Consider the following 57,671-nt stretch of genomic DNA (forward strand, 5'->3'; position numbering starts at 1 on the left):
TGCAGCTACAAGTAATAATGAAGTTGTAAATGTAAATTCTGTAAATGTTGGTTCTACTCCGCCACTAATTAATTTATTGCTATCGTAAGCTCTTAAATCCAAATGGCTAAATACTACAAACTTCGCTACACCTTTTGCAAACATCATTAATACCATGTTAATTGTACCTTGTAAGAATAATAGAAACATCGTAATAATTATTGGTAATACAGACTTTCTAAACACGTTTGCTAAGAAAAATGCAAGTGTTGCAAAGAAAAATGGTGATAACAGCTGATATACAATTGTTTTTAAAGCAATTCCTAACGTTAATTCAGTTTTACTACCGTCCATTACAATTATACCAATAATCATAGCAATTAACGTACTAGCAAATACGATAAATAACATCGTTAATAATACTGTAATATATTTAGAAAATAAAATTGTCATTCGTTTTCTTGGACGAATTAATAATTGCTTAATCGTTCCTTTTTGGAATTCATCTGTAATTGTACGAGAAGCTATTGTAATTCCAAAGATTGTTGTGAATATCATAATTAAGCCGATATTTGAACTTGCAAAATCTAAGTAAGATCCACTTAAGCTACCAGCGTCGCCCCATTTCGCCAATACTACTGTTCCTAAAATCTCTAATAAAGCAATGACACCAATTAAAATATACATACCTTTTTTCGCATGCAACTTTAAAAATTCATTTTGAATTAATTTAAACATTACGCTTTCACTCCCCCAGTAATCGCTAAGAACTCATCCTCTAACGTTTTATTTTGAACAGTAACGCCATATACAAGCACATCAGCATGAACAAGTTTTTTTACAAGTTGCGGAATGTTGTCTTTTGTTACAGATGCTACAATTACATTCCCTTTTGCTTTACCTTTAATGATTTCATTTGCTTTCTGAACTTCATCTACTTCAAACGCTACAACGACTGCCTCATCATGTTTCACTTTTTCATGTAAGTTGTACTCTTGTACAAACTCACCTTGTTTAATAATAACGACGCGATCACACATTAATTCAATTTCACTCAATAAGTGACTTGATACGATTACAGCAATATTCTCTTCTTTCGCTAAACGTTGTAAATAATCACGAATTTGGCGAATACCAGCTGGATCTAGTCCATTTGTCGGCTCATCTAAAATTAAGATTTTCGGCTGATGAAGTAATGCCTGTGCAATTCCTAAACGTTGTTTCATACCAAGTGAATATGTTTTCACCTTTTTATGAATCGCATGCTCTAATTCAACAAGCTTTACAATCTCAGCAATCCGCTCTTTACTAATTGGTGTAATGGCCATATTCGCAAAATGCTTTAAGTTTTGCATTCCTGTCATATAATCATATAGTTCAGGATTTTCTACAATCGCTCCAATTTGCTCTAGTGCCTTTTCACGCTCCGAGCGAATACTATGTCCACAAATTGTAATATCGCCCTCTGTCATTGAAATAAGACCTGTCATCATACGGATCGTCGTCGTCTTACCGCTACCATTCGGCCCAAGGAATCCGTATACTTCTCCTTCACGAACCTCAAATGATAAACCACGAATAATTTCCGTTCCACCAATCCTTTTTCGAACATTCTCTAACTTTACTACTACGTTTCCCAATGCTGATTCCTCCTTTAGACTTCTAGTTTTTTATCGATAATGTGACCTGTAACTACTAGTAATATAATTGTTAATAAACAATTAAAAAATAGATTTAAAATTGTAACCTCTGTACCAGAATAAAATGATGTATTTAAAAAACCATTTTGATCTATAAATCCAATATTATTTATAGCAAACACATACTTTTCTATTTGCTGAAAAATATACGTTATTCCTCCATTAAATGCGGTAAAAATGACGAATAAAACTAAACAAGCAACTTTATTCATCGATGATTTCACATTGAATAGTTTTACAATTACTATAATAAAATAAATAGAAACTAGCATATTAAGAAAATCTAGTCCCCATAAGAAAATAGATAATATATGATGTAATATTCCATAATTATATAAACTGTGTATTGCTTGCTGAATACCTAAATTAGTTTTTCCATTGTAAATATTTAAAGAAAAACAGTATAGAAAAATGATTCCTATTCCTAGTAAAATCATAAAGAGTAGTACACAGAATAAAATATTTGCACATATATACTTTTTTGCTGAAATAGAAGTATAACGTAGCATAGAGTTTTTTAACATTTTCCGAAAAGACGATATACCTGTTAAAAGAATTGCAAATCCATTTATACCTAGTACGATAAAGAATATAATAATAATTATATCTTGCCTACCTGAAATTCTAACTCCTGAAACTCCTTTCATATTAAATAAAAGAATGAATGAAACTGTAATAAAACCAAAGTAAATAATGGCTATCTTTCTCTTATTACAATTATACAGATAACGAAAAAGCTGACTCATTTCTCATAGGCCTCCTTAAACAGCTCATGTACTGCTTTACCCTTTTGAAATCGTAGTTCTTCCACATTTTCATGCAATATTATTTCTCCATCTTTCAAAAAGATTACTTCATCGAATATATTTTCGATTTCTCTTATTAAATGAGTCGATATAAGTAGCGTACAATCTTCACGATAAAATTTAAGTATTAGCTCAAGTACATGTTCTCTAGAAACAAGATCAATCCCGCCCAACGGCTCATCCAGTACGTATAGCTTCACTTTTCGAGAAAACGTTAAAATAATCTGCAGCTTCTCAACCATACCTTTTGACAATGCTGTAATTTTTTCTTCTAACGGTATTTTAAATTCTGCAATCGTATCTACCGCTTTTTGAATATCGAAGTCTTTATAAAAATCTCGGTAAAAAAATAAAGCATCTTTTACAGTCATCCAATCATCAAAGACTGGCTTATCGGACATAAATGAAACGATTTCTTTCGTCTGTAATCCTACCTTTTTACCGTCTATTGTAATACTACCTTCAGAAGGGTGTTGCAAGCCTGCAATCATTTTCAATAACGTCGTTTTCCCGCTCCCGTTATCTCCAACAAGCCCAACGATTTTCCCTTCCGTAATCTCTATGTTTAATTCACGGATCACTGCTTTTAATCCGTATCTCTTCCATAAGTTTTCTATTTTCAATAGCTCTGTCATTGGCTCTCCTCCCTCTTATCATGTAATGAAGAACGAAGAATTGTAAGAATTTCTTCTTCTGAAAAACCTAAATTGTCCATTCCATCTATAAAAGAATGAAGTAATTCTTTCGCCATCTCTTTTCGCAGCTCCATAATTTTCTCCCCTTCATTCGTTACATACCGTCCCATTCCTCTACGTGTTACAACAACTCCATCCCGTTCTAGCTCTTGAAATGTACGCTGAATCGTATTTGGATTAACTTGTAATTCACTCGCTAATTCACGGACAGAGGGAATTTTATCACCAGGCAATAAATGTCCTGTTACGATCTCTTTTTTTATGTATTCCATTACCTGAATGTAAATTGGTGTATTTGGAGAAAACTCTATTTTCATTTCTTCCCTCCTTTTGTATCGGTGTACTAGTTAAATAATACACTGATACAAAAGGTTTGTAAATACCCATTTAATTACAAAAAAGTTCTATCCGTTAACCGAATAGAACTTCCCAAATATAAATCGCTATACAAAAATAATAGTGTTATGTAAACAAAATTATAAAGAAAAGCTGTCTTATCAATCAATAAGACAGCTTTTCCTTATAATCCTATATTAAAAGTTAAACACGAAGTCATCGTCAGCTAACTTTTCAACGTTCGTTGCTTTTACGTAACCATTTCCTTTTACAGAGAAGAAATCATGGTTTTTCGTATCTGTACGTAAACCATTTAAAACGATTGGGTTAATTTCTTCTTCTTCAAACTTCGGCTCAAGTCCTAAGTTCATAAGCCCTTTATTTGCATTGTAACGAACGAAACGATTTACATCTTCTACAAGACCGATAGAAGTGTAAATTTCTTCTGTATAGGCCATTTCAATTTCATATAGTTCCATTAATAACTCTTGTGTTTCTTTTTGCACTTCTTGTTGCTCTTCTACAGAAAGTTCTGCGAAGATTTGTTGTGCTAAAATACCGACGAATACGCCGTGAATTGACTCATCCTTTACCTTCACATAAGTTCGCTACTCCTATGCCGTTTATACAGCTTACAGTTTCCTGTAAGAAGAGACTATATCATCTACCTTCTCAGGTAGCCCTCCATTTCGATTTAAGGGATTCTCACCCACCGCTTGGCCCTACTCCTCTTGCGGAATTTCACCGCCATTGGGATAGTCGTTGAACGTTCCTTTATCTACGTATCGCACCCACCACTGTTTATACAGTTTTCGATGTCTGATACTTCCGTACATGTTATCGCTAGATAAAGGCTTCGCTGCTGATTGCCCTATCAGCTATTCTCCTTTCCATCTATTGATAGTTAGAGAATAACCTGAATGCATATATTCATCAATAATAATACAGATAAATTTACAATAGGGGGTCCCAGCAATTAAAAGGGTTTTTCAATTGGTATCTCTACCAAAAGCCGCCATAAGTTAACGGATAATAAGGTTAATAATTTCACCACTTGCCGTCAGTTTACCTTGACCAGCTAAGTAAAGTGGATAGAAAAATCCACTATAGAATAAGTAACTTTCTAAGAACACACTTGCTACCATTGCCATGTATAACTCTTTTTTCGTTACTTCAGGCTTTAATAAACGACGATAGTAACTAGTAATAATACCAGCTTTTTTCTCAAGTAACGGATGATTGTCTACCCAGTCAAAAATATCATCAATTTCTTCTTCTGTAGCTAATGTTGTGAAAATGTGACTATAACTTTTCGCATGTACTTCTTCCATAGCTCCCATGAAAGCTAATACACTTTTCGCTTGTAAATTTTCAAGATGAACAAGTACAAGTGGCATTCCTTCGCCACCTTGTTTCGTATCTAAAAGTGTTAAACCACCTAATACACGCTTATAAGCAATTTGCTCTTCTTTCGATAATTGCACCCAAGTATTTTTGTCAGACGAAACCGCGATTTCTTCTTCTGTCCAAAACTGAGCGATGTTTTGCTTCCAAAACATTAAACTGAAATCATCTTCCTTTTTATTCCAGTTAACAGCGCGCATTGAATCACCCCTATATCTATTATTGTTCTACTGAACGGTTAAATTTCCATCTAACAATGAAAAGCTAACCGTTTAGTAGAACAAACCAAGTATGAGCAGGGTTCATAACCCTGCTCATACTATTGGGTTATTCATTTAGTATGGCAATATGCCATTAAACGGTACAAGCCACACACTCTTCCACGCTTAATTTACGTGTTCTCGTATAATACAGACTCTTTAAGCCTTTTTTATGTGCATAGATGTAGTAACGTGCTAATTCACGTGTTGAAATATCACTATTAACGTAAAGAATTGTACTAATTCCTTGGTCAATATGTTCTTGAATTTCTGCGATTAAATCAATTAATTTAAACTGATTCATATCGTAAGAAGATTTATAGTACCAGAACGTATCTTTTGATAAATACGGCATTGGATAATATGTTGTCGCATTCGCATATGTTCTTGATTCGATTTGACTTACGATCGGCATTACGCTTGAAGTTGCATTTTGAACGTAACTGATTGATTGTGTTGGAGCAATGGCAAGACGATATGAGTTGTATAAACCATTCTTCTGCACTTGCTCTTTTAAACTTGTCCAATCTTCTTTTGTCGGAATATGAATTCCTTCAAATAGTTGCTGAACTTTTTCAGTTACAGGACTGTAATCTGTCGTTTCATACTTTTCGAAGTATGTGCCATTCGCATAATCAGATTTATCGAAGTCTTTAAATGTCTCGCCTTTTTCTGTAGCGATTTCCATACTTTTCTCAATAGAATAGTAATTTAACATCATAAAGAATGTACGAGCGAATTCTTTCGCTTCTGCACTTTCATAAGCGATTTTATTTTTTGCTAAATATCCGTGTAAGTTCATTGCTCCAAGTCCAACTGAATGAAGCTCGTCATTTGCTTTTTTCACAGTTGGTGCATTCGGAATAATCGTCATATCAGAAACAGCTGTTAAAGCTTCCATTCCCGCATGAACTGCTTCACGAATTTCTTTATTTTCCATTACGTTTACAATATTTAACGATCCTAAGTTACAGTTAATATCACGACGGATAATGTCATCTGTACCGTAATCATTTATTTCTGAAGTTTCTTGAAGCTGGAAGATTTCTGTACATAAGTTCGACATCTTCACAGTTCCAATATCCTTCAATGGATGTTGATTATTTGCATTTGATTTAAACATTAAGTATGGGTAACCAGACTCAAGCTGAATCATAGCGATTTTAATAAGCATATCACGTGCACTAATATCTAGTGGCTTCTTCTTCACTTTCGGATTGCTCATTAATTCATCGTACATTTCATCAATGTCAATATCATCTAAATGCTTGCCATATTCTTTATAAACCGTATAAGGCGCGAAAACATGGAAAGGTTCGTTTTTCTCAGCAAGCTCAAAGAACTTACTTGGAACGATAATTCCGATTGATAGAGACTGAATACGGCTCTTCTCATCGGCATTTATTTTTTTTGTATCAAGGAATTCAATAATATCCCAATGGAAAATGTTTAAATATACTGCACCGGCACCTTTTCGTTGGCCAAGCTGATTCGCATATGAAAACGAATCTTCAAGCAATTTCATAACAGGTACTACGCCACTTGCAGCGTTGTCGATACCTTTAATTTGCTCACCACGTGCGCGTAGCTTAGATAAGTTTAAAGCTACTCCCCCGCCGATTTTTGATAATTGCATCGCAGTATTAATGTTAAAGCCAATTGAATTTAAGCTATCATCCATCTCTAACAAGAAACAAGACACCATTTCTCCTCTTCTGCTTCTTCCCGCATTTAAAAAGGTTGGTGTCGCTGGTTGGTAGTTTTGTTTTACAATCATGCTTGCGAATTGTCTTGCTTTCGAAACATCACCGCGTCCTAAGTATAATGAAACAATTGCTACACGATCTTCATAGCTTTCTAAGTATTGTTTTTGATCATTCGTTTTTAACGCATAATCTTTGTAGAACTTAGATGCTGCCATATAAGATTGGAACTCGAAGTTTTCACCATAAGCGATGTTATATACTTCCTCTACTTCCTCCAAGCTATACTCGTCCAGAACGTTGTAATAGTAATCATGTTCTTTCATATACTCCATTCGCTCTGCCACGCTATTAAAAGGAACGGTATTCTCTCTAGCTTCTTCCATAAAGACTTCTAATGCCTCTTTATCTTTATGAAGCTGATAAAAACCGTCCTGCATTTGCGTGATTTCATTATTCAGTTCAATGTGTCGCAATCTCCCGCACCCTTTCCTTAAAATATTCTACATCGTTATTTGTTCCAGATAACTCAAATTTTGATACAATAGGCACTTCATATTTAGTAGAAATCTTGTCAGCACTTGCACCGAACATGTCTCCCCAGTTACGATTGCCGCTTGCAGATACGCCTTTTAATTTTTCATTATTGCGCTCTAAAAAGTCTAAAACACGTTCTGGTACATTTCCAAAACCTGTTGTATACGTAATAAGAATAAAGTCTTCATCTATTACTAGATCTTCATCAATTTGAACGGCCGGCATATTTAATTTGTGAATGAAACGCTTCACGTTTCCTGTCATAGAATCATATGCAACTAACATTTCCGACCCTCCCTCTCAAATCTATATTCTCTATATGTTGTTCTTGATTTCTCTATATATTGTATTACGTTTCAAAATAAGACACAAGATATATGTATAAATTCTTTCTTTTTTTAACTTTTACTTTTCGACATGATAGCCGTTTTTTTTTAATACAATGACTATGAAACAACATTCTAAAACTCATGTCAATAAAGTGCTTTTCAAAAAAGTTGTCAACGAATTTAACCTTATTTTTAAAAAAGTTAACAATATATTTTGTCATAAAACGGTAGATGCTGAAGAAATATATTTCTCCAGCATCACGCAAAAAAGAACAGATATGAAACTATAATCTGCTCTAAAAAACGATTACATTTATCAAATTTACCTTATTAAATATATTATACATATACTTTCGTTTTTCGTTACATACTAAAAGATAACTATTATAGAAAAAGATTATTATTATGGAACTTCAATTTATTTATGAAAAGTTTATTCAGAGTACTCAATGCGCAAAATATCTTTTACAAATATATGATGTGGATTTTCATCTTTATCAAGCATTGTACATACAGGAGCCTCTTCATCAAAGTATACAATCAGTCCTTCTACGTACTGATATGTATGTGGAACTTGTACAGTTACTTTAATTTCTATTGCTTCTTCATATGCTCTTTTTATTTTCTGAAGCATTTTTGCTGAACATTTTCGTTTCTCTGGATACATAACCATTCCCATAAATCGATTGCCGGCTCTATCTTTCCACATATAATCCCAATGTGGTAAAATGCCTTGTTTAAAATCGCCCATAATTCCCCTCTCCTTTATCTTTTATTTATCCCGCATGAAACGTCCGTTTGGTGAAGGCTACTAATCAGTGAGAGATGCCCTGCTGATCAAAATTCTCCTTTATGAACGTGGCGTTTCTGAATATGTATAAATCACTTGCCCGCCTCGCTGTGCGTTACCAATGAAATGCTTAAAGTCTTCTCTATTTACAACAACTTCTCTGAACGTATAAAATACATCTTTCGTAACAACATACTCCTTTATTTCACCATTTTTTAGCTGATCTAAAATTGTATTTGCTAATTCTTTATCCATGTATTTCACCTCTCTGCAATATTTTATTTTATCTTATATTCTATAGGTCAACAACTGTAAATTTATCCCGCTATTTGCAGGTAGTCCGATTGGTGTTGACTACTAATCAGTCGTAGAATGAACAAAAAATCTTACTGATTAACGTTTCACTTTATCTCGTTGTTATGCCATGATTTTATTTTCGTTATTTCGCAAACAATATTGTTTTACTATATGTCCACTAAATATCATATACTAACATAGCTACTTCTCTATATCAAACATTTCGGCATTCAATTATGCAAAGTTCCATACCACTATGCTACAATATACAAATAGAACTAGGAGGGATACTATGATTCGGAAAGCAAAAAAGACAGATGCAATGGCAATAGCTCCTTTATTGTATAATGCTCTGCATGAAATTGCTGAAAAAATCACAGGTAGCACAGTTGAAGCAGAAGTATTACTAGGACTTGAGACATGGTTCTCAAAAGAAAATAACCGTCTGAGCTACGAAAACTGTTTTGTCTATGAACAAGACGAGAGTGCAGTTGGAATTATTGTCGCTTATCACGGTAGTGAAGCAACACAGCTTGACGCACCAATTGTACATCACTTAAGAGCATTACATAAAGATGAATCAATTACGTTAGAAAAAGAAGCTGAGCTTGATGAGTATTACATTGATACATTATCAGTTTCAAGTGCACACGGCGGAAAAGGGATAGGTTCTAAATTAATTGAAGCTGCCGAAATCTATGCAACTGAAAAAGGGCATAAAAAAATCGCTTTACTTGTTAATTTAGAAAACAAACGCGCCTATTCACTATACGAAAAGTTAGGTTATAAAAAAGATGAAATTGTTATGCTAGTAGGGGAACCTTATGCTCATCTCGTAAAACCATTAAACGTCAAAATTTCTATATCTTAAAAAGAAAGCACACGATTTATATAAATCGTGTGCTTTTATGTTAAATTTGTATTTAATATATTTCCATCCATCGCCTCGTGAAACGTATATGTTGTACATCCCCATGGCTCTCTGTGCAAAATAGGAGAACCAGACCATCCCATCGCTCTCAGTTCGGCACCAATCATTACATTCACATAATTATGACCTACAAGAGCTATACTTCCATGTACGAGAGCATAACGATGTAACAGGTAAGCCGCTTGCCTTACCCTCTCTCTTACTTCCTTATAAGACTCAACATCTTTATGGTAGCCAAGTATCCATAATGTTCGTCCAATGAACATCCATACCTTAATTGTGCATTTCAACCACTTCGGAGCAAAAAAGCATGAAGGAACTTCAGCTTCTCTAAAAAGAGAATTTTGCATAAAAGATAAAGAATCCGTCAATTCAGCTGCTGATTGTACAGCACGCCTTTGATCACTTGTTAAGACAAATTTCGCTGCTTCAATTGCCTCTATTGTTTCTATCGGCATTTTAGCTTTTTGTATCATTGACTCGGAATCATACTGTTTCATCCATTCGTGAAATGAATTAATTGTCATCGGTTCTCTTATACGACTTAAACAACCATGACGAATAAAAGAAATCTTCATTCTTTTCACTCTCCATTCATCACTTATGAACTCTATTATGCACTAGTTCTAAACATCATACCACGCAAGAAAATAAAGTTATATACCTTTACATCTCCCCACCACTATCATGTGTTATCGAAGCATGGATACCATCCATCCCATCAAAATATGTACTCGTATCATATTGACGAATCTTTTTTAAATGCATATAAGAAAATAAAAATAAAATTAAAGCTATAACACTCCCCACAAATTCAAACATCATTTTACCGCCTCTAATTTCTCCCACTTCAGCAGGTTATTCTACTTTTTCATTATACCTCGATATAAAGATTCTCGCATTTTTACTATTTTTTCTAAAAAACATGGATTTTCTACATATTTTCTTACAAAAAGTGAATATTTTTCGAATTTTTACTTTGGAAACATTTACAAAGTAGGAAATATGGTTCAAAATAGGAGGAAATAAAAAAACCCAAATTTATTCTTTTTTTGGGAAAACTGTAACAAGGAGAGTTGCTTATGCAGATCGCAGAAACTGGAGATATCATCGAATTTAAAGGTGGAATGCAAGGCCGTGTTCAAAAAGTAAATCAAAACTCTGTTATTGTTGATATAACAATTATGAAGAATTTTAGAGAACTAGATATGGAACCTCTTACAGTTGTAAGTCATAAAAACTATACTGTCATTAATCAAAATGCATAATATAATAGAAAGAAAGGGCCTGTATACTATACAGGCCCTTTCTTTCTATTAACGATTATCAATTGTTTCCGGATATAGATCGTGGTTCATCATGCGGTAGTCAGCCATTTGTTCATACTTCGTACCTGGGTGCCCGTAGTTGCAGTATGGATCAATTGAAATGCCACCACGTGGTGTGAATTTCCCCCATACCTCAATATAACGCGGATCCATTAATTTAATTAAATCGTTCATAATAACGTTCATGCAATCTTCGTGGAAATCACCATGATTGCGGAAACTAAATAAATACAACTTTAAAGATTTACTCTCTACCATTTTTTGCTCTGGAATATAGCTAATATAAATTGTTGCAAAATCTGGTTGTCCTGTTTTCGGGCATAAACTTGTAAATTCAGGACAATTGAATTTTACAAAATAATCACGGTTTGGATGATTATTATCAAATACCTCTAATATTTCTGGGCTATATTCAAATAAATATTTTGTATTTTGATTCCCTAGTAATGTTACATCTTTTAAATCTTCATCTAATCTTCCTGTCATTTTAAACATCCCTTCTCGTTATACGCCGCGCTTATTTCCCCATACTAACGCATGAAGCTGAGGCAATACTTTTGCATCATTCATCTCTTTACAATTTACAGCTTTATCAATCAGCCATTCATACTTATCTAATAATTTTTTTATAAGCATCGCATCATCCACTGTTTTTGTATCATCGTTTCCTACTTGTAAGAAAAATGGTACCTTTGGATAACGTTCGTGCATCTTAACTGCATATTCAAAATCATGATCATCGAATACTACTACTTTTAAACTAATATCTTTTCCTGCTAGTTTCTGAATAATAGCATCTAACTTATGAAAATCTGTTTTCATCGTTGAACTTGGTGGTTTTGGAGAAATTGTTACCTCATCAATTTGAAGTAACCAATCTTGCCATTTACTCCCTTGCGTTTCAATTGCCGTTCGCATTCCATTTTCTTTTAATATAGAAAGAAGAAACTCAATATTTTTCAGTAATGCCGGATTTCCACCTGAAATCGTAACATGAGAAAAATTTTCTCCTCCAATTGCAACAAGCTCATCCCAAATATCTTCTGGTGTCATCTGTCTAATTTGATCTTTAGCTGATCCATCCCACGTAAAAGCAGAATCACACCAAGTACAGCTATAATCACAACCAGCTGTACGGATAAACATTGTTTTTTGCCCTACAACCATTCCTTCACCTTGAATAGTCGGACCGAATATTTCTAAGACAGGGATTTTACTCATCAAGCATCCACTCCCGTCTTACTTCCGCATAACTAGTCGGCGTCTCAAATAGACGAACAAATTCAACGCGAGCTCCTTTATATTCGTTCACTCGATTCTCTTTTGTTAGTGCTTCTGCCATCTTTTCATAAATCCAAACGACCATATTTTCAGCAGTCGTATTCATTGCAGGTAACGTTTCGTTTAAATAACGATGATCTAGATAAATTTCGATTTCATTTTTCCAAATTTCTTTTATATCTCCAAAGTCAATTGCAAGACCTATTTCATTTACATATCCACTAATTCCAAATACAACTTTATATGTGTGACCGTGTAAGTTTTTACATTTCCCTTCATAACAGTGTAAATGGTGTGCTGCATCAAATGTAAATTCCTTGCTGACCATTACTCTTTTATTATGGTATTTGAGTTGTTTACGCTGAATATCCTTGTCCATTTTTTGCAAATTCTCTACGATGCGAAATCCAAAAAAGTTATCCATTAGTTATTCGCTCCTTCGCGTTCTTGTAGGTACGTATCTAATCCTGCTTTACGAAGTTGACATGCTGGACATTCACCGCAACCATCACCAATGATTCCGTTATAACATGTTAATGTTTTTTCTCGAACAAACTCAAATGCTCCAAGTTCATCTGATAATTTCCATGTTTCAGCCTTATCAATCCACATAAGTGGCGTGTGAATGACAAACGGGTAATCCATAGATAAATTTAAAGTAACATTTAACGATTTCACAAACACGTCACGGCAGTCTGGATAACCACTGAAATCAGTTTCACATACACCCGTTACAATATGACGTGCTCCAACTTGTTTTGCTAATACAGCAGCAAATGATAAGAAGAGTAAATTTCGTCCATCTACAAATGTCGATGGCAATTCACCTTCTTCATGTGTAATCTCCATATCCGTTCTGGTTAACGCATTTGGAGCAAGTTGATTTAATAGACTCATATCTAGTACCGTATGCTTTATTCCTAGTTCTTTTGCAATTTCCGCTGCACAATCAATTTCTAGCTTATGACGTTGATTGTAATTAAACGTTACAGCTTCTACCTCTGCAAACTGCTCTATTGCCCAAAATAAACATGTCGTACTATCTTGTCCTCCACTAAAAACAACAACTGCTTTTTCTTTTTTCATTTCACTCATTCTCCTTCTCTACTATAAATAAGAAGAAAGAACGTTCTTGAACTGTCACAATAAAAAAACAAAACAATACCTAAGGATATTGTTGTTTCCATAGTTTTTTATAGAGGGAGTTCGCGAACCTCTCCCGCGCGATGCACGGAATTTCTTCTTTCATTGACACAGCTTATTGTAACATATTGTATACTAGCGTAAAAATTTCTGATTTTTCCGCTATTTATTATTTCATTTCTTTCATTTTATAGTATGATTAATTTAATCTAAGAAGAGAGGAGGCATCCCACTGAAATCCTTTATTATTTATCTCTTTTTAAATATATTATTCATCCTGATTACAATGCTCGTATATCATTTATTTTGGAATCAAAAAGGGAAACGCTCTCCTAAATTAAATTCAGCTATATTCATTGTACTCTGTTGCCTTGCTACCGTACTCTGTATTACATTTGCAGCAAAAACAAATAATGGTTTTCAATTTGATATGCGCCATATTGTATTAATTGTCGGTACATTAACGGGAGGGCCTATTGCTGGTGGTTCTATCTTAGTTGTATTAAACATATATCGCTTATTATTAGGTGGGGTAGGTGTTTTCCCATCTCTTATCGGTTCTGTTCTTCTATTTATTGTTCTACTATTAACATATAAATTTTTTAATCAAACTTCTAATCGTATAAAAATAACACTTGCTATTATCTACAGTCTCACATACGGATTTAGTTGGATACCCTTCTTCCTTTCAAAGGTTACAAATAAGACTGATTATATACTGCATATTATTGTGTATGAGTTATGTTCAATGCTTGGTACGATTCTAATTTTATATTTACTGCACATATTACAAACTCAAGTTCGTCTCCAAAACGAACTTATAAATGCTGAAAAGTTTCATTTAATTGGTGAAATGGCAGCGTCTATCTCTCATGAAATTCGCAATCCATTAACTTCAACGAAAGGTTTTTTACAACTGTTACAATCAGATACCTGTACTGAGCAGGAACGAAAATTGTATATCGACATTGCCATTAACGGCATCGAACAAGCAAATCATGTTCTTACAGATTATTTAACCTTTGCTAAACCAAGCATTGAAAAAGAACAAACATTACAGTTAGAAGAAGAATTACTACATGCATTGTCGTTAATTACACCGCTTACTAATTTAACAAATGTACGTACTCATTATATAAAGCAAAGCACTTCTTTTTTTATCGCTGGTGAAAAGCAAAAACTAAATCAATGTTTATTAAATATTTTAAAAAATTGCATTGAGGCTATGCCAAAAGGCGGTGATCTTTATTTCACATTAGTTCCTGATCATAAGCATATTCAGTTATATATAAAAGATACAGGAGTCGGTATGGATTCAGAACAAGTAAAACGTCTTGGCTCTCCTTTTTATTCAACGAAAGAAAAAGGTACTGGACTTGGAATGATGGTCGTATTCAGTGTTGTTCAAGCTATGAATGGAAAAATTGATATTATAAGTGAAAAAGGAATCGGTACAACCTTTTTATTAACTTTTCCACTCATACAAAAAACGTGATGAAATACTCATCACGTTTTTTCTGTTCCTTCAACTAATTCAGCAAAAGCTTTCACTTTTCCGTGCGGTTGTTGATTTTCTTTACGTGCTTTCCAGGCGCGCTCTTCTTCTCGCTTCTTCTTAGACATGTTTTTTCAACTCCTTCTTTTCTTTCTCCATGTAGTATTCCAAAATAAGAAAGAAAACTATGCACGTATCAAAAAAGAAGTGGTTTCCCACTTCTTCCACTTTAGCGTTGCAAAATTGCATGTTTCGCCTCTTTTAACTGCGTAAGATGTCTTTGTTCATGCAAATCAAGAAATTGAACCCATTGATACAAATTCAGATCATTAAAAACAGGATGCTTTAATCCATTTTCAAATAAATCTTTTTCATCTATAACACTATGAAGCGCGTGTAATAGTTCTTGGCGTGAATGTTCTAGCAATTGAATTCCTTGCTGTTTTTTCATTAAAGTTTCTGTTGGTTGCATTTGCTGAGGAGCTTCTCGTTTATGTGTGCGATCAAGCGTAAGTTGGAGGTCTTTAAATGGAGTCATGTTTCTTTCCTTTTTTTGTAAAGCATATACAAGGGCAGACGTGACAGATTGTTCAACTAAATGCAAGTGGTGTAAAATTTGAATAATGCTCCATTTATCACGGCGTGGCTTTACATTCACTTCTGTGTCATTTAACATTTCAATTTCTGATAATAGCGTGCTTCGAGTAGACTGTAATGAGTTTACTAAACTTTCTAAACTTACATCCATATTAGATTGAAGCATACTTGTTCCCCCCTTTTGTTTGTGAAAAGAGGTGCTCCTTATTAGAAACACCTCTTTAGTATTCTGAATTTTCTTTTATTATCTCATCATTTTCCCATTATGTCGATGTTAAACATGTGAAAAAAAGCGCATGTTTTTTACAATTTTGTGTCGTCAATCGCATGTAACCATGCTTCAATTTCTGTAATAACACTTTTCACACAGCCTTCAGCAAATGGTGATGTTAAATTTGCAACTTCTACTAATTCTAAGAACGATTTACTTCCACCTTGTTGGCACAGATTCACATAATCTTCCCAAGCCTCTTGTCTATTATCTCTTGCACGTTTCCAAAATTGTAGCGCACAAATTTGAGCAAGCGTGTAATCAATATAATAGAACGGTGAGCTATAAATATGCCCTTGACGTTGCCAAAAACCACCGCGCTCTAAATAATCATTATCCTCATAATCACGATGTGGTAAATATTTCTTCTCTATGTTACGCCATGCTGTCTTACGCTCTTCAGGTGATGCTTCAGGATTTTCATATACATAATGTTGATATTCATCAACAGATACACCATAAGGTAAAAACAGAAGTGCTGAACTTAAGTGAGAGAAGTAATATTTATCTGCATCTTCTTCAAAGAATAGCTTCATCCATGGCCATGTAAAGAATTCCATACTCATAGAGTGGATTTCACATGCCTCATATGTTGGCCAATTATATTCTGGAATTTCAAATTTACGACTTTCATATACTTGGAAAGCATGACCTGCTTCATGTGTTAATACATCAATGTCACCAGATGTTCCATTGAAGTTTGAGAAAATAAATGGCGCTTTATAATTCTCAATATATGTACAATATCCGCCACCAGCTTTTCCTTTTTTCGCAACTAAATCTAATAAATCATTATCTAGCATGAAATTGAAAAATTCATCTGTTTCAATCGATAACTCTTTATACATTGTCTTTCCATGATCAACAATCCAATCCGCATCTCCTTTTGGAGTTGGGTTACCTGTAGCAAACTCAAAGTTTTCGTCGTAATAAGCTAACTTCTCTACACCGATACGTGCTTGTTGTCGCTTTCTTAATTCCGTTGTAACGGGAACGATATAATCTAGCACTTGCTGACGGTAATTAGCCACCATCTCCGCATTATAATCTGTACGGTACATTCTTGCATATCCAAGTTCAACAAAGTTTTTGAAACCTAAAGATTTTGCGATTTTCGTTCTCACTTTAACAAGCTCATCATAAATACGATCTAGTTCTTCCTCATTTCCAGCTAAAAATCCGTAGTATGCTTCACTTGCTGCTTTACGTTCGCTTCTTTCTTTTCCTTGCATAAACGGAATCAGTTGCGATAACGTTCTTTCTTCTCCAGCAAAGTCAATTTTTGCAGATGCTAATAACTGTGTATATTGCGATGATAATTTATTTTCTAATTGTAAATCTTTCACGACTTCATCTGAATATGTTTTTAAATCACATTCTGCTAGAGCAAATAATTGTTTTCCATAATACGCCTCTAATTCTTCACGAAATGGAGAATTAATGAGTGCCTTATAATATTTTGTACCATATCCTTGTACAACTGGAGAGAATTCATCAAAGAAATCCTGCTCCTCCTTATAAAAAGTATCCGTCGTATCAACAGAATGGCGAATGTAACAAAGGTTTCCCATTGTACCAAAATCGTTGCGAATCTCATTAATTGAATGAATGACTTGTTTTTGTTCTTCTACAGTTTTTGCGTTATCAAACTTCTCTAAAGCAACAGTAAATTTCTCTTTTAACTCTTCAATATTTGGGCGTTTATATTCATAGTCTTTAAATGACATGAACGAGCCTCCTCTCCATTACATACCTTTATTATAATTCAATACGTATTCTCGAATCCCCTCTTAATTTTCAACAAATTTCGGCAGTGACTGCCATGAGTTCATTACAAATAAAAAAGCCTTGGATTTATTTATCCAAAGCTCCTTTGGAACATATTATTTTTCATACTTCCCAATTTTTTTTAATAAATCAAGTAATTCATCTTTTTCATCTTTCGTTAACATTTCAAAAGACTGATGTATAACTTTCTCATGCCCCGGAAAAATAGAAGCAATAAAGTTCTCGCCAGACTCAGTTAATTGCGCGTAAATAACACGTCTGTCATTCGGACATGGGATTCTCTTTACTAATCCCTTTTTCTCCAACTTATCTACAACATATGTAATGCTGCCACTAGCTATTAAAATGCGCTCACCAATTTGCTGGAGTGGTTGACCGCCTTTATGATATAGCAGTTCTAATACAGCAAATTCAGTTGGATTTAACCCGTTACTTTGTATAGATTTATTTGTAGTATCCATAACAGAACGATGTACACGAGATAATGCAATAAATACTTTTAAAGATTGAGAAATATCTTCTCGTTCATTATTTGATGTCATACAACTTTCAACCCTTCACTTAAATTCTCAGCAATAAAAAGAAAATACCACTTCATACTTCATGTGAATTCCGAATGAGCATTCACTCATCCATTTCCTCTCCCCTAATATATTAAAAATCATTCTTGAATAAAAACATGACAATTTTAACATAGTTTATATATAATGATAATAAAAAAAGAAGGAGTACCACATTTGAAAGTCAAATTCCAAAGCATAATTATATATATATTGCTTGTTATCCTACCGACAATAGGGATTGGTGCTACATTTTATTCGTATCATACATATAAAATGAAACAGGAAAACAAATTATCTGCTCATACAGTTCTCTTTTTATATAGAGATTATTTGGATCATCATCTTGGTGAAGCAATTTCTGCTTTAGACATGCTTGCAAAAGTTGTAGGCACCGAGACTGGTAATATAAATGGCATTAAACAAATTGTACATGATACAGATGGAAACGATGCACGCTTTTCTGGTCTATATTACGCTACACCAGAAGGAGTCATTACAATCGCATCTGAAGATGAATCAAAGCCTATAGATGTTTCAGACCGTAAATATATTCAAGACGCGCTCCAAACTAAAAAAACCACTGTATCATCAGTCATTACTGATCGCGTTCTTGGACATAAAGCTATTATGATTGCTGCCCCCATATTTAATAAACAGAAGGAGCTCTCAGGATTATTATTAGCTAGTTTACGCTTTGATTACATTTCCTCTTCTTTAAATGCCATTAAACCACAATACCATTTTGAGGTAACTGATAAACATGATGTAGTTTTTCTAACCGATGATAATAACGACACAAGTGATACGCATTCTAATATGCTTACTACCCCACTCCAAAGATTAAATTGGAAGGTCTCTGTTTCTCCATTACCCATTCATCAAAAAACCTTATACCAGTGGGTTGCAATAGAGTGTATAGCTACTTTATTTTTAATGTCTATTTTATTTTTGCTTGCTCAATATATGTTGTTAAAACGTCAAACAAAACTTGAAAGACAACAAAATGAACTACAGAAAATTGAATTAGTTGGAACTTTTGCAGCGAGTACAGCACACGAAATCCGTAATCCTCTTACTGGAATTAAAGGACTCGTCGCTCTATTAAAAGAGAAATATAAAGATGAACAAGATCAGTTCTACTTTTCCGTAATTGAACAAGAAATAGAGCGAATCAATGAAATTGTAAGTGAATTTCTTATTCTAGGAAAGCCAACCGCCATCATCGAACAAACATATGATGTAAGAACAATTCTAAATGAGGTAGCATTAATTATTCAATCTGAGGCGAATTTACATAACATTGTATTCCATTTACATTTGCCAGACCATCCTGTTCATATCCGTTGTTCGAAAGACCATATGAAACAAGTGGTTTTAAACATTACCAAAAATGCAATTGAGGCCATGACTTCTAATGATACACTAACCATTGTAGTAAAAAACAATGAAACACACGCACAACTGCATATTACAGATACTGGAAAAGGGATTCCGCAACATATTCAAAAACACCTCTTTCATCCGTTCTTTACTAATAAAGATACTGGAACAGGTCTTGGACTTGTCATATGTAAACGAATTGTAGAGATGTATAATGGGCATATTTTTATCGACAGTACAGAAAATGAAGGAACGACAGTTCATATCGAAATTCCGTTACACATAGTATAATTATCCTTATCCTATAAGGGTAATTATACTTATTTCATAAAACCAGCCACAAGCATTCGCCAAAAATTATTTGATTTTCCTTCATACCCGATTTGGAAAATAGGTATTTTTATAATTGAAAACCATTTCGGTGTTTGTTTTTCTTTATAACATTGATATTGTAAAATAAGCTTGTCCAATTCTTGACTAACTTGAATTGTCTCCCTACTATTTAGCCCACTTGTTAATCCTAGTTGAATCATTTCTTCACGTTTCATATGAATATCACGTGAAAGCTTTTCTAATGTGTACTTCCTTTTTACAGTAAACATCCATATCCCCCTTATTATACTTCCATGCTCTTAACTTCACTTCTCCATTGACTTTTTTTAACTACTTAATCATATGCAAATTTGAAGAATCAGAAAATTTAACATTTTCTCCCTGTAATTTACAAATCTTTACCCTCACTTTGAGAATTATTACAAATTATTCTATCTTTGTAAATACATTCGCAATAATAGACATTTTTTTCATCTTCTTTTTTTATAAATTCTACGTAAACCGGGGATTCTTAATTTTCCACCTACTTTTCTTCGACATTTTTTGTTTAATTTATATAAAAAAGCAAAACATAATGATGATTGATAAAGTGAAACTTTAATCAGTGTTTTTTTGTTCAGCCCCCACTGATAATTAGCATTCACCAATCGGGTAGGCAGTGAATCTCCCACCTATCCAGCCCAATGTTGAGGTGGGAGTCTTACTACCCACAAATAGCAGGATAACAATAGAAAGGAAATATTTATATGCGAAAATATACGATTGCATTATTCATCATTGTTTTGTTTTTACCGTCTTTCTTATTTCCTATTCAAGCAAATGCTCATACGAATAAAGTTGCTATTGTCATTGATGATTTCGGTAATAATATGAAGGGGACTAATCAAATGTTATCACTTCCCATTCCACTCACTGTTGCTGTTATGCCTTTTCTTCCTTCCACAAAAGAAGACGCAATAGCTGCCCATAAGAAAGGCCATGAAGTTATTATACATATGCCAATGGAACCTATAAAAGGTAAAAAAGAATGGCTTGGGCCGAAAGCAATTACAACTGATTTAAGCGATGAAGAAATAAACAACCGACTTGAACAAGCCATTCAAGAAGTACCGCATGCAATTGGAATGAACAATCATATGGGGTCAAAAGTAACAGCGGATGAAAGAATTGTTCGCCTTATACTTGCTGCTTGTAAAAAACACGGTTTATTTTACTTAGATAGTAAAACGAATCCTAATAGTGTCGTCCCAAAAATCGGAAAAGAATTAGGAGTTCCTATTATTGAAAACCAACTATTTTTTGATGATGTGTATACAGCAGGACATATTTCAAAACAAGCCCAATTACTCATCAAAAAAATTCAAGAAAAACCTATTATGGTAGCTATCGGGCATGTGGGCCCCCCAGGTGAAATTACATCACGCGTTATTGAAACTTCTATCCCTAAAATTCGTGAGCATGCAGACTTTATTTTCTTATCTGATCTAGCATTATCCCCGCCTCCTGTTTCAAAATAAAGTTCATTACTCACATATAATCAGCCCTCACCAATTGGGCTTTTACAGGTAACACCCGCCCACCTAACTTCTTTGCTTTCACCAAATTTTGAGGCGTGGATTTTACTACCCACAAATAGTGGGACAAAAAAGTACCTATCTATATATAACAGATAGGTACTTTTCTTTTTAACTTAAATATAATCTACGTGACTCACTCTGAATCCTTTTTTCTCTATTTTTCCGATTAATTGCTTTAATTTTGTTTCATCTAACTCATCTGATATATTTACAATAACGCGGCGGATATATTGATCACCGTTATCTAGCGTAAATAGGCCACCGATATTATATGCTTTTAACAATGTCCCAAGCTCTTTAATCGTTCCCTTACAATCTTGTGTTGCAATTGTTAATATATAACCACCTGTTCGCATACCAAATGAATCTTCAATAACATCAAATATATTCGAATGCGTTAACATACCGACAAATTCATTATAATCATTTAGCACGGCTAAAAACGGAAGCCGACGAATTACATAAAAGGCTCTGAAGAAGGAATCCTTTTCAAAAATAAATGCATTGGAATCGTCGAGCATATCCCCTGCACTTACATGCTCTAATCCGCTATTGCATTTTTTTTCTAATAAATCTACTTTATAAATAATCCCCGTGAATTTCTTCTCATCTTCTGCTAATACCGGGATGGCTCGAAATCCCGTTTCGTTCATCATTTGCAGTGCCTCTTCACCAGAATCATTTATTTTGCAAAATGTTACTTGCTGCTTTGGCAGAAAATGATATTTAACTCGCAAAATATGTTCCTCCTTACATGTCAACATGTAATCTATATATAATAAGGAGACCTATATTTTATGAGTGAAATTATTTTTAAAACGCTTTCATTTATTTATTAACTTGTAGCTATATCACATCCATTTTTATATAACAGAGCTCCTTGCCCCCTTAATCATTAATAACTTTACATGATAGTTCATTAAATATTCTATACCCTCTAGCCATTTTTTCGCCTCTTCTGGCGTTTTTCCCCACACAATCATGCCGTAATTATGAACAAGAACTACTCCTCCACCTTCAATGAAATTCGGAACATTCCTTTCTAATAAATCAGCGAATTTTTTTTCATCTTCTACAATTGGAATTGTCATTTCTGTTATACCTTCTTTTCCGAAAACACGCTCCACACTGCGTTTATCGAACGTTACTTCTCCTTCTTCCCCATATAACTCTGATATTAAATGACTATCTACAGTCTGCACTTGTAAAATACATCCTGCACTACTTTTTTTATAAATATCCGCATGCATAAATGACTCTGCAGCTGGTTTTTCTTCATTTTCAAATACTGACTCGCACATGCAATTTACGACAATAAAATCTTCTTCCGAAAATAGCCCTTTATCTCTTCCTTCAACATTTACTAAGAATGTTAACGGCTCTTTTGACGTACATAGCGATAAGCTAATTTTGGTACCATAAAACCAATCACGAAGTGCCAATTCAGATTTCACATCTTTTAATTCATTCCATTTCTTCAGAAAAAATAACATTTCGTCACCCCCGGCATAATATTCATATAAGGTTCGAATCCTTTCTATGTAAAAGGAATATTTTTTGATTATTCTAAAAATTAATTGAATTATCACATGAGAACGCTTTTTTGTCAATATAGTTTCGTGGTTCTTCTTTAAAATAGGCTATTCATATGTCTATACTCCTATCTATTTCCTATTTCATTTTGTACATAAAAATACGCTACTCTTTAATTAAAGAATAGCGTATTTTCCTCATTTTTTATTCCGCATTAACGGGCAGCCCGATTAGTGAGGGCTAATAATCAGTGGGGAATGAACAAAACCCCCACTGATTAAAGTTTCACTTTATTTCTTTATTGCATTATATAAAAACTGTGCATATTGTTCACGTGTTACGAAATTATCTCCTAAAAAATTCCCTTCCCCATCGCCTTTTGATATTTTATTATCCACTAAAGCTTTCACATATCCTTTCGCCCAATGGTCATTTGGTATATCTTTAAAATTCTCTGCACTATTTTCATTTTCTTTTAACTGAAATACTCTTTGTAATACTACTGACATTTCATATCGAGTTAATACTCCATCTGGACGGAACATACCATTTCCATAGCCTGTCATAATTCCAGCTTGAACCACTGCATCAATAGCCGTTTCATACATATTTCCTTTCGTATCTGTAAATGCCGTTTTTGGTACTAGATTATTTTCTAATTTTAAATACCTTTGTATTAGAAGAGCTACTTGTCCACGAGTAATGTTATCACCAAATCCAAATTCACCATTTCCATAGCCTATAAATAATTTTTCTTTCGCTAAGTAATTAATTGCTTCTTCTGACCAATGTCCCTTTGGTACATCTTTAAATTCTACCACTTCTGTTTTCTCATCTTCTTTAGACGTATTACCGTCTTTACTTTCTACTACATTTTGAATAACAGACCCTGTAAAGAAAATTCCTGTATCCGCGAATGGATCTTTCACACCAAATTCATATATTTTCTCACCTGGTGTACTCCATTTCACTACACCATTACTATACGTACCGTTATCGCTCTTCAGACGGATTTTCGTAGAAACCTCACCATCTTTTTCATATATAGGTACTTTTACTTCTTTATTTACTTCTGTTTCCTCTAAAAATACTTTTTGATTTTGGACATTAATATAAGCCGTCTTACTTAGTTCTATAACTGGTCGGACATCACGGATTTCATTTGCAACAAAACTTAGAAATACTAATTTTTTCAAATTACTAACTGGTGATAAGTCTGAAATATAATTCGCTTCTAAATCAAGCTTTTGTAAGTTTACTAAACTTGATAATGGCGTAATATCCTTTAACTCATTGTTAGGTAAGTGTAATTGTTTTAACTGTGTCATCTTACTTAGAGGAGTAACATCTTTTATTTCATTTTTCCCGATCCACAATTCTTCTAATTGCTTCATTTGCTCAATGCCGGATAAATCTTTAACTTTATTACGTGTTAATACTAAGTCTGTTAAAGGTAATGAATATAACGCTTTAATATCTTCAATTTGATTACCTGCTAAAGTTAAGTATGTTACATTTTTCAAAGCGCTTAATGGAGCAACGTTCGTAATTTTATTATTTGCTAAATTCAAGTAATCTAGTTGTTCCATTTTCGCTAATGCTGTTACATCTTCTATTTGGTTGCCTGATAGAAATAAACTTTTTACATTTTTCATTTCAGTTAGTGGTGCAACGTTTGTAATTTTATTATTACTTAAATCAAGAGATTCTAAATTATCCATCTTAACAAGTGGCGTTACATCTGAAAATTCATTACCACGCAAAGCTAAATGACTTAATTGCTTTAAGTTCGCAAAGAACGACGGATCTTTTATCTTCGCATTCGCAACTGTTAAAGATTTTAAATTTGGCATATATTTTAATGCACTATAATCAAGTATCTCATTCGTATTTAAAAACAAATCCTTTACTTGTAATAACTCTTCTTTCGTAATTGGTGTATTTAAATCTTTTCTATTAAATACTTTTTTATTCACAAGTTCTCTTAATTTGTTATCTGTTATCATATTTTGATTATCAACTGGATTATCCGTTTCCGTATTGCCTGAATTAGAGTTATCATCTGGTTTCTCTGTTTCTTTGTTACCTACAGTTGGATCTTTAATTTCAAATTGAACTTGATATTTGTGATCATATCCAATAGCTGGAATAAGTATATGCATTTGCATATTGTGCTTCTTCTCAAACTCACCAATTTCAAATTGAACTACTTTCGTTCCATTCTTCCTCTTATCTTCTGACAAAACCTTCACATCATGAAATACACCAGGCTGGTTTCTATCTTCTATTCTAAGATATTGAAAATAATCACTATCTTGCATTGTTACAGTGACAATTTTTTTGCCAGCTGCAATCGTTACTTTAGGATCTTTTATATATTGAGAAACCATAGATGGCTCATCTTTTTGGTCCTTATATATTTTAATCTCAGTATCATACGTGCGATCACTCGCTGCTGCTACCGATTGATTTGCTTCAACTTTTAATGCCGCTAATGCTGGAGTAGAGTACGTAGCAAATGGAATTGCTAATGTTGTCGCTACTACTAGCGCCTTCATGTAATTTTTTTTCAAAATAATATCCCCTATCATATATAATCTTTACAATTGATAAGTATTATCAATTATCCACAAATAAATGATAATGAATATCATTATCATTGTCAATGAGAATATTACATTAAATTTATATTTTTAAAGATAAAAAATAAAAAAGCCCTTTATTCAAAGGGCTTTTTTACCTATCGTATGAAGAATTTCACTTTTTTCCTTCTCATTGATGACACCGATTTTTTGCAAAATATTCGCGTACAATACAAGTTTATTATATATTCGTTCTGACATGTTCTCCCTTCTTTCCTTCGACCAACTTTTTTTGTATTGGTAAATTATATGAAAGAGGTGAGAAAATGTGTCCACTTTTTGCATAACTGCAAATCTTTTATTTTACGATTTACAGATAATAAAACTCCCTCCTAAAAATTAGGCGGGAGTTTATGTGCTTTCACTGTATTTAACAAACTGTCCACTGTATATTATGCTTCTTAAGTTCTTCTTCAAAGCTATATGGCATTTTTTTATCACAAATTACGTGTTGAATACGCGAAATTGCTGCTATACGATAATTCCCTTTCACGCCTACCTTCGTATGATCACATAAAATATATGTTTTCTCAGCTAATTTCATCATCGCCTCTGACAATTTCGCTTTCTCTAATTCAAAGCTGGAAACTCCAAAACTAGGTAATAACCCATCAATCGAAACGAACGCTTTATGAAAATGAAATTGCTGTATGACTTGCTGAGAAATAGACCCTGATACACGCGAATGCTTTGGAGATACTTTTCCACCTATAAACAAAACTTCACCGTGAAACATCTTTTTATTAATAGAAGAAATTAATTGTGTTGCGACTGGAAATGAACTTGTTACAATCGTTAAGTTTTTACGATGAACAAGGTATGGAACCATTTGAAGCGGTGTACTTCCATCATCAATTGCAATGACATCACCGTCTTCTACAAATGTCGCTGCTTTATAACCAATTCTTTTCTTCTCTTCTATATGTAGCATTTCTCTTTCTAACATTGGTGCCTCTACTCCAGCGCCTGGAAGTTGAACAGCTCCACCATACACTTTTTTCAGCTTCTTTTCACGATCTAATTCTTCTAAATATCGACGAATCGTTTCTGTTGATACAGCAAATTCTCTCGCTAATTCTGAAACCTTTACTTTCCCTTTAAATTCTACCTTTTCAAGAATGGTTCGCTTTCTTTCTTCTCCTACTACAGACATAGCTTCACCTCATTTATATCTCCCTTATAAACGTCCTTACTTATACAAAGCTATAATTTTCTTTATAAGTAGAAACTTCTTCATGAATATGAATACCGCGCTTTGCTAGCTCATCAAAAATCAATTGTGGATTTTCAAAGGCTTCTTCAGGCGTAACAACACCCACCCTATTTACATTTCCATTTGCAATTAACTCTGCAGCAATCCCAAATGGAATACCGACGTTTCTCGTATACGCTCTTAATTTTTCCCATCCTACAACAGAACCATCAGATAACGGATGTGTATGATATAACACATGTCTTTGCTTCTCATTATTTTTCATACCTATTACTTCTACATGAAGTGCATAACCATAAAGCTCTGTTTCTTGCCCTTCTTTCGATTGCAATAAATACTGTGAAATACAATCCATAATGCCTATTTCTTTCCCGTTTATTTCAATCTGATCATTACGCAATATGCCGTAATCATATAAAGCACGTACAAGTTGCATATTTTGCTGTGGCCAAGTTCCTCTCGTCTCTATCAGTTTGACACCTTTATTTTCTAATGCCTTTGCTAGCGTAATCGTTTCAGAATGCGGAATGATATACTGCGTTGCCTTACCATAAGGCTCTGGCAATTCTATTTCTCTCGGACGCGCAAACGGAGGTACTTGCTTAAATTCACCATCTTCATACACTGTACGCGATGGTAAATATGGATCATATTCATATGTCGTTGTCTCTGTAATTGATGCAGAAAAAGCAATCGGACGATACGAACCGTGACTTACACGGACAGACTCTACAGTATCCAATTGATTTGCTGCATGCATTGCCATCATTTGCGTTACACCCGGCGTCATGCCAAATCCAGGTAAACATATCTTTTCATTTTCAACAAATATAGCATGCGATTCATTTTCTTCACCAAATCCATTTAAGTTCACACCGTGACATCCTGCTTCTGCAATACAGCGGGTCGACAATCTGTTTAACTTTATCGTCGTACCGTCCATTACAATGTCATAACCAATCATTTTTGCAACCGTATCCTCGTGATCCGTTACATCTACTTTTACAAAATCAACACGAGGGTCGTTGAGCCATTCTACTACTTTACGGCCCTCTACCTCGTTAAAATCAGCTACTGTAATTGTCTCAAAAGATGAAAATTGAACTAAATCCAAAATAGCTTCGCGACAAATTTTACCTGCTCCACCTAAGCAAAACACTTTCACCCAATAACAGCTCCTTTAGCAATACTATCAACTAAGCGATTAATATCTTGTTCATGTACATCACCGATATTTCCAATGCGGAACGTATCTACTTTCGAAATTTTCCCAGGGTAAATAACAAATCCATAACGCTTTAATTCGTTATATAACTGTTGAAACTCGAATCCCTCTTTTGGATAAATGAAAGATGTAATAATAGGAGATTGGTATTCCTCATCTACTAGTGGCTTAAATCCGATTTCTCCCATTCTATTTACTAGTAGTTTTTGATTGTTGTAATATCGATTGTAACGCGCTCTTACTCCTCCCTCTTTTTCTAGTTCAAGTAGTGCTTGATAGAAAGCATGTACAACATGTGTAGGTGAAGTAAAACGCCATTTCCCATTTTGTTTTTCCATCGTTTCCCATTGATCATATAAATCAAGAGATAAAGAGCGTCCTTGCCCTTTACACTTCAATAATTCATCACGTTTTGCGATTACAAATCCGAATCCAGGAACCCCTTGAATACACTTATTCGCACTACTAATTAAAAAATCAATTTGTAAATCAGCAATGTCTATTTCAATCCCGCCGAAACTACTCATCGCATCAACAATTGTAACCTTTCCATACTGTTTTCCTAATTTACATACATCTACAATTGGATTTATAATGCCTGTCGTCGTTTCGCAATGAACAACTGCAATATGCGTAATCTCTTTATCTTCTTGCAATAACTTCTCTACTTCTACAATATTAGTAGGTTCCCACTCTTCTGTTTGACTGACCACTACATCAATCTGTAACATCTCTGCCATTTGCACAATGCGCTTACCGTACGCACCATTTGTACAAACGAGAATTTTCCCATTTGCCGGAATAACAGAACCAATTACTGCTTCAACTGAAAACGTACCGCTTCCTTGCATTAACACTGTTGTATATTTCTCTTCTTCCTTCGTCGCTAACGATACAAGTTTAGCTCTTACTTCTTGCACCATCGTATTATATTCATCATCCCACGTACACCAATCGTATAGCATAACTTCTTTTACTGATTTTGTTGTCGTTAATGGTCCTGGTGTTAATAATAAGTAGTGATTTTCAGTCATGATCCTATTCCCCTTTTATGAAATAATAAGTTCTTGTTTCTCGATATGTTCCATTACGCTTTCGAGTTCCTGCATCGTTTCTATCGTAAAGTGCGCCCCATTTTCAACGAAACGATTGCGAACTACTTCTATTTTTTCACGAAGTTCTACCGAATCCATCTTCTCCACTTCTTCTTCCGTTAAACCGAGCTCGCTACTGCCAAGAATTACACCAACTGTCCACATTCCAGCATTTCTACCTTCTTTCATATCTGATACTGTGTCCCCAACTTTTATCATATGGTTCATCGGATACACACCAAGTTCCATTGCATTTTTATAGCACATCCATGGATATGGACGGCCTGCTGGAACATCATCTGGCGTAACAAGAAAATCAGGTTTATATCCTTGTAACGCTGCTTCCTTTGCTACAATATCCATCATTTCTCTCGTATAACCAGTCGTTGAACCAATTTTAATTCCTCTTTCACGTAAAGAAGCAATCACTTCTTTTACTCCATTAATCGGCGAAGCATAGCGCGGTAAAATAGCGAAGAGAATCTCTTCAAATTCTTCATACATCTCCTGAATGTCTGCTTCTGTTGGTAATTGTCGGAAAACACGATTCCACTCACTCGCAATACGAGGCATCTCAGTAAGTGCCCTTACATGATCTATTTTTAATAACCCCATTGGCTTACGAGCTTCTTCTGCTGTAATTGCTACACCCCGTTTATGAAAAATCTCCATGAATACTTCTAGTGGTGCAAAACATCCGTAATCAACTGTTGTCCCTGCCCAATCAAAAATAACTGCTTCAATTTTCATTCTGTCCATCACCTTTCTTACTTATCTTTTTTGCCATTGTGAAGTTCGGTTACGAAGTGCTTTCGTTCCCCATTCATATACAACTCTTACTACAATATTTGTAACAACAATAAGCACACTCATTGCAGCTGCTGGCGCCACATTTCCTGCATCATCCATATTTACGATTGATACGGCAGCTAGTTTAAAATCAGCTGCATATAGGAATACAACTGCCGATACAGTTACCATTGAATTTACGAAGTAGTACATTACCATTTCTAAAATTGCTGGTAAACACATTGGTACCGTTACTCTAAAGAATGTTTTATAAAACGGAATACCCATCGACTGCGAAACAAGCTCAAACTCTCGATCTAATTTCTTTAAAGCAGTCGTTGCCGTGACAAATGTTACAGAATAAAAATGAATGATATTTACTAGTACTAACACAGCGATTGTTCCGTATAAAGAATGAAACGGGTTCGTTACTGATAGTCCCAAAATTTGAATCGTTGGTTGACTAAAGAAAAAGACATATCCTAATCCGAGTACTAAACCTGGTATGGCTAAAGGAACGATAGAGAAAAAGTAACCTGTTTTTCGGAAGAATTGTAGCTGGTCTATTTTCTCAATTGCATATGCAAATACAAATGTTAAAATCGCCCCAATAACTGCTGTAACTGCTGAAACAATTACGCTATTTTTAAATGCTTCAAGTCCATCTCCTGTTAAACTCGAAAAATTAAAATGCTCAAATGTAAAACTCATATTATATGGCCATACTTTCACACTTGCAGCAATACCAACTGCCACAAATAACAGAATGATCATAAATGTAATCACACTACAGTATATGAATGAGATGACATCTCTTTTCTTATTAGCTATTATTCTGTATGGTACTGCTTTTGAAGATAAGAAATTCGCCTGCTTTCTTTGCGTAATACGATCAACTGCAAATGCGAATATAGCTGGGATTAATAAAATCATTCCAACTGTTGCACCCATCGACATATTTTGCTGTCCAATTACTTGTTTGTATACGTCAGTAGCAAGCACATTATATTGTCCACCAACAATTTTTGGTGCCCCAAAATCAGTGAAACTAAGTGTAAACACAACAAACATTGCACTAATTAATCCGTACTTTACACTAGGTAAAGTAACCGTGAAAAATTGTTTTGTTTTACTCGCCCCTAGCATATTAGAAGCTTCATATAAACGATAATCGGATCCTTGAAAGGCAATTAGTAATATGAGAAAGGCTTGCGGAAATGTATACATAACTTCAGCTATTACAATTCCTACTGGTCCATATAAAGGGATTTGTATACCTTCAAATAACCCAAACATTCCTTTCGTTACTAGCCCTTGATTACCAAATAAATATGTAAGTGCTATACCATGCATCATCGTTGGTGCAAACAATGGTAATAACGCTACATACTGAAATACACGCTTTCCAAAAACATTCGTACGGGCAATTGCATATGCGTAAACGAATGCAATTGAAACTGAAATAATTGTTGTTGCGCCCGAAATCCATACCGTATTTTGTAAAGACTGAACTAAAGTCGGTGTTGTGAAATATTTACTGAAATTCGCTAAACCAATGAAAACTCCATCTTTATTATAAAAAGCTTGTGTAAATAGTTGTAATAGTGGTAATACAAGTATGATAAGGAAGGAAAGAATCATACCGATAATTACAAGCCTTTGGATCCATTCCTCTTTCCCTATACTTCTCTTAATCTTTTTTTTCGCACTTTCTACCTTGTAGTTTTCTAACATCTCCATCTATACAATGACCTTCTTTCCATATGACAACATATGATTTTCTGAGAAAGAGATTTGAATCGGCTTTCCTTTTCTAATATCAGCTACTTCTACTTCTGATGCTAATATATCCACTACAATTTTCTCATTATAAAGGTGTGTGTTTTCTTCTACGACTCGCACTTCCGTTCGATATACAGATCCACGAAATTCCATACTTTCCACAACTGTTTTAATACCGTCCTTTTGTACAATTGTTACATGTTCAGGACGAATTGCATGCTCTTCGTTATTTTTCGAAAAGAAATTAATAGAACCAATAAAATCTGCCACAAACGGATTGGCCGGTCTTTGATAAATCTCCTCTGGTGTTCCAATCTGCATAATTTCCGCATGATTCATTACAACAATTTTATCAGCCATCGTTAATGCCTCTTCTTGATCATGCGTGACCATAATAGTTGTTACTCCTACTTTCTCTTGCAAATCACGCATTTCTCTACGTAACTTTTCACGTACTTTTGCATCTAAAGCAGATAACGGCTCATCGAGTAACAAAATATCTGGAGACAGAGCGAGCGCACGTGCAAGTGCCACTCGCTGCTGTTGTCCACCAGACATTTGAGCAGGATATTTATCTTTTACATTCAGCAAATCTACAAGTTTTAACGCCTCTAGCGCTTTCTCTTTTACTTCTACTTTTCCATATTTTTTTGTCTTTAAGCCGTATTCAATATTTTCAAGTGCTGTTAAATTCGGAAATAATGCATACGATTGAAACACCATTCCGAAGTTTCTCTTTCCAGGAGGTAATGCTGTAATATCTTTTCCATTCACAGCTATACTACCTGTTGTTGCCTCTTCTAGCCCTGCTAAAATTCGAAGCAATGTCGTTTTCCCACAACCACTTGGGCCTAATAAACATACAAACTCATTTTTGTTCACAGTAAAAGAAATATCTTTTAACGCTGTAAATGCATCAAACTGTTTTTGAATGTGTTGAATTGATAAATATTCGCTCATTTTTTCTCTCTCCCACTCACTTACTTTTTCGGTTCTGCTTTTTGGCCAAACTCTTTTTCCCATTTTTCTAAAATTTTGTCACGATTTTCTGCTGCCCACTTAAAGTCATTCTTTTTGTATAACTTTTCTGTTACATCTTTAGGGAATCCATCTGGAAGTTTATAATCATTTTTAATTGTCGCAAATCCATTTTTCTCGAAGTATAACTTCATTACATCATCAGTAATCGCCCAATCTAAAAATGCTTGCGCTAATTTTTCATTTTTTGCATTATCTTTTTTAATAAGTGCGTTCGCTTCTACTTCCCAACCTAATCCTTCTTTCGGCAATACAACTTCAACTGGTGCACCTTTTTGTTTCTCTTTCAAAGCACTATAAACCATTGATACGCCAACTGGATATTCACCCGCTCCTGCTAATTTCGCTGGTTTTGATCCTGAATGCGTATAACTTGCCATATTATCATGAAGTTTCTTCATGTAATCCCAGCCTTTATCTTCACCCATGATTTGTAGCCATGCAGAAACTGTTAAAAATCCTGTTCCAGATGATGCTGGATGTGGCATAACAAGTGTTCCTTTATACTCTGGTTTCGTTAAATCTTCATATGATTCTGGCATCGGTAAATTTTTCTTCTTTAACTCTTCTTTATTTACAGCAATCCCCGTCATAAATGCAGTATTTCCTACCCATTTTTCAGGTTGCTTATCATCTTTAAATTGTGGAAGAACACGATCTGCTCCTTTTGGAGAGTATCCTTTTAACATATCTTTTTTATCTAAAGCTAATAGACTTGATGCCGCAGTTCCCCATACAACATCTGCTTGTGTATTTTTCCCTTCAGCTAGCAATTTCGCAGTAATAACTCCTGTTGAATCACGTACAATGTTCAATTTCACATCAGGATATTTCTTTTTAAAGGAATCAAGATAAATTGGTACAAGCTCTTCTTCAATTGCTGTGTAAACAGTTAATGATCCAGATAATTTGTCATCTTTCACTTTCGCTCCAGCACTTTCTTCCTTCTTTGCACCACACCCCATTAATAACGAAAATACCATTCCAGTCGCTACAGCTTTAAAGATTGTTTTTTTCACTGTTTCTCTCTCCTTTTACAAATCTTATGTACAACTCAAATATAAACAACTAGTGTAAAAGCAGTATTAAACCAACATTAATCTTTTGTTTGTTGTTTGTTTTTGTGTAATACGTTGCTACTTCTATGTTTTTTCGCATTTTTCTGCTCATAGAAAACACTAAATTTACAAATAATTAAAAAAACCTTTATAATCCCACAAAAAAATGAGGCGTTTGTAAAAAACGCCTCATTTTTGTTTCCCTTTTTTTGAATTACGATTCGCATACTTTGCGCTATTTTCTCCTTCATACTCTAATGCAAATTCTGCATCTGGTAAGCTTTCTTTCGGAGTTTTATTATTATTGATTGCCGCATTTTGTTTCACTTTTCTTTTTACCAATACATTCACCTGCTCTCAAGAAATCACTTTCTACTCTAGTTTGAAACAACTTAAAATAATTATTACTGGCAAGTGTTAACAAGTACATAAGAGGCGTTAGATGGAAATACTACATATGAAGAAATCATTATAAAAAGGAGCGATAATTTTGAAGAAAAAAGAAAAGATTCAATCACCCATTTTAGACGAAACGCTCCCGCATCAAATGAATTTTCCATCTTTTAAAGGAACAGGAAAAACGATGCAACAACCTTTTGTGAATCAATATAATGTTGTAATTGGAGACAGTAAATATAATTCCGAGAACAGTCCGCTTAACAATTGGAGTGATGAAGTAGATCCTGCCATTATGGCTGGCGATGAGTGGATCCATCCGACAAATGATATTGGGTGGATTCCAGAAGAAAATCAAGAGTTACTAAAAAACGAAGTGGATAATAAAAATGAAGCTTTTATGCATCCACAATTTGGCATTAACGACTAAAAAACCATTCTACCTAACGTAGGTAGAATGGTTTCATACTATCCAATAATAATCCGCTCTTTCGGGTATTTATAGCGAGGTGGTTGTTCCCTTCCACCACTAGCTAAAATAAATGTTAAAATACCAACGCGTCCGATAAACATAAGCACAATAAGTACAAGTTTCCCAACAGTTGTTAAATCAGGCGTAACACCTGTTGATAGTCCCGTCGTTCCGAAAGCAGAACAAACTTCAACAATTAAGCTCATAAGCGGTACATTTTCCGTAATAGATAAAATGAATAGCGCAGTAGCACATAACAAAATCCCCATCGTCATAACGACAGATGCTTTCAGTACATCCTCTTCATGTAGCTGACGTTTGAAGACTCTAACTGTTCTACCGCCCCTTGCAAAGGTGTATAGTGACAATATACTAACAGCAAATGTAGTTGTACGTATTCCGCCCCCAACCGAACTTGGAGATGCCCCTATAAACATTAATATACTCATAAATAAAAGCGTCGGTTGTGATAATTCACGTATATCCATTGTTGCAAGTCCACCACTTCGCGTCGTCACAGATTGGAATAATGTATAAAATACAGTTTCATGCCATGACTTTCCTACTAAAAAATGATTTCTCTCCAGTAAAAAAATCATAATTGTACCAACAACAACGAGTGCAAAAAATGTTGTTGTCGTCAATTTTGTAAATAATGAAAAACGGAATAATTGTTGTCTCCTTTTACTAAGGAATTGTTTCACTTCCATTAGCACAGGGAAACCAATCGCTCCTAAAATAATTAGTAACATATGAATCATTTGAACAATATAATCTTTTTTATACGGAATTAATGATTGTCCTGTTAAATCAAATCCGCCGTTCGTAGTCGCACTAACAGCTGCAAAGAAACCGTGAAAATAAGCTTCTTGCCAAGTCGGAAAGTAAAGTAAAAATCTTGTCCCCAATAAGATTGCTCCAATAAGTTCTATTGAAATAATTACAATTAAAATAGAACGCATCAATTCTACGAGACCCGATAAATTTCCTTGATTATGGTCTGCCATAATTAATCTTCTTCTTTGCAAACCAATCTTTTTCCCCGTAATGATCCAAACAAATGTCCCAAGCGCCATAATTCCTAAGCCGCCTAATTGTAAAATAAGAGCTAAAACAATAATTCCTGCTGTAGTAAACGTATCTGAAATCGTAATAACAGACAGTCCCGTAACACTTACCGCACTAACCGATGTAAAAAGCGCATCTATAAATGTCCATTTCACACCAGGCTTCGTAACAAACGGTAAACTAAGCAATATCACCGATACAACTACCGCTAATAAATAAAACAAAACGATGAGTTGTACAGGACGTAATTTTTGTAAAAACTTTTTTATATCTCTCATTCCATCACTTCGCTACCTTTTTTCTATCGATTAAATAAAGAAAAATCTTTACTTTCTTTATTTGTAAATAACTGCTCAAATAATTTGGCAAAGACCATTCCATATACAGTTCCATTACCTCCATACGGCAATGCATAAAACAAATTATGTATCTTTTCGTCTTCTTTTAAAATGGGGAGACCATCATGAGTACCACCAAATGCGGCTGCCCAATAGTAGTCTGCCTGTATATTTTTATACTGCGGGAACATCTCTTTTACAATATTAATAAGGATATCACGCTTATGCAATAATTTCGTATCACCAATTGTTTGAATTTGTAGCGCTTCATCTAATCCGCCTACAATAATGCGGTTTCGATACGTTCGAAAATATAAGTAGGGCCGTGCCGTTTCCCAAATTAACGATCGCTCATGCCAGCCTTCAAATTGATCTATTTCATTTGTTACAATTGCATAAGAGGTGTCTACTGTTGTATTTTTTTCTTTCTTTCCAAAAAGCGCCTCATAACCTGTCGCCATAATAATATTCTTTGCTACAATTTGATTTCCTGTTTTCGTGTAACAAATTAAATCATTTTTGCGTTTTTTTATATGTATTGCCTCTGTATGTTCATATATATTAGCTCCCATTTGGTTTGCTTTATGCAAAAAACTATACGCTAGTAAATACGGATTCACCTCAGCATCACCTTGCGTATATAACGCTGCTTGTTTTGCAAAAGAATAACGTTTCTTAATATCAGCTTCTGTAAAATATTCAACTGGAAATCCATAATTCTGTAACGTATTATATTCCTCTTGTAAAAATGAGACATCCTCACTTTTACTTGCATAATATAAACTATTTCGCGGAATAAAATGGGGATTAATATCAAGAGTCGGTATAACCTCTTCCATTGTTCTTAGCGCTTCATAACAAAGCTTATATGCTCGTACCCCTTTTTCTTTACCAAATGTATGGATAAGAGAGGTTAACGATTTATCATGAAGAAATTGTAGTAAACCTGTATTAGCAGCTGTGCTACCACACGCAATTGCTCTTTTTTCAATAAGTGTAACACTCATGCCAATTTTCGCTAACGAATGCGCTATATGAGCACCGGCTTCGCCGCTTCCAACTACGAGCACATCACATATCATATCATTTTCTAACAGTGGATAACAAGGTACAGAAACTCCTGTATTCCAAAACAACTTACCCATCATAAGTTTCATAATTATACTCCTAAAATATAAATTTCTCCTTTCTATGTTTTGTTATTTTTCATAAAAAAATCCAACTAACATAAGCTAGTTGGATTTTTTTATTTTTAATTAGAACGCTCTTCAAGCCAATTTCCAATCGTCGGATATGTTTGTTTTACAGCTGTTCCACCGTAAACGATAGACATATGCCCTGTTGGTAAACATACATATTGTTTATCTGTGCTAGAAATATGGTCTAGTAATGCTTCTACTTGACATGGCAAAGCGATATGATCACGTTTCCCGGAAATATTTAAGACATTCGCCTTAATATTTGCAAGGTCTACCTTTTGTCCGCGAATAACGAGTTCACCCTTAACCAACTTATTATTTTGATAAAAATCACGAATCCACTGTCTGTATGATTCACCTGGGAACGGAATACCATCACCAACCCACTTTTGAACCAATCTCCAGCTTTCGACGAAGCGCTCATTCTCTGAACGATCTACTAAAGCAACATATGGACCAACAAAGTTCGTAATTGGCTTTAACATTTTGTTTCCGAAATCAATCATTTCTGGCGGAATATTTCCAAATGTATCAACCGCTTTATCTAAATTGAAGTATTTCTCATCTAATAAAGGGCCATACAATCCTGTTTCAGAGAAATCAAAAGGACTTGTCATGAAAATTAAATTACGAATTGGCATGTGCGGATGAAGTGCTGCATAAATAGAAGTTAGCGTTCCACCCATGCAATAACCAAGTAAAGAAATCTCGTCCGATTTTGCAGTTCGCATTACTTTTTTTACTGCTTTTGCAATATAATCAAACACAAAATCATCAAATTTCAAATGACTATCTTCTAAACCAAATGTGCCCCAATCAAGCATATACACATCAAAACCACGATCCACTAGATATTCCACTAAACTATTTCCAGGAGTTAAATCCATAATATATGGTTTATTAATAAGAGCATATATTAACAGAATTGGAACTCTTTGTGTTTTTTCTTGTTTTGGAATGTAGCGATAAAGCTTCGTCTTATTCTTCGTCCAAATAACCTCTTTCGGCGTTAACCCTACTTGCGGCTCTGGTTCACGTAATAAAATTTCACTCGCCCTTTTCACTCGGCGGTATGCTTTTCGGTACTCTTCTGGGTATAGCTCTAATTGCTTTTCCCATTCTGTTGCGAATGTAGTCATTTTTTTATCTCCTTTTTGGTCGATTTCCTTCTTAAAAAAAGAAGTGCATTCCTGCTATGGATATGCACTTTTTTCTTACTTCATTACATATATAATCCGCCGTTAATGTTTAATTGTTGACCTGTGATATACGCACCGTCACGGCATAGGTATACTACACCTTTTGCAATTTCATCGGCTTGACCAAAACGTTTTTTCGGGATTTTTGCAACGATTTTTTGACGTACTTCTTCTGGTACTTCTGCTACCATTTCAGTATCAATAAATCCTGGGCAAATAGCGTTTACAGTGACATTTGTTTTTGCAAGTTCTAACGCTAATGATTTTGTAAATCCTAACATACCTGCTTTTGCTGCTGAGTAGTTTGTTTGGCCAAATCCACCTGCTTGACCAATAATAGAAGAAATGCTAATAATTCTTCCTTCTTCCGCTTCTGTTATGTATGGAAGAACAGCGCTTGTCGTATTAAATACGCTACTTAAATTCACGTCAATTACGCGCTCCCAATCTTCACGATTTAACTTTTTGAATGTACGATCTCTTGTAATACCAGCATTATTAACAAGAATATCAACTTTACCAAAATGATTCACAGCTTCTTCTACAAGTCGGTTTGCATCTTCTACCTTAGAAACATCCGCTTGCACTGCATAAACATCATGTCCGTCTTTTCCTAATTCATTCACTAAATTTTCAGCTGCTTCTTTACTGCTATTATAGTTAATAACTACTTTTGCTCCCTCTTGTGCTAATGCTACTGTAATTGCTTTTCCAATTCCTTTTGCTCCACCTGTTACGATTGCTACTTTTCCATTTAATTGAACCATTTCTTTTCCCCCTTAAATGAATTTGTGAACGATTGTTATGAATCATTTTGGTACTCATACTATAGAGTCCATATATAATTATGTTTCGCTGTTTATACGTGAAAAGAGATTCTCCCTCTCTCTTTTATCTGTTATAAACAAGCGCTTTTATCATTTTTTATTTTCTGGCTTATTCGCAGGCTTTACCTCTTCTTTTACAGGTACTTGTAGTTTAGCTAGTACTGCATTTTGCTTTTCTAGCAATTCTAAAATTTGATCTACTTTTGTTTCAAGCGTACGAATATCTTGTTTCACTTTCGTCACATCACGCTTTAATGTAGGAGCTTGTCCTAAAGAATCGACTTTCTCCTCTAGAAACTCCTCAATGTTATCTACTTTATTTTCTAAGTTAATAACTAGCGTAGCTACTCTTGCGATATCCTCTTTCGTCGGCACATTTACTTGTTCTAAATAGTTTTTTGTCGTATCATTTAATGCTTTTTGATAAAACAAATTCAAATCTAGAACGCTGCCCATCCAAGCAGAATATTCTTCTGTTTTAATTGTTTCATTGAGCGCTTTTCCCCAAAATGTTTCGGTTTGTTCATAAGCATTTTTCCATGCTTGTAGTGGATCGAATTTTTGATCAATCACTTTACCTACACTCCCTTTTTTGTTTTTGAAACAATTCAACCTATTCACTATTTTCTAATATTCTGAATAAAACTTCAAGTCTATATTTTATTTTTTTCTATTTTCTAACAAATGTGTTGACTTTAAAAACAGATAGGTGTAAATTGCACTTATAAGCAAAAAATTCCATCTAACTGATTCATGAGGTGATGCACAATCATGCTACAAAATGAACCAGAACAACGCGAAAGTTTGGAGAGCAACCAAGCGAAGCAACCAAACTCCATGCCAAAAAACTTCTTAGTTCCCTTCTTACTTCTCTGTCTAAAAGACTGGAGTCTTCATGGTTACAAACTTATTCAAATGCTAATGGATATCGGCTTTTCTTCTGTTGACCAAGGTAATGTTTATAGAACACTACGCAAATTAGAAAAAGAAAACCTTATTTCTTCTACTTGGGATACAAGCGATGGAGGGCCGGCAAAAAGAATTTATTCTTTAACTGAATATGGAGAGCAATATTTAACAACATGTGCGACTTCTTTTGAACATTATCAAAATATGTTGCGAACGTTTTTCACGTTATACACCAATGCATTCTTTCCATTTTCTACTTCTCCAGAAAAGGATGAAAAGGATTCTTCATCTTCACCTGGTGGTACAGCAGAGTAATCTGCGTTCACAATATGCAAAAAAACATTTGGGGGTCAAACAATGGAAACTAAACCATACGAATTAGTCGATGCATTTTGGAAAAACTGGTCTCAATCACTTTCCCTTTTCTCTTCAGCTGGGAAACAATTAGAGCAGCTTACTTTAGAAACATTAAAACAACAACAAGACGCTTTGCATAAATTAACATCAGGAGTAGATGAACTAGAAAAAGAACTACAACAACTCACTGCTCAGTTCAACAACCAATATACAGATTACGTGAAACAATTAACTGGAAACTCCTTAAATGATCAAATTAACGAGTGGCAGGACAAATGGAAGGAACTTTCTGCTCATATGCATCAACTTACTGTTTCTCCTACAAAAACATCTTTGTCAATTCTTACACAAACAAGCGGTCAATTTGAAGAAACAACAAAACAATTTATTGAGCAACAACAATTACAACGTGAAGAGGCTCAAAAACAGTTAGAGGGTTTTTTGGAAGAGTTCAAGTCAAAACAGTTGGAACTCGCAAAAAAGTTCGAGGAAAACTCAAAAAATCTATTTACTTCCATCAAGTAAGAAAAATGTGGGAGCTAACCGCAGCACAAACAAAACTCTTTCTTCCTCCTACTACATCAAGATGGCTAACATTTTTCGATATGGAAAAGAAGGAGGACAAAATGAATCCATTTCAAGAAGCACAAACTGTTCCGGAGCTTCGCTATGATGAGATTCAAGTCGGTGATCAAGCATCCCTTACAAAAACAATTACAGATGAAGATGTTATCAATTTTGCAAAATTGACTGGAGATGTGAATCCTATTCACATTTTAGATTCTTTTGCGAAAACGACAATGTTTAAAGAACGTATTGCCCATGGTATGCTCGTTTCGAGTTTTATTTCTACCATCCTTGGAACGAAACTCCCAGGCAAAAATACGATTTATTTATCCCAAAATGTTTCATTCCGTGCCCCTGTCAAAATCGGTGATACACTTCGCGTTGTGGCAGAGGTTATTAAGAAGCGTGACGATAAAAAAATCATTACGTTGCAAACAAATATATATAATCAATCGGATGATATTGTCGTGGAAGGTACAGCGACAATACTAAAAAAAGAGTAGCAAATTTGCTACTCTTTTTTCTATCCAATAACTTCTAATCACACCGATTACTTCCGCGTATGAGCACGCCGGTTCCACATAAAATAACAGTACCAATTCAGATAAGTACTTATCTGGACTGGATTACTCATAAGGATGTGTATCATCATGGCAAAAACAAACAAATTACTAGTTCCAGGTGCTGAACAAGCACTTGATCAATTTAAATATGAAATTGCACAAGAATTCGGCGTAAGCTTAGGGTCTAATACAGCATCTCGTTCTAACGGATCAGTTGGCGGTGAAGTAACAAAACGTCTTGTTTCTTTAGCTCAACAACAATTACGTGGATAATAATATAACATATGGCTTAGAGGCAGATATTCTCTGCCTCTTTCTATTTTTCACATACATAATCGGACTTTTTCACATACTAGTAAGAGCAAACAGAAAGGAACGATATATAACATGAAACGGATTAACATTCGTATGAGTCCTCCCCGCGTTCTTACTTTGTCTTTTATCATGTTATCAATTATAGGTACATGCTTATTAAAGCTTCCAATTGCTACAACAACGTCTATTTCATGGCTCGATGCTTTATTTACAACAGTTTCTGCTTGTACGGTTACAGGGCTTGGTGTTGTGGACACTGGAAAAGTATTTACTTTGTTTGGACAATGTATCATTTTAACGCTTATACAAGTTGGCGGGCTTGGTATTATGAGCTTTGCTGTCTTAATTGCGATTATGCTCGGAAGAAAAATCGGTCTTCAAAATCGGATTTTACTGCAACAAGCATTAAATCAAACGAATATAGGCGGCGTCATCCGTCTTGCCAAAGCATTATTTTTATTCTCTTTTACAGTCGAATGTATCGCTACTTTAATTCTTTCTTTTGAGTGGGTACCAAAATACGGGGTTACCAAAGGGATCTATTATAGTTTTTTCCATTCAATCTCAGCCTTTAACAATGCTGGTTTTTCTGTGTGGAGCGATAATTTAATGTCCCATTCTCATAGCATTATTGTCAATTTCGTCATTTCCTCTCTCATCATTTTAGGTGGAATTGGTTTTACAGTGATCGTAGACATAAAAAGAAAGAAAAACTTTAAAAACCTTACACTGCATTCAAAACTTATGCTCTCTTCTACTCTAATCATCAACATTATTGCTACCCTTTTTATTTTTATATTCGAGTTCCATAACTCCCTTTCTATGAGAGGGTTTACCCCATTTGAAGAAGGAATGGCCTCTTATTTCCAAGCAATTTCAACGCGAACTGCCGGTTTTAATACAGTTGATATTTCTACATTGTCAAAACCTTCCCTACTATTAATGATGCTACTTATGTTTATTGGTGCTGGTAGTGCTTCAACGGGTGGGGGGATTAAGTTAACAACATTTTTAATCATATTTTTTGGCGTATTTAAATTTTTACAACAACAAGAAGATATTGTCGTATTTAAAAAATCCATTAAAGATACTCTCATTGTCAAATCATTAACCATTACTATTATTTCTATTTCATTTATCTTTTTTGCTATTTTAATTTTGAGTATTACTGAACGAGTTCCTCTATTGATGAGTGCTTTCGAAGTATTTTCAGCATTTGGGACTGTTGGCCTCAGTATGAACTTAACACCCCACTTAACTATAATTGGAAAAGCGATTATTATTTTTATGATGTTTTTTGGGAAAATGGGTCCTTTAACATTGGCATTTTCATTTGCTCGTAAAAAGAACCGAAAAATAAAATATCCGAATGAAGATATTTTAACAGGTTGACAACCGTATAAATTATCCATATAATGAGAATACAATAACATATCTCCAAAGGGGAGTAGCGTCCAAGAATATATCTTGGAAACAAAGTCGTCATTACGTAGAACTTAGTTCTTCCGGCTTTGTTGGCATTTTTATTACATATGTCTAGCAAGACCTTTGCCTATTAACGGCAGAGGTCTTTTTTGCATTCATTTCCAGATTCTCCCAAAGTTAATAGGCAGGAGTATGGGGAAACTAAATAGTGGGGAAATTCTTCACTTATTTAGAAGTTATAGAGATGAGAGGAGAATGTACATGGATGTATCATTATTATTGGAGTATGGTTGGGTATTACTCATCCTAATTGCACTTGAAGGGATTTTAGCGGCTGATAACGCTCTTGTTCTTGCAATTATGGTAAAACATTTACCAGAAGAAAAACGAAAGAAAGCACTATTTTACGGATTAGCGGGGGCATTCGTTTTCCGATTTGGATCGTTATTTATGATTTCATTCTTAGTCGATGTATGGCAAGTGCAAGCAATCGGTGCCATCTACCTTATGTTTATCGCTGGTAATCACTTATTTAAAACATATGTTAAAAAGAATACAGATGAAGAAACAGAAGAAAAAGAAGCAAAGAAAAAACAAGAGAACTTTTGGTGGACTGTATTTAAAGTTGAGGTTGCTGATATCGCCTTCGCAGTTGATTCAATTTTAGCTGCTGTTGCACTAGCAATGACTTTACCAAAAACAGGACTAGGTACAATTGGTAGTCTTGATACTGGGCAATTCGTTGTTATCTTTGTAGGTGGACTTATCGGATTAATCATTATGCGATTTGCAGCAACTGCTTTCGTACAAATCTTAAAACGTAAACCAGGGCTTGAAACTGCAGCATTCTTAATTGTAGGTTGGGTTGGTGTGAAGCTAGCAGTTTATACATTAGCACATCCTGCATTAAATGTAATTCCACATTCATTCCCAGAATCCACTCCGTGGAAGCTTACATTCTGGATTGTATTAGTCGGAATCGCAGTTGGTGGTTGGTTCTTCTCAAAAGAAGTAGAAGTAAAAGTGGAAAAGAATTTAGACGAAAAAGCGCTGTAATTACAGCGCTTTTTCTTTTTCCTTTCTTCCTCGCAATGTCCAGAAAAAATTCCATTATACTACCTTTTGTAAACGTTTTCTTAATGTATGTATGTCCTTTTTGTGAAACATTGCACAAACTTATTGAAAGTAAGAACAATTCCATGTACTTTATTCATATAAGGAGTATTTATAGAAGATTTACTAAAGGAGCGTATTACTCATGCTAGAACAAGGACTAGATTATGTTGTCAAACTGGCTAAAAGCAAAAAGAAAATACTAGATACAAACCCAATGCAATATTTCATTCGTGCTGCACTTGCTGGTATTTATATCGGTTTTATTATTGTACTATGTTTTAAATTAGGTAACTTTTTTCACATTGCAGATTCACCAGCAACTTATTTAGCCGCTTCTATGTTTTTCGGGATTGCTCTCGTACTTATTATATATGGCGGTGCTGAATTGTTTACTGGGAACACAATGTACTTTACTGTCGCAACTTTAAGAAAAGAAACAACGATTTCTGATACACTTCGTAACTGGGTTGCTTGTTATGCAGGTAACTTAGCCGGCGCATTATTCTTTGCCTTACTATTTTACGCAACTGGAATTTTTGAAGCAATTGATCACGGTCACTTAATGAGTAAAGTCGTTGAAGGAAAGATGAATACACCTACGATGCAGTTATTCTTTAAAGCCATTTTATGTAACTGGCTCGTATGTCTTGCTTGCTTCTTACCTTCTCAGGTTAAAGGTGACACAGCAAAAATAATGGTCATGATGCTACTTGTTTTCACATTCTTCTTATCTGGTTACGAACATAGTATTGCAAACTTATCACTCTTTGCTTTATCTTTAGTTTCACCGCATCCTGAGACAATTTCTTTTTCAGGTGCTATTCATAACTTAATTCCTGTTACAATTGGTAACATTATTGGCGGATCAGTATTTGTCGGTATGGTATACCACTACTTAACAAAGAAAACGCCTGAAGTTCAACAGGAAGAAACTGAAATCGCAACAGCTCAACAAGAAGAGATTATTCCTTTACAAGCCCATATGAAACATTAAAAACTCCAAAGTTTTACTTTGGAGTTTTTAGCTTCCCACGTATTTAATAACAAGGTGAGGAGTAATTTCTCCTTCTTCCTTTCCCTTATCCATTCTCTGTTTCATCTTGTGCATACCGATGACATCATTCGTATGAAAGTGAATTTCATTTACATATAACCCCTCTGTACAAAAAGCTTCTACAAAATCTAGTCCATTTTTCGCTCCCCATCCCATATTAAAATCAAGAGAAAGAATATTCACATCATAATCCCGAACCATTTGCAAAGCACATTCTACTGTAGTTGCGGGCACATACCCGAACGGGCAACTTCTTTGATCATCCATATATACGTTCATTTTCGATTCCCTCTCTAATTTGAATATGCGGCCAATACATAACATATTGCCCCGAGACTAATAAAAGGACCAAATGGAATTGGCTTTCGTACTTCTATACGTTTTAATCCGATACCAATCCCGAAAAAACAAAGACTAAAACAAGATGCTAAAAATAAAACGATAAAAACTCCTTTCACTCCTACTATAAATCCAAGTAACGAAAGTAGTTTTATATCTCCTCCGCCAAGCCCTTCTGGATATATCTTTTGCATGCAATATAACAAAATAAATATAACACCACTACCAGCTATACTATCTGTCCAAGTAACTAATTGTACAAAAACACTTTCGAGAATGAGTAAAAAGGCAAACGAAATTAAAATACAATCAGGAATTAACATATATAAGTAATCTGTAACTGAAATAATAAGAAGTAGCGAAAAAAGGGATAAAATAATAATAAGCTCTCGTTCTATTCCAATCATATACACTGTAAGAAGAAATATACCTCCTGTTATACATTCAAATGCTACATACATAATTGGAATTTTCCTCTTACAATTCGTACAACAGCCTCTTTGTATATAAAATGAAATGATGGGGATTAGTTCTTTTGTCCTTAGCACATATTTGCAATAATCACAATGTGAACGCGGGGTAATAATAGAAGCACCTAATGGAACCCTCATCGCAACTAGCATAAAAAAAGAACCAAACACCATCCCTGCTAACAGTGCATATAAATAAGTGAACATCCCTTCCTCTCCTTTCCCAAAAAACATAGCAAAAAAAGGAGAGAACTTCTACTTCATATTATCCTTTATTCTACTAAAAAGCAGGCCATTTCCAGGCCTGCTTTCCCCTCTTTTATACGATGAAATAAACTGCTTTTAATGGTCCATGTACTCCGACAACAAGATTCATCTCGATGTCAGCCGAGTTACTTGGCCCTGTAATAAAGTTAATACAAGATGCCGCTGTCTCCCCATTTTCTACGCGTGAGTTCATATCCTGAACTGCTTGTGTAATACGAGGCACAAGTGTTTCACGTGGAATAATAGCAAAATATACAGTCGGTAAAAAGTGTAAAGAACGCCCTTGACCTTTATGACTTTGTACAACAATTGTACCAGATTCAGCTAATGTATAATCACTAAATGCAATACCAATATTCGCTTTTTCAGCTAAACGCATATTTTCGTCTTTTCTCTCTGGATCCCATACATTTACTTCAACATCTCGTTTTGGAAGTTCTTCTTTAAATAAAGATGTTAAACCATATGCATCAAAACGCGCATCTGCTGATAATAAAATAGGTCCCCCGCCGTTTTCCATGATTACTTTTTGAAGGTCTTCACCTAAACGGTCGTTTGTCGTTTCTACTACAGTTGTATGAATGTTTGTACATTGCTCTTTAAACACTTCTAGTAATTCTTCTTGTGAATAATCTTTTAACGTTTCTATATTCACATTACTTTTCCATACTGGACGCTCTACACCTTCTGTTTTACGCGCGCGCCCAAGTTCTTTTGCAATGTTATCTAGAAAGGCATCACGGTTTTGAATTAATCCTGTCATTATTTATCCCCGCCTTTCTTATGATCTTTATACCAATCACGGAATCGTTCTTTACTTGGAGCTGGAAATTCACGAATATCCGTCCAGTTTTTAAGTGGTCCAACACCTTTTGATACACGATTACCAGATGTAAATGGACTCATTGCCGCTGGTGCCATTTTTGAACCCATTTTATATAAAGCAGCTGAAGAAGCACCCATACTAAACATTTTCATAGCCAGTTTTTCTGCAAGTGGTGCACGACCTTCTTGCTCAACGATGACTTGACGATGTTTTAATAATAAATCATGCAATGGAATTTTTACTGGACAAGCTTCTGTACATGCTCCGCATAAACTAGATGCATAAGGAAGCTCTTTGTAATCATCATATCCACCTAGAAGCGGTGTTAATACCGCACCGATTGGTCCTGAGTAAATCGATCCATATGAATGTCCACCAACGTGACGATATACAGGACATACATTAACACAAGCAGCGCAACGAATACATTGTAATACTGAACGGAATTCAGATCCAAGAATTTGAGAGCGACCATTATCAACAACAACTAAATGAAATTCTTCAGGTCCATCAACTTCCTCTTCTTGAATTGGCCCCGCTACTGTTACATAACTTGTTAATTTTTGACCTACTGCACTACGACATAGTAAACCAACTAAAACATCTAATTCTTCCATTGTCGGAACCATACGTTCCATACCCATTACCGCTATTTGTGTTTTAGGAATTGACATAACAAGATCTGCATTACCTTCATTCGTTACTAAACAAAGAGAGCCAGTATTTGCAACAGCAAAGTTACAACCAGTTACACCAATTTCTGCATCCATAAATTTCTCACGAAGTTGTTTACGAACAAACTTTGTCATTTCATACGGGTCATCAGAATTTTCATAGCCTAGCTTTTCTTTAAATACGTCGCGAATTTGCGTTCTATTTTTATGAAGTGCAGGTGCAATAATATGTGAAGGTGGATCGTTATCTACTTGCAAGATATACTCTCCTAAGTCACTCTCTAACACTTCACAGCCAATCTCTTCAAGCGCATGGTTCATACTAATTTCTTCTGTTACCATCGACTTTGATTTTACTACCTTTTTTGCCTGCTTCTTTTTTGCAACGTCTTGAATATACTTTGCTGCTTCCTCTTTCGTTTTCGCAAAGTACACGTGTCCGCCTCTTTTTGATACATTTTCACTTAACTGCATTAAGTAATAATCAAGATTTTCTAACGTATGTTGACGAATTTGTTCACCTAGTTCACGCCACTCTTCCCAGTTTCCTAGTTCATCTGCGGCTTTTAAGCGATTCGTATATAAACGCGTTTGTGCAGAAGATACTGCTCCGCGCATAAACGAATCTTGAATTCCATCACCAACGCGATCATTAAATTTTTTCTGACTGATTTTCATAGACATAGCTTATGTTCCCCCTTCATGAGCGACTATTCAGTACCTCAGCAATATGCATTACTTTTACTTCTTTTCCTAAACGCTCAATACGTCCGCCAATGTTTAACAAACACCCACAATCTGCACCAATTAAATAATCTGCACCTGTTTCCATTACACTATCTACTTTTTCGTCTACCATTTGCTCAGAAATTGGAGTCATCTTAACTGAAAACGTTCCCCCAAACCCGCAACAATTTTGCACGTTTGGCAAATCTCTCACAGTTAATCCTTTTACATTTGATAATAAAATTCCTGGTGCTTCTTTTATTCCAAGCATACGTGTCATATGACATGATTTATGAATAGTAGCGACCCCTGGTAAACTTGCACCAACATCAGTAACCTTTAAAACATCCACAATAAACTGTGTAAATTCATAAGTTTTATCAGCAACTTTTTGTGCACGTTTAGCCCACTTTGGATCATCTTTGAAAACATGTGGATACTCATGAAACATTGTCGCACAAGAACCAGATGGCGTAACAATATATTCTGCATCTTCGAAAGTTTCAATCATATGTTTCATTGCTTCTTTTGCTGCTTCTACATGGCCGCTATTATAAGCAGGCTGACCACAACAAACTTGCGCTTCTGGAAATTCAATTTCACAACCTAAACGCTCCAACACTTCAACCGTTGCTTTGCCGACATTTGTTTCAAACATATCGACTAAACAAGTAACAAATAAAGTAACTTTCATAACTATTACTCCCCCTTTTTACAACTTCACCAACAAACATATGGTCATCAGATGACTTAGCAGAGAAGAAATAGGCTCAACCATGGCCTATCCTCTCCCTCTTCTAAAGAAAACGCTTACTTAATCTTTCTCTATTTTGTCAGAAAATTAAATTTTTAAAAGATTAAATTACGAATTTATATCGTTTTTACCTGTGACAATATTTTCTACATTTGTTAAGTGATCTAGCATTGCTTGCTGCGCTAATTCTACATCTTGTTTTAACACCGCATCATATATAACTTGATGCTCTTCTATAAGTCGTTCTGATGTCGTTTGTTCACCATATAAAATAATGCGTCTTGATTCACCAATCGTTTCAGCAATCATCTCTGAAACATGATTCATGAGTTCAAGCAAAATGCTATTATGCGAAGACTCTGCAATTCCCATATGAAATTGAAAATCGGCTTTTTCGCCAGCCTTTTCATCTCCAATGCTCTTTGCCATTTCATCTAACCAATGTTTCATATTTTGTAAATTATCTTCCGTACGTTTTGCCGCCGCTACTCGAACTGCCCCCACTTCAAGCACCTTTCGTACTTCTAATAAATTCAAAATATCTTCTTTCTTCATTAATAATCTATTGTTTAATGATTTCGTTAATGAAGAAGAATCGAAGTTCTTCACATATGTACCTTCTCCTTGTTTCATCTCAATTAAGCCCATCGCTCTTAGCGCACTTAGCGCTTCACGAACAGCAGATCTGCCAACTTGAAACTGCTCAGCTAATTGATGCACAGGAAGTAGTTTGTCACCAGGTTTTAACGTACCATTTTTAATCATTGTTAAAATAGCTTCAGATACTTCTTCGTAAATTTTTTTCGGTTTAATAGATTTGTACTCCAGTTAAATCACCTCAGTATCTTCCAAACAACAATTGAAACGATTTATAAGAACTTTGCATCATAACTATTTTAGACCGAATTGATAAGAAGTACAAATGTTTTGTTCATAAAATAGTCAAATTTTCGATATTTATTACATATTAATTTATATTTTTACGTATAAAGTGAAACTTTAATCAGTGAGGGTTTTGTTCATCCCCCACTGATTATTAGCCCTCACCAATCGGGCTTTTACGGGCAGCAGTGCCTCCACCTAACTTCTTTGCTTCTGCTGAATTTTGAGGTGAGGGTCTTACTGACCGGCGAATAGCGGGATAAATATTTTCTTCAATATAAAGAACATGCCCTAAAAATTAGAACATGCCCCCCTCATCCTGTACATTCAGTTTAATAATAACCGTTGTTCCCTTATCTTTTTCACTTTCAATTTTCCACTGTCCACCATGTATATGAACAATTTGTTTCACAATAGCAAGGCCTAAACCTGTTCCACCATGTTGACGACTTCTCGCTTTATCAACTCTGTAAAAGCGTTCCCCAAGATTCTCCAAATGCTCTATATCAATGCCAATTCCTGTATCTTTTATTTTTAATTCACAGTAATCATCGATTTGCTCTAAAGTTATAACGATATTTCCTTTTTGATTTGTATATCGTATCGCATTATCTAACACATTATGAAGCACTTGTTGCATACGATCCTCATCAATCATGACAATGACCTCTGGATTTAAATTGGTTGAAATATGAATTTCCTTTTCTATAAACTTAATCTCATACGTATCTAATACGTCTTCAATCAGCTGTGAAAAAACGATAGGTTGCTTCTTTAACGGAAAGTGCTCACCTTCTAATTGTGCTAAGTCTAACAAGTCATGAACGAGACGCTGCATACGACCTGCTTCTTTATGAATTAGCTGAGTTACTTTTTCCTGCTGAGCTCCCTTTGCAACACCATCTAAAATAGCCTCGCTATACCCTTTTATATAACTAAGTGGTGTTCTAAGTTCATGCGAAACATTTGCTAAAAATTCCTTACGCTTTACATCTTCTGTTTCTAATGAATTTGCCATTTTATTAAATGCTTTTCCTAATCGTCCAATTTCATCCTCTGAAGAAACTGTAATCCGCTCCGAAAAATCTCCCGTAGCCAAATGATTTGCAACCCGCTCCATTTGCGAAAGTGGCTTCGTAATTGCAATTATAATTTTTCTTCCAACCCATATCGTAATTAAAATCATAGCAATTGCTAACGGTGCTAAAATAAGACCCATATCATAGATTAAATCTTTTATACTTTTTAAAGGAATATACGAATAGACAATTCCGACTAATTTTTTATTTTCCAATACAGGAATGACAACCCCCATAATATTACGGTCAAAATGTTCTTCATATCCTATTTTTGTCACAGTTTTCCCATCTAATAGCGTTTGCCTATCTCCTTCACTTATAAGAGAATGATGATGCACATCAAAAGGCAAACATGCGCTTAAATCACGCGGATTAGATACGAAAATAACATCTGAACTAGATATTTGATCAAACGATCTTACTTTCTCTTCAAAAGTTGATATTCCTTCACGCTTATCATATTGAGCAGCAAGACTTTTCCCTTCCATTACTAACGAAGTTTTTAAATTATCAACGTATAACTTTTCATACGAGTATAAAGATACGAAATAAAGAAAGGACACTGTTACACATACTGCACATACTACTGTAAGCCAAAGTTTTTGTACCATCGTAAACATATGTTACACCTCAAATTTATAGCCTACACCCCAAACAGTTTGAATGTAGTTTCCACTTTCTCCAAGCTTCAAGCGCATCGTTTTCACGTGCGTATCTACTGTTCTTGTACTTCCGGCATAATCATATCCCCATACCTTTTCAAGTAATTGCTCCCGGCTAAATACTTGTCCTGTATGCTGACAAAGAAAATATAGTAAATCAAACTCTTTTACAGTAAGAGAAATCGACTCACCATTCGCCTCAATTCGTCTGCTTTTTTCATTGATAAGAATTGGTCCAAATTGAATCTCTTCTTGCTGTTCTTGCTTTGTATATCTTCTTAGTACAGCTTCCATACGGGCAACCAATTCACCAGGACTAAACGGTTTTACAATATAATCATCTGCTCCCATACGTAAGCCATTCACCCTATTCCACTCTTCACCTTTTGCGGTTAAAAATATAATCGGCACATCTGACGTTTTTCTAATTTCTTTACAAACTGAAAGTCCATCCATTTCTGGCATCATTATATCTAATACAACGAAATCATAATGATTCGTTTCTAGTTTTTTAAGAGCCTCTTTTCCGTTTTCAGCTTCTCCCCACTCATATCCAAAGTTATCCAAATACATTCCAACAAGCTGCCTCATATCACTTTCATCATCTACAACTAGCACTCTATATTTATTCATTGTCCTTCCCTTCCCTCTCTATGAGTTGAAACGGTCCTTTTCCGACTTTAATTGTTTGTTTTATTTTCATACTCTTCATACCCATAACACACACTTCATCACTATCATAACTTGCTACATATCCTTCTGCTCCGCTTTTCAAAAATGCAAATGGATTTGAGCCTATTTCAACGGAAGCTACCTCTTTATACGTACTAGTATCAAATTTTCTAAGCATATTCGAACCGTGGCTTAATGCATATACGTACTTATTATCTTTCGTTATGTTCACAGGCATAAATGGAGCGTGTAAAGAACGTACCATTTCACCGCTCTGTAAAGAATACACTAATACTTTCTCATTCACTTGATTTCCATCACCATGCCCGCCAATCCATATTTCTTTCCCATCAGGACTAATCGTCGCTCCTGTTGATGCTGGCGGAATCATAAAGGATTGAACAACTTCTTTTTTCTTCGTATCAATTGTCGTTAGTTTCGTATCATAAAAGTTTAGTACAGATAACCGATTCTGATACTCTACCATCGTTATAGGCCCTTTTCCTGTTGAAACATTTCCTGTCTCTTTCCCATTTATCGTAAAGAACCTTACCTTTTGAACATTTTGATCAGCAGCAAATAATTGTTTTTTATCTGCTGATACGACCACATTTACAATGCCCTTTCCAGTTTTATATTTTTCCACTTGCCTTCCTTCCGCTAGTGAATATACATACATATATTCTAATTGCTTACCGTATACAAGTATTTCATCGCCATTTGGAAGCAGTGTGATTCCGGCCATTGGCTCATTTAGTTCCCATGTCGTAATTAACTTTTTATCTTTTTTATCAATAAAACTAATACTGCCTTCTTTTATATTCGTAGTTATAATAACATTTTTATCTTTAGCAATTGGTGTATATGAACTTCCTTGACACCCTACTAATAGAAATAAAAAACAGAGAAGAAAAACATACTTTCTCAAAAGATTCCCTCCATCTTCAGATGATTTCGTTATAATTGTAAAATAACAAATAAATGTGTGGAAAGTGTGAAATTCCCCTTTCTTACTCAATTTACATATATAATGTACAACAAATAGAATTTGAGGTGTGTCAATTATGCTATTTCCTGATTTAGCGAATAAAATTGTACGAGAAGTACGCAGACTAATTACAGAAAATATAATTATCATTAATATAGAAGGCGTTATTATCGCAAGTACAGATACAGAAAGAATTGGCCAATTTCATGAAGGTGCACTCCGCTGCGCTAAACAAAAGAAAACCGTCATCATTACAAAAGAAGATGAAAGGCGATTGCAAGGTGTAAAGGCTGGGATGAATCTTCCTTTATTATTTCATGATGAAGTAATTGGTGTCATTGGGATTACCGGAGAACCTGAAAATATTTCACGCTACGGAGAAATATTGCGTAAGATGACCGAATTATTAATTCATGAAAACTACTTTTTAGAGCAATTAGAACTTGAGCACCGTTCTTATGAAGCTTTTGTCTTTGATTGGCTTCAAAATACAGAGTGGTCCCCGAGTTTTCTTGATCGTGCCAAAACACTTGGCATTGATTTATATAAGAAAAAACAACTTGTTTTGTTTTCTATTGGCAAAAATGACACAATGCTCCAGCGTAAAATATGGCAACATGTACGAAATATTTTAACAAAAGAGCATCTATTTGTTCGCTGGGGAAATGATCGTTTTATTTTATTTACAGCGATGAGCTCCAAAGAACAAACTTATCAGTTTTTAAAACGGTTAAAACAAGACTGCGAAGCTTTATTTTCTATTCCTTTATATATCGGGATTGGGCAAACAGTTACCCCAAACAATATGAACATATGTTACGAACAAGCATTACGTGCTCTTTCTGTATCATTGGAAACGAAAAAAATTGTATTTAATGAAGATTTACGTTTAGAAATGTGTTTACAAGATATTTCTGCCGAAACGCGTGAACAATTTCTAGAGCGTACCATCGAAAGCTTACTATCATCTCCTGAGCTTATGCACACTTTACGCTTATTTATCGATTATAACCAATCTTATAAACAGACAGCTAAACAATTACATATACACATTAACACCTTACATTATAGGCTAAAAAAGATTGAAGAACATACAGGACTTGATCCAAAACAATTCAAAGACTTAAACGTTTTATACTTCGCACTCCTCCTATTAGATAATCATACAAAAAAGAACGATAAAACAGATTAATCTTTAGATGATTATACATAGAAAGAATCCCTCGACTTTTTTATCATTATAATGAAAGCACTGTTACCACGTTGTTTATTATAACTAAACACGTTAACAGTTTGAGGGGGATTTCCAATGTTAGAAAAACAAATTATTCATTCATTCGTATCTATTGTTGGCGAAGATAATGTAGATACATCCAATATGGGGCGTTTAACTTATAGTTATGATGCCACTCCAAACTTCCAAGCAATGCCTGATGCAGTCATTGCTCCTCGTAATACAAATGAAGTAGCTGAAGTGTTAAAAGTATGTAACACTCACAAAATTCCTGTGTATGTGCGCGGGTCTGGAACAAATCTTTGCGCAGGAACATGTCCACTTGAAGGCGGTATCGTCCTTATTTTCCGCCATATGAACAATATTTTAGAAATTGATGAAGAAAACTTAACAATTACTGTACAAGCTGGTGTCATTACACTTGATATTATTAAAGCGGTAGAAGAAAAAGGTTTATTTTATCCACCAGATCCAAGCTCGATGAAAATTTCTACAATCGGCGGTAATATTAATGAAAACTCAGGTGGATTACGCGGTTTGAAATATGGCGTAACACGTGATTATGTAATGGGGCTTGAACTTGTCTTACCAAATGGTGATATTATTCGCACTGGTGGTAAATTAGCAAAAGATGTAGCTGGTTACGATTTAACTCGTTTATTTATCGGTTCTGAAGGAACACTTGGCGTGGTAACAGAAGCCATATTAAAACTTGTTCCTATGCCTGAAACAAAGAAAACAATGCTTGCATTATATGAAGATATTAATGAAGCTGCACGTGCTGTTTCTTCTATTATTGCAAATAAAATCATTCCAGCAACACTGGAGTTTTTAGACCAACCGACAATTGAAGTAGTAGAAGAGTTTGCACAAATCGGTTTACCTACAGATGTAAAAGCAATTTTATTAATCGAACAAGACGGTCCACCCGAAGTAGTCAATCGAGATATTGAAAAAATGGCTAACGTTTGTCACTCTATGAATGCAGTTGATGTTCGCGTTGCAAAAGATGAGACGGAAGCAGATGCGCTTCGTACCGCTCGCCGTAGTGCCCTATCAGCGCTCGCACGATTAAAACCTACTACAATATTAGAAGATGCAACTGTACCACGTTCACAAATAGCTCCGATGGTTGAAGCTATTAATACCATTGCAAAAAAATATAATATTCCTATTTGTACGTTTGGACACGCTGGTGATGGTAACTTACATCCAACTTGTATGACAGACGCTCGTAATGCAGAAGAAATGCACCGAGCTGAACAAGCTTTTGCTGAAATATTTGCGAAAGCAATTGAACTTGGTGGCACAATTACTGGTGAACATGGTGTTGGTGCGATGAAAGCTCCATATTTAGAAATGAAATTAGGTAAGGAAGGTATTGCAGCTATGCAAGGAATAAAGCAAGCTTTCGATCCAAATAACATTATGAATCCTGGAAAAATGTTCGCGAAAGACACCCGAAAAAGAGTGGTGGTTGAGCGATGACCACATTAAATAAAGAAAATATTCAAAAAGAATTTAAAGAACGATTAAGTGAAGATGAATTACTAAACTGTATGCGATGCGGTTTTTGTTTACCTACTTGTCCTACCTACATTCAATCCGGATATAAAGAGTCACATTCACCGCGCGGACGTATCGCATTAATGAAAGCTGTCGTTGATGGTTTAATCGAACCAGATGAAGATGTTGAGAATACATTAAACGTTTGTCTTGGTTGCCGTGCTTGTGAGCCTGTTTGTCCATCTGGTGTAAATTATGGGCATTTATTAGAAGAAGCTCGTGATATTATTAATCAAAATAAAAAATTCTCGGTGCCAGTGAAAGCTGTTCGAAAAGTCGTTTTTGAAGGATTATTCCCCCATCAAAATCGAATGAGAACATTAACTGGACTAATCGGATTTTATCAACGTTCTGGTTTACAAACGCTAACACATAAAACAGGGATTATGAAGTTATTCCCCGAAACACTTGCAACGATGGATCTCGTTTTACCAAAAGTCCCTAAAATGAAAGCGATGAAAGATCGTCCTTCATTTTTACCTGCAGAAAGTACAAAGAAAAAACAAGTTGCATTCTTCACAGGCTGCTTAATGGATACGATGTTTTTAGAAACAAATAACGCAACGATGAAACTTCTTCAATTAGCTGGTTGTGATATCGTTATTCCGAAAACACAAAGTTGCTGCGGTGCATTGCATGGACATGCTGGTGAAAAGAGTGGAGCAAAAGAATTAGCAAAGCGCAATATAAAAGCATTCGAAGACTTAAACATCGACTATATTATTACGAATGCAGGTGGTTGCGGAGCTTACCTCGTAGACTATGATTATCTTTTAAAGGATGATCCGGATTGGGCTGAACGTGCTAAGCAGTTTGTTTCTAAGATTAAA

General features: G+C 34.8%; 62 protein-coding genes, 2 pseudogenes and 2 riboswitches (2 of these 66 cut by a window edge). Of the genes and pseudogenes, 16 read left to right on the top strand and 48 right to left on the bottom strand.

Going from position 1 to position 57,671, the window contains the following annotated elements:
* From ES895_RS09545 to ES895_RS09605, 12 genes and pseudogenes are all read right to left on the bottom strand, one after another.
* Positions 1-717, bottom strand: partial view of an ABC transporter permease gene (locus tag ES895_RS09545; protein WP_000475438.1) — the 5' portion only. The gene continues 60 nt to the left of window position 1, outside the view; 717 of the gene's 777 nt are visible here — the first part of the coding sequence; it begins with the start codon at positions 715-717; its stop codon lies beyond the left edge, outside the window.
* Positions 717-1,619: an ABC transporter ATP-binding protein gene (locus ES895_RS09550; RefSeq protein ID WP_000528820.1), complete on the bottom strand. Its 903-nt coding sequence runs from the start codon at positions 1,617-1,619 to the stop codon at positions 717-719. Before ES895_RS09550 ends, ES895_RS09545 begins: the two co-directional genes overlap by 1 nt.
* 14 nt (positions 1,620-1,633) lie before the next feature.
* Positions 1,634-2,425 (bottom strand): ABC transporter permease, encoded by a 792-nt coding sequence (locus ES895_RS09555; protein ID WP_135238309.1) that lies wholly within the window; start codon positions 2,423-2,425, stop codon positions 1,634-1,636.
* Positions 2,422-3,120 (bottom strand): ABC transporter ATP-binding protein, encoded by a 699-nt coding sequence (locus ES895_RS09560; RefSeq protein ID WP_000137748.1) that lies wholly within the window; start codon positions 3,118-3,120, stop codon positions 2,422-2,424. Before ES895_RS09560 ends, ES895_RS09555 begins: the two co-directional genes overlap by 4 nt.
* Positions 3,117-3,497: a GntR family transcriptional regulator gene (locus ES895_RS09565; RefSeq protein WP_000687512.1), complete on the bottom strand. Its 381-nt coding sequence runs from the start codon at positions 3,495-3,497 to the stop codon at positions 3,117-3,119. The genes ES895_RS09560 and ES895_RS09565 overlap by 4 nt, the downstream gene beginning before the upstream one ends.
* Positions 3,498-3,713: 216 nt before the next feature.
* The gene (locus ES895_RS09570; protein WP_000864958.1) at positions 3,714-4,115 is read right to left on the bottom strand and encodes a ribonucleotide-diphosphate reductase subunit beta; all 402 of its coding nucleotides are present in this window, start codon (positions 4,113-4,115) and stop codon (positions 3,714-3,716) included.
* Between the two features lie 123 nt (positions 4,116-4,238).
* Positions 4,239-4,340 (bottom strand): annotated as a pseudogene (locus tag ES895_RS30085) (nuclease); the annotation flags it as partial.
* Between the two features lie 201 nt (positions 4,341-4,541).
* Positions 4,542-5,120, bottom strand: a pseudogene (locus ES895_RS09580) (ribonucleotide-diphosphate reductase subunit beta); the annotation flags it as partial.
* A 154-nt stretch (positions 5,121-5,274) separates the two neighbouring features.
* The gene (nrdE, locus tag ES895_RS09585; protein WP_001215839.1) at positions 5,275-7,359 is read right to left on the bottom strand and encodes a class 1b ribonucleoside-diphosphate reductase subunit alpha; all 2,085 of its coding nucleotides are present in this window, start codon (positions 7,357-7,359) and stop codon (positions 5,275-5,277) included.
* Positions 7,346-7,705, bottom strand: coding sequence for a class Ib ribonucleoside-diphosphate reductase assembly flavoprotein NrdI (gene nrdI, locus ES895_RS09590; protein WP_000959447.1), 360 nt, complete (start codon positions 7,703-7,705; stop codon positions 7,346-7,348). The genes nrdE and nrdI overlap by 14 nt, the downstream gene beginning before the upstream one ends.
* A gap of 477 nt (positions 7,706-8,182) precedes the next feature.
* Positions 8,183-8,500 (bottom strand): hypothetical protein, encoded by a 318-nt coding sequence (locus ES895_RS09600; RefSeq protein WP_135238310.1) that lies wholly within the window; start codon positions 8,498-8,500, stop codon positions 8,183-8,185.
* Between the two features lie 99 nt (positions 8,501-8,599).
* Positions 8,600-8,794 (bottom strand): hypothetical protein, encoded by a 195-nt coding sequence (locus ES895_RS09605; RefSeq protein WP_000356684.1) that lies wholly within the window; start codon positions 8,792-8,794, stop codon positions 8,600-8,602.
* Positions 8,795-9,128: 334 nt separating this feature from the next.
* Here ES895_RS09605 and ES895_RS09610 point away from each other — a divergent pair, with 334 nt between their 5' ends.
* Entirely contained in the window at positions 9,129-9,707 is a 579-nt protein-coding gene (locus tag ES895_RS09610; RefSeq protein WP_000619548.1) for a GNAT family N-acetyltransferase, read from the top strand.
* 35 nt (positions 9,708-9,742) lie between these two features.
* On the opposite strand, the gene ES895_RS09615 is transcribed toward ES895_RS09610, so the two are convergent.
* Both ES895_RS09615 and ES895_RS29205 read right to left on the bottom strand, forming a co-directional pair.
* Positions 9,743-10,345, bottom strand: a complete 603-nt coding sequence (locus ES895_RS09615; RefSeq protein WP_000703098.1) for a histidine phosphatase family protein — start codon at positions 10,343-10,345, stop codon at positions 9,743-9,745.
* Between the two features lie 88 nt (positions 10,346-10,433).
* Positions 10,434-10,589, bottom strand: coding sequence for a hypothetical protein (locus ES895_RS29205; protein WP_000461432.1), 156 nt, complete (start codon positions 10,587-10,589; stop codon positions 10,434-10,436).
* A gap of 260 nt (positions 10,590-10,849) precedes the next feature.
* Between ES895_RS29205 and ES895_RS09620 the strand changes: the two genes are divergently transcribed.
* The gene (locus ES895_RS09620) at positions 10,850-11,035 is read left to right on the top strand and encodes a YkvS family protein (RefSeq protein WP_001165082.1); all 186 of its coding nucleotides are present in this window, start codon (positions 10,850-10,852) and stop codon (positions 11,033-11,035) included.
* Positions 11,036-11,083: 48 nt separating this feature from the next.
* Here the strand turns inward: ES895_RS09620 and queF are convergent, their stop codons facing one another.
* The 4 genes from queF to queC are packed head-to-tail and all read right to left on the bottom strand — an operon-like array spanning position 11,084 to position 13,462.
* The gene (queF, locus tag ES895_RS09625) at positions 11,084-11,581 is read right to left on the bottom strand and encodes a preQ(1) synthase (protein WP_135238311.1); all 498 of its coding nucleotides are present in this window, start codon (positions 11,579-11,581) and stop codon (positions 11,084-11,086) included.
* Between the two features lie 18 nt (positions 11,582-11,599).
* On the bottom strand, positions 11,600-12,316 hold the full coding sequence (gene queE, locus ES895_RS09630) for a 7-carboxy-7-deazaguanine synthase QueE (RefSeq protein WP_065704541.1): 717 nt from the start codon (positions 12,314-12,316) through the stop codon (positions 11,600-11,602).
* Entirely contained in the window at positions 12,309-12,800 is a 492-nt protein-coding gene (gene queD, locus ES895_RS09635; RefSeq protein WP_000368414.1) for a 6-carboxytetrahydropterin synthase QueD, read from the bottom strand. The genes queE and queD overlap by 8 nt, the downstream gene beginning before the upstream one ends.
* Entirely contained in the window at positions 12,800-13,462 is a 663-nt protein-coding gene (gene queC, locus ES895_RS09640; protein ID WP_000711595.1) for a 7-cyano-7-deazaguanine synthase QueC, read from the bottom strand. The genes queD and queC overlap by 1 nt, the downstream gene beginning before the upstream one ends.
* A gap of 93 nt (positions 13,463-13,555) precedes the next feature.
* A riboswitch (PreQ1 riboswitch) is annotated at positions 13,556-13,599 on the bottom strand.
* A gap of 206 nt (positions 13,600-13,805) precedes the next feature.
* On the opposite strand from queC, the gene kinB reads away from it, so the two are divergent.
* Complete coding sequence (gene kinB, locus ES895_RS09645) at positions 13,806-15,014, top strand: sporulation sensor histidine kinase KinB (RefSeq protein ID WP_000964152.1); 1,209 nt, start codon at positions 13,806-13,808, stop codon at positions 15,012-15,014.
* A gap of 11 nt (positions 15,015-15,025) precedes the next feature.
* Here the strand turns inward: kinB and ES895_RS29700 are convergent, their stop codons facing one another.
* The 4 genes from ES895_RS29700 to ES895_RS09660 form a co-directional block, all read right to left on the bottom strand.
* Positions 15,026-15,142 carry a DUF6254 family protein gene (locus ES895_RS29700; RefSeq protein ID WP_000038355.1) on the bottom strand — a complete coding sequence of 39 codons (117 nt, stop codon included), beginning with the start codon at positions 15,140-15,142 and terminating at the stop codon, positions 15,026-15,028.
* Between the two features lie 101 nt (positions 15,143-15,243).
* Positions 15,244-15,777 carry a DinB family protein gene (locus ES895_RS09650; RefSeq protein ID WP_000941970.1) on the bottom strand — a complete coding sequence of 178 codons (534 nt, stop codon included), beginning with the start codon at positions 15,775-15,777 and terminating at the stop codon, positions 15,244-15,246.
* 137 nt (positions 15,778-15,914) lie between these two features.
* A complete protein-coding gene (locus ES895_RS09655) occupies positions 15,915-17,609 on the bottom strand; it encodes a M3 family oligoendopeptidase (RefSeq protein WP_048568823.1) in 1,695 nt (564 codons plus the stop codon).
* Between the two features lie 156 nt (positions 17,610-17,765).
* Positions 17,766-18,212: a MarR family winged helix-turn-helix transcriptional regulator gene (locus tag ES895_RS09660; RefSeq protein ID WP_000203336.1), complete on the bottom strand. Its 447-nt coding sequence runs from the start codon at positions 18,210-18,212 to the stop codon at positions 17,766-17,768.
* A 195-nt stretch (positions 18,213-18,407) separates the two neighbouring features.
* Here ES895_RS09660 and ES895_RS09665 point away from each other — a divergent pair, with 195 nt between their 5' ends.
* Positions 18,408-19,904 (top strand): DUF3149 domain-containing protein, encoded by a 1,497-nt coding sequence (locus ES895_RS09665; RefSeq protein WP_000865053.1) that lies wholly within the window; start codon positions 18,408-18,410, stop codon positions 19,902-19,904.
* A gap of 29 nt (positions 19,905-19,933) precedes the next feature.
* Here the strand turns inward: ES895_RS09665 and ES895_RS09670 are convergent, their stop codons facing one another.
* Positions 19,934-20,215 carry an aspartyl-phosphate phosphatase Spo0E family protein gene (locus ES895_RS09670; RefSeq protein ID WP_000495536.1) on the bottom strand — a complete coding sequence of 94 codons (282 nt, stop codon included), beginning with the start codon at positions 20,213-20,215 and terminating at the stop codon, positions 19,934-19,936.
* Between the two features lie 477 nt (positions 20,216-20,692).
* On the opposite strand from ES895_RS09670, the gene ES895_RS09675 reads away from it, so the two are divergent.
* Complete coding sequence (locus tag ES895_RS09675) at positions 20,693-21,463, top strand: divergent polysaccharide deacetylase family protein (protein ID WP_001234107.1); 771 nt, start codon at positions 20,693-20,695, stop codon at positions 21,461-21,463.
* Positions 21,464-21,636: 173 nt separating this feature from the next.
* Here the strand turns inward: ES895_RS09675 and cbpA are convergent, their stop codons facing one another.
* The 11 genes from cbpA to ES895_RS29210 form a co-directional block, all read right to left on the bottom strand.
* Complete coding sequence (cbpA, locus tag ES895_RS09680; protein WP_001264207.1) at positions 21,637-22,260, bottom strand: cyclic di-AMP binding protein CbpA; 624 nt, start codon at positions 22,258-22,260, stop codon at positions 21,637-21,639.
* 126 nt (positions 22,261-22,386) lie between these two features.
* On the bottom strand, positions 22,387-23,016 hold the full coding sequence (locus ES895_RS09685) for a class II aldolase/adducin family protein (RefSeq protein WP_000896005.1): 630 nt from the start codon (positions 23,014-23,016) through the stop codon (positions 22,387-22,389).
* Positions 23,017-23,346: 330 nt separating this feature from the next.
* On the bottom strand, positions 23,347-25,647 hold the full coding sequence (locus tag ES895_RS09690; RefSeq protein ID WP_002060989.1) for an NEAT domain-containing leucine-rich repeat protein: 2,301 nt from the start codon (positions 25,645-25,647) through the stop codon (positions 23,347-23,349).
* A 421-nt stretch (positions 25,648-26,068) separates the two neighbouring features.
* Complete coding sequence (locus ES895_RS09695) at positions 26,069-26,851, bottom strand: DeoR/GlpR family DNA-binding transcription regulator (protein WP_000117667.1); 783 nt, start codon at positions 26,849-26,851, stop codon at positions 26,069-26,071.
* A gap of 40 nt (positions 26,852-26,891) precedes the next feature.
* On the bottom strand, positions 26,892-28,076 hold the full coding sequence (locus ES895_RS09700) for a saccharopine dehydrogenase family protein (RefSeq protein WP_000862174.1): 1,185 nt from the start codon (positions 28,074-28,076) through the stop codon (positions 26,892-26,894).
* On the bottom strand, positions 28,073-29,170 hold the full coding sequence (gene phnW, locus ES895_RS09705) for a 2-aminoethylphosphonate--pyruvate transaminase (protein ID WP_000138230.1): 1,098 nt from the start codon (positions 29,168-29,170) through the stop codon (positions 28,073-28,075). Before phnW ends, ES895_RS09700 begins: the two co-directional genes overlap by 4 nt.
* A gap of 15 nt (positions 29,171-29,185) precedes the next feature.
* Positions 29,186-29,980 (bottom strand): phosphonoacetaldehyde hydrolase, encoded by a 795-nt coding sequence (gene phnX / locus ES895_RS09710; RefSeq protein WP_000687365.1) that lies wholly within the window; start codon positions 29,978-29,980, stop codon positions 29,186-29,188.
* A gap of 21 nt (positions 29,981-30,001) precedes the next feature.
* Positions 30,002-31,759, bottom strand: coding sequence for a putative 2-aminoethylphosphonate ABC transporter permease subunit (locus ES895_RS09715; protein WP_000425514.1), 1,758 nt, complete (start codon positions 31,757-31,759; stop codon positions 30,002-30,004).
* A complete protein-coding gene (locus ES895_RS09720) occupies positions 31,760-32,761 on the bottom strand; it encodes a putative 2-aminoethylphosphonate ABC transporter ATP-binding protein (protein ID WP_000006192.1) in 1,002 nt (333 codons plus the stop codon).
* Between the two features lie 20 nt (positions 32,762-32,781).
* A complete protein-coding gene (locus ES895_RS09725) occupies positions 32,782-33,858 on the bottom strand; it encodes a putative 2-aminoethylphosphonate ABC transporter substrate-binding protein (protein ID WP_000750895.1) in 1,077 nt (358 codons plus the stop codon).
* A 228-nt stretch (positions 33,859-34,086) separates the two neighbouring features.
* Positions 34,087-34,239 carry a hypothetical protein gene (locus ES895_RS29210; RefSeq protein WP_000240799.1) on the bottom strand — a complete coding sequence of 51 codons (153 nt, stop codon included), beginning with the start codon at positions 34,237-34,239 and terminating at the stop codon, positions 34,087-34,089.
* A gap of 148 nt (positions 34,240-34,387) precedes the next feature.
* On the opposite strand from ES895_RS29210, the gene ES895_RS09735 reads away from it, so the two are divergent.
* Positions 34,388-34,723, top strand: coding sequence for a DUF3905 domain-containing protein (locus ES895_RS09735; protein ID WP_135238312.1), 336 nt, complete (start codon positions 34,388-34,390; stop codon positions 34,721-34,723).
* A gap of 38 nt (positions 34,724-34,761) precedes the next feature.
* Here the strand turns inward: ES895_RS09735 and ES895_RS09740 are convergent, their stop codons facing one another.
* The 5 genes from ES895_RS09740 to phaR all read right to left on the bottom strand — a co-directional run bounded on the left by ES895_RS09740 (position 34,762) and on the right by phaR (position 39,969).
* Positions 34,762-36,111 (bottom strand): TrkH family potassium uptake protein, encoded by a 1,350-nt coding sequence (locus ES895_RS09740; protein ID WP_001204707.1) that lies wholly within the window; start codon positions 36,109-36,111, stop codon positions 34,762-34,764.
* A gap of 23 nt (positions 36,112-36,134) precedes the next feature.
* Complete coding sequence (locus ES895_RS09745) at positions 36,135-37,328, bottom strand: NAD(P)/FAD-dependent oxidoreductase (RefSeq protein ID WP_000772518.1); 1,194 nt, start codon at positions 37,326-37,328, stop codon at positions 36,135-36,137.
* Between the two features lie 95 nt (positions 37,329-37,423).
* Positions 37,424-38,509 (bottom strand): class III poly(R)-hydroxyalkanoic acid synthase subunit PhaC, encoded by a 1,086-nt coding sequence (gene phaC, locus ES895_RS09750; protein WP_000206336.1) that lies wholly within the window; start codon positions 38,507-38,509, stop codon positions 37,424-37,426.
* An 83-nt stretch (positions 38,510-38,592) separates the two neighbouring features.
* Positions 38,593-39,336, bottom strand: coding sequence for an acetoacetyl-CoA reductase (locus ES895_RS09755; RefSeq protein WP_000250407.1), 744 nt, complete (start codon positions 39,334-39,336; stop codon positions 38,593-38,595).
* Between the two features lie 150 nt (positions 39,337-39,486).
* Positions 39,487-39,969: a polyhydroxyalkanoic acid synthase subunit PhaR gene (gene phaR, locus ES895_RS09760; RefSeq protein WP_000566942.1), complete on the bottom strand. Its 483-nt coding sequence runs from the start codon at positions 39,967-39,969 to the stop codon at positions 39,487-39,489.
* A 198-nt stretch (positions 39,970-40,167) separates the two neighbouring features.
* Between phaR and phaQ the strand changes: the two genes are divergently transcribed.
* The 7 genes from phaQ to ES895_RS09795 all read left to right on the top strand — a co-directional run bounded on the left by phaQ (position 40,168) and on the right by ES895_RS09795 (position 45,642).
* Positions 40,168-40,620, top strand: a complete 453-nt coding sequence (gene phaQ / locus ES895_RS09765) for a poly-beta-hydroxybutyrate-responsive repressor (protein WP_000939955.1) — start codon at positions 40,168-40,170, stop codon at positions 40,618-40,620.
* Between the two features lie 42 nt (positions 40,621-40,662).
* Positions 40,663-41,187, top strand: coding sequence for a polyhydroxyalkanoic acid inclusion protein PhaP (gene phaP / locus ES895_RS09770; RefSeq protein ID WP_000448594.1), 525 nt, complete (start codon positions 40,663-40,665; stop codon positions 41,185-41,187).
* Between the two features lie 101 nt (positions 41,188-41,288).
* A complete protein-coding gene (locus tag ES895_RS09775; protein ID WP_001067916.1) occupies positions 41,289-41,732 on the top strand; it encodes a MaoC family dehydratase in 444 nt (147 codons plus the stop codon).
* A gap of 147 nt (positions 41,733-41,879) precedes the next feature.
* On the top strand, positions 41,880-42,065 hold the full coding sequence (locus ES895_RS09780) for an alpha/beta-type small acid-soluble spore protein (RefSeq protein WP_001140707.1): 186 nt from the start codon (positions 41,880-41,882) through the stop codon (positions 42,063-42,065).
* 114 nt (positions 42,066-42,179) lie between these two features.
* Positions 42,180-43,499, top strand: a complete 1,320-nt coding sequence (locus ES895_RS09785) for a TrkH family potassium uptake protein (RefSeq protein WP_000822330.1) — start codon at positions 42,180-42,182, stop codon at positions 43,497-43,499.
* 38 nt (positions 43,500-43,537) lie between these two features.
* Positions 43,538-43,711: riboswitch (yybP-ykoY riboswitch) on the top strand.
* A gap of 82 nt (positions 43,712-43,793) precedes the next feature.
* On the top strand, positions 43,794-44,588 hold the full coding sequence (locus ES895_RS09790; RefSeq protein WP_000383326.1) for a TerC family protein: 795 nt from the start codon (positions 43,794-43,796) through the stop codon (positions 44,586-44,588).
* Positions 44,589-44,790: 202 nt separating this feature from the next.
* Positions 44,791-45,642 (top strand): formate/nitrite transporter family protein, encoded by an 852-nt coding sequence (locus ES895_RS09795; protein ID WP_000893027.1) that lies wholly within the window; start codon positions 44,791-44,793, stop codon positions 45,640-45,642.
* 27 nt (positions 45,643-45,669) lie between these two features.
* Here the strand turns inward: ES895_RS09795 and ES895_RS09800 are convergent, their stop codons facing one another.
* From ES895_RS09800 to ES895_RS09840, 9 genes are all read right to left on the bottom strand, one after another.
* Positions 45,670-45,981 carry a cyclic-phosphate processing receiver domain-containing protein gene (locus ES895_RS09800; protein WP_001103760.1) on the bottom strand — a complete coding sequence of 104 codons (312 nt, stop codon included), beginning with the start codon at positions 45,979-45,981 and terminating at the stop codon, positions 45,670-45,672.
* Between the two features lie 14 nt (positions 45,982-45,995).
* The gene (locus ES895_RS09805) at positions 45,996-46,718 is read right to left on the bottom strand and encodes a prepilin peptidase (protein WP_000495716.1); all 723 of its coding nucleotides are present in this window, start codon (positions 46,716-46,718) and stop codon (positions 45,996-45,998) included.
* 112 nt (positions 46,719-46,830) lie between these two features.
* Positions 46,831-47,541 (bottom strand): LutC/YkgG family protein, encoded by a 711-nt coding sequence (locus ES895_RS09810; protein WP_000147183.1) that lies wholly within the window; start codon positions 47,539-47,541, stop codon positions 46,831-46,833.
* Positions 47,541-48,962, bottom strand: a complete 1,422-nt coding sequence (locus ES895_RS09815; RefSeq protein ID WP_135238313.1) for a LutB/LldF family L-lactate oxidation iron-sulfur protein — start codon at positions 48,960-48,962, stop codon at positions 47,541-47,543. The genes ES895_RS09810 and ES895_RS09815 overlap by 1 nt, the downstream gene beginning before the upstream one ends.
* A 16-nt stretch (positions 48,963-48,978) precedes the next feature.
* The gene (locus ES895_RS09820) at positions 48,979-49,698 is read right to left on the bottom strand and encodes a (Fe-S)-binding protein (RefSeq protein WP_000869150.1); all 720 of its coding nucleotides are present in this window, start codon (positions 49,696-49,698) and stop codon (positions 48,979-48,981) included.
* 168 nt (positions 49,699-49,866) lie between these two features.
* On the bottom strand, positions 49,867-50,556 hold the full coding sequence (locus ES895_RS09825) for a FadR/GntR family transcriptional regulator (RefSeq protein WP_254905699.1): 690 nt from the start codon (positions 50,554-50,556) through the stop codon (positions 49,867-49,869).
* Positions 50,557-50,938: 382 nt separating this feature from the next.
* Positions 50,939-52,339, bottom strand: coding sequence for a sensor histidine kinase (locus ES895_RS09830; protein WP_000494818.1), 1,401 nt, complete (start codon positions 52,337-52,339; stop codon positions 50,939-50,941).
* A 3-nt stretch (positions 52,340-52,342) separates the two neighbouring features.
* Positions 52,343-53,014 (bottom strand): response regulator transcription factor, encoded by a 672-nt coding sequence (locus tag ES895_RS09835; protein WP_001046405.1) that lies wholly within the window; start codon positions 53,012-53,014, stop codon positions 52,343-52,345.
* Positions 53,007-53,981: a YncE family protein gene (locus ES895_RS09840; RefSeq protein ID WP_097997936.1), complete on the bottom strand. Its 975-nt coding sequence runs from the start codon at positions 53,979-53,981 to the stop codon at positions 53,007-53,009. Before ES895_RS09840 ends, ES895_RS09835 begins: the two co-directional genes overlap by 8 nt.
* Positions 53,982-54,108: 127 nt before the next feature.
* Here ES895_RS09840 and ES895_RS09845 point away from each other — a divergent pair, with 127 nt between their 5' ends.
* The 3 genes from ES895_RS09845 to ES895_RS09855 form a co-directional block, all read left to right on the top strand.
* A complete protein-coding gene (locus tag ES895_RS09845; protein ID WP_001999325.1) occupies positions 54,109-55,233 on the top strand; it encodes a CdaR family transcriptional regulator in 1,125 nt (374 codons plus the stop codon).
* Positions 55,234-55,350: 117 nt separating this feature from the next.
* Positions 55,351-56,763: a glycolate oxidase subunit GlcD gene (glcD, locus tag ES895_RS09850; protein WP_000890754.1), complete on the top strand. Its 1,413-nt coding sequence runs from the start codon at positions 55,351-55,353 to the stop codon at positions 56,761-56,763.
* Positions 56,760-57,671, top strand: partial view of a (Fe-S)-binding protein gene (locus ES895_RS09855; protein WP_000209648.1) — the 5' portion only. It continues 417 nt past the right edge of the window; 912 of the gene's 1,329 nt are visible here — the first part of the coding sequence; the start codon lies at positions 56,760-56,762; the stop codon falls past the right edge of the window. The genes glcD and ES895_RS09855 overlap by 4 nt, the downstream gene beginning before the upstream one ends.

This window comes from Bacillus sp. 007/AIA-02/001, assembly GCF_004634455.1.
Classification (GTDB): Bacteria; Bacillota; Bacilli; order Bacillales; family Bacillaceae_G; genus Bacillus_A; species Bacillus_A cereus.

Coding starts and splice junctions, on each gene's coding strand:
- ES895_RS09555 (WP_135238309.1), bottom strand. CDS start 2,425: ATGAGTCAGCTTTTTCGTTATCTGTATAATTGTAATAAGAGAAAGATA.
- ES895_RS09560 (WP_000137748.1), bottom strand. CDS start 3,120: ATGACAGAGCTATTGAAAATAGAAAACTTATGGAAGAGATACGGATTA.
- ES895_RS09565 (WP_000687512.1), bottom strand. CDS start 3,497: ATGAAAATAGAGTTTTCTCCAAATACACCAATTTACATTCAGGTAATG.
- nrdI (WP_000959447.1), bottom strand. CDS start 7,705: ATGTTAGTTGCATATGATTCTATGACAGGAAACGTGAAGCGTTTCATT.
- ES895_RS09600 (WP_135238310.1), bottom strand. CDS start 8,500: ATGGGCGATTTTAAACAAGGCATTTTACCACATTGGGATTATATGTGG.
- ES895_RS09605 (WP_000356684.1), bottom strand. CDS start 8,794: ATGGATAAAGAATTAGCAAATACAATTTTAGATCAGCTAAAAAATGGT.
- ES895_RS09610 (WP_000619548.1), top strand. CDS start 9,129: ATGATTCGGAAAGCAAAAAAGACAGATGCAATGGCAATAGCTCCTTTA.
- ES895_RS09615 (WP_000703098.1), bottom strand. CDS start 10,345: ATGAAGATTTCTTTTATTCGTCATGGTTGTTTAAGTCGTATAAGAGAA.
- ES895_RS29205 (WP_000461432.1), bottom strand. CDS start 10,589: ATGTTTGAATTTGTGGGGAGTGTTATAGCTTTAATTTTATTTTTATTT.
- ES895_RS09620 (WP_001165082.1), top strand. CDS start 10,850: ATGCAGATCGCAGAAACTGGAGATATCATCGAATTTAAAGGTGGAATG.
- queF (WP_135238311.1), bottom strand. CDS start 11,581: ATGACAGGAAGATTAGATGAAGATTTAAAAGATGTAACATTACTAGGG.
- queE (WP_065704541.1), bottom strand. CDS start 12,316: ATGAGTAAAATCCCTGTCTTAGAAATATTCGGTCCGACTATTCAAGGT.
- queD (WP_000368414.1), bottom strand. CDS start 12,800: ATGGATAACTTTTTTGGATTTCGCATCGTAGAGAATTTGCAAAAAATG.
- queC (WP_000711595.1), bottom strand. CDS start 13,462: ATGAAAAAAGAAAAAGCAGTTGTTGTTTTTAGTGGAGGACAAGATAGT.
- kinB (WP_000964152.1), top strand. CDS start 13,806: ATGCTCGTATATCATTTATTTTGGAATCAAAAAGGGAAACGCTCTCCT.
- ES895_RS29700 (WP_000038355.1), bottom strand. CDS start 15,142: ATGTCTAAGAAGAAGCGAGAAGAAGAGCGCGCCTGGAAAGCACGTAAA.
- ES895_RS09650 (WP_000941970.1), bottom strand. CDS start 15,777: ATGCTTCAATCTAATATGGATGTAAGTTTAGAAAGTTTAGTAAACTCA.
- ES895_RS09655 (WP_048568823.1), bottom strand. CDS start 17,609: ATGTCATTTAAAGACTATGAATATAAACGCCCAAATATTGAAGAGTTA.
- ES895_RS09660 (WP_000203336.1), bottom strand. CDS start 18,212: ATGACATCAAATAATGAACGAGAAGATATTTCTCAATCTTTAAAAGTA.
- ES895_RS09670 (WP_000495536.1), bottom strand. CDS start 20,215: ATGTTTACTGTAAAAAGGAAGTACACATTAGAAAAGCTTTCACGTGAT.
- ES895_RS09675 (WP_001234107.1), top strand. CDS start 20,693: ATGCGAAAATATACGATTGCATTATTCATCATTGTTTTGTTTTTACCG.
- ES895_RS09685 (WP_000896005.1), bottom strand. CDS start 23,016: ATGTTATTTTTTCTGAAGAAATGGAATGAATTAAAAGATGTGAAATCT.
- ES895_RS09690 (WP_002060989.1), bottom strand. CDS start 25,647: ATGATAGGGGATATTATTTTGAAAAAAAATTACATGAAGGCGCTAGTA.
- ES895_RS09695 (WP_000117667.1), bottom strand. CDS start 26,851: ATGTCTGTAGTAGGAGAAGAAAGAAAGCGAACCATTCTTGAAAAGGTA.
- phnW (WP_000138230.1), bottom strand. CDS start 29,170: ATGACTGAAAATCACTACTTATTATTAACACCAGGACCATTAACGACA.
- phnX (WP_000687365.1), bottom strand. CDS start 29,980: ATGAAAATTGAAGCAGTTATTTTTGATTGGGCAGGGACAACAGTTGAT.
- ES895_RS09715 (WP_000425514.1), bottom strand. CDS start 31,759: ATGGAGATGTTAGAAAACTACAAGGTAGAAAGTGCGAAAAAAAAGATT.
- ES895_RS09720 (WP_000006192.1), bottom strand. CDS start 32,761: ATGAGCGAATATTTATCAATTCAACACATTCAAAAACAGTTTGATGCA.
- ES895_RS09740 (WP_001204707.1), bottom strand. CDS start 36,111: ATGAGAGATATAAAAAAGTTTTTACAAAAATTACGTCCTGTACAACTC.
- ES895_RS09745 (WP_000772518.1), bottom strand. CDS start 37,328: ATGAAACTTATGATGGGTAAGTTGTTTTGGAATACAGGAGTTTCTGTA.
- phaC (WP_000206336.1), bottom strand. CDS start 38,509: ATGACTACATTCGCAACAGAATGGGAAAAGCAATTAGAGCTATACCCA.
- ES895_RS09755 (WP_000250407.1), bottom strand. CDS start 39,336: ATGGTTCAATTAAATGGAAAAGTAGCAATCGTAACAGGTGGAGCAAAA.
- phaQ (WP_000939955.1), top strand. CDS start 40,168: ATGCTACAAAATGAACCAGAACAACGCGAAAGTTTGGAGAGCAACCAA.
- phaP (WP_000448594.1), top strand. CDS start 40,663: ATGGAAACTAAACCATACGAATTAGTCGATGCATTTTGGAAAAACTGG.
- ES895_RS09775 (WP_001067916.1), top strand. CDS start 41,289: ATGAATCCATTTCAAGAAGCACAAACTGTTCCGGAGCTTCGCTATGAT.
- ES895_RS09780 (WP_001140707.1), top strand. CDS start 41,880: ATGGCAAAAACAAACAAATTACTAGTTCCAGGTGCTGAACAAGCACTT.
- ES895_RS09785 (WP_000822330.1), top strand. CDS start 42,180: ATGAAACGGATTAACATTCGTATGAGTCCTCCCCGCGTTCTTACTTTG.
- ES895_RS09790 (WP_000383326.1), top strand. CDS start 43,794: ATGGATGTATCATTATTATTGGAGTATGGTTGGGTATTACTCATCCTA.
- ES895_RS09795 (WP_000893027.1), top strand. CDS start 44,791: ATGCTAGAACAAGGACTAGATTATGTTGTCAAACTGGCTAAAAGCAAA.
- ES895_RS09800 (WP_001103760.1), bottom strand. CDS start 45,981: ATGAACGTATATATGGATGATCAAAGAAGTTGCCCGTTCGGGTATGTG.
- ES895_RS09805 (WP_000495716.1), bottom strand. CDS start 46,718: ATGTTCACTTATTTATATGCACTGTTAGCAGGGATGGTGTTTGGTTCT.
- ES895_RS09810 (WP_000147183.1), bottom strand. CDS start 47,541: ATGACAGGATTAATTCAAAACCGTGATGCCTTTCTAGATAACATTGCA.
- ES895_RS09815 (WP_135238313.1), bottom strand. CDS start 48,962: ATGTCTATGAAAATCAGTCAGAAAAAATTTAATGATCGCGTTGGTGAT.
- ES895_RS09820 (WP_000869150.1), bottom strand. CDS start 49,698: ATGAAAGTTACTTTATTTGTTACTTGTTTAGTCGATATGTTTGAAACA.
- ES895_RS09830 (WP_000494818.1), bottom strand. CDS start 52,339: ATGTTTACGATGGTACAAAAACTTTGGCTTACAGTAGTATGTGCAGTA.
- ES895_RS09835 (WP_001046405.1), bottom strand. CDS start 53,014: ATGAATAAATATAGAGTGCTAGTTGTAGATGATGAAAGTGATATGAGG.
- glcD (WP_000890754.1), top strand. CDS start 55,351: ATGTTAGAAAAACAAATTATTCATTCATTCGTATCTATTGTTGGCGAA.